Raw genomic sequence first — 56,228 nt, 5'->3', positions numbered from 1 at the left:
CCGATTCGAACAGCGCCAGCGGCTGCCCGTCCGGGCCGTCCGGATCGAGGATGGCGGGAATCTTGTTGTTCGGGTTCAGTGACAGGAAGGCTGGCGAATTCTGCTCGTCCTTCGCGAAGTCGACCCGGTGCGCCTCGTACGGCAGGCCGATTTCTTCCAGCATGATCGGGATCTTGACGCCGTTCGGGGTGGGCATCGAGTACAGCTGCAACCGGTCGGGATGGGCGGCCGGCCATTTTTGAGTAATGGGAAAGTCGGAGAGCTGGGTCATGTCGTTGGCGCCTCTTCAGGAACCGCCGCGGCGGCAGAGTCCAACGATACCAAAGATTCAAACTGCCCGCTGCGCGAGTGGCACAGCGGGCAGGTCCGCAGCGATCAGCCGAACAGCTTGTTGGCGGTCTTGGCGATGAGTTCGCCCTGGTGGCGGGCGCCGCCCAGGTCCTTCTCGCTCGGCTGGCGCTGGCCCTGGCCGCCGGCGATGGTGGTGGCGCCGTAAGGGCTGCCGCCGACGATCTCGTCCAGCGTCATCTGTTCCTGGTAGCTGTACGGCAGACCGACGATGGTCATGCCGAAGTGGAGCAGATTGGTGATGATCGAGAACAGCGTGGCTTCCTGGCCGCCGTGCTGGGTCGCGGTGGAGGTAAACGCACCGCCCACCTTGCCGTTGAGCGCGCCGCGCGCCCACAAGCTGCCGGTCTGGTCGAGGAAGGCCGCCATCTGGCCGGGCATGCGGCCGTAGCGGGTCGGTGCGCCGACGATGATGGCGTCGTAGTGTTCCAGCTCGGCCACCGTGGCGATCGGCGCGGCCTGGTCGAGCTTGAAGTGGGCGCCCTTGGCGACGTCTTCCGGGACGGTCTCGGGAACCCGCTTGACGTCAACCGTCGCGCCCGCGCTGCGCGCGCCTTCGGCGACCGCGTTCGCCATCGTCTCGATGTGGCCATACGACGAGTAATACAGTACCAGTACTTTTGCCATCGACTTCCTCCATGTGTGGGATTCGGAACAGCCATTGTAGCGACAATGGCCGAATGCCGTTCCTCCAGACTTGTGCAACGCTGGTCGAAATTGCCTAAACCTGCTCGCTGCTGGATTCCTGCTTCACCGGGGCCGGTTTCACGCCGTGCCCGCGCACGGCGCCAGCGCCTGCCCCTCCACAGGCTGTCGCGGTAGAACTCACCGCCATTGTTTCAAGGTTAACGGCCGCATTGACATCGCGGTCGTGGACCGTCCCGCAGCCCGGGCAGGTCCACTGCCTCGTGCCCAGGTCGAGCTTCTCCAGCATGTGGCCGCAGATCGAGCACGTCTTGCTGCTCGGGTACCAGCGGCCGGCCACCACCACCCGGCCACCGCGCCACGCCGCCTTGTACTCCAGCTGGCGGCGCAGTTCATGGAAACCCATGTCGGCGATCGCGCGCGCCAGGCGCCGGTTGCCCAGCATGCCCTTGACGTTCAGGTCCTCGATGCCGATGGTGTGGAAGCGCCGCGCGATGCTGCTGGTGAGCTGGTGCAAGGCGTTGCTGCGCAGGTGGCCGATCTTCGCGTGCAGCCGGCTCAGCTTCAGTTTCGCCTTGGCCCGGTTGCGCGAGCCCTTGACCTTGCGCGAGAGGGAGCGCGACAGCCGGCGCAGCCACCCGAGCAGAGATCGGAGGGCCTTCGGCCCGGTCCACACTTCGCCGTTCGACAGGGTCGCCAGCGCCGCCACCCCGAGGTCGACCCCGACCGCGCCTTGGTTGTCGGCGGGCAGCAGGTGAGTTTCCTCTGCGGTATCGACCGTGATGCTGGCGTACCAGTGCCCGGCAGAGCGCGAGACGGTGGCCGAGACGATGCGGCCGGCAAAGCGCAGGCTTTCGCGCATGCGAACAGGGCCCAGCTTCGGGATCTGGATGCGTTTGCCGTCGATGCGGAACTGGTCGTTGGTCAAGGTAAAACGGTCGTGCCGTCCCTTCTTGCGGAACTTCGGGTAGCGCGCGCGGCGCGCGAAGAAATTCTTGAAGGCCTCGCCGAGCTGGATGATCGCCATCTGCGGCGCATTCTTGGTCACCTCGAGCATCCAGGGGAACTGCTCGCGCTTGATGGCGTTGAGCTGGCGCCGCAGCGCCAGCTGCGACGGCGCTGGCAGGGCGGGGTTGGCCTTGCACGCCTCGTATTGTCTCTGCCACTCGGCCAGGGCCCAGTTGTAGGCGAAGCGGGCGACGCCGGCCGCGCGCGCCAGGTACGTGGCCTGGGCGTTGTTGGGGTCGAGCCGAATGCGGTGTGCGATCAGCACTGCGCCTCCTGAACGGCGCGGCGCACCCCGTCGATCAGCTTCTTGTTCCGGTGGCTTCGGCTGCCGTACAGCCGTGCAGAAAAGACGGTGATGATCTCCAGCACGTCGCTGGCCAGGTCTTCCTCAAAGCTGCTGTCCTCGCCCCGGTTGATGATGACGACCTCGACCTGTTTTGCCTCGCAGACGGCGAATACCAACTCGGCGCCGAAGCGCAGGAGGCAATCCTTGTGGGTCAGCACCAGGCGTCCGGCCGTGCCTGCCAGGATCGCCTCGAGTAGCCGGGCCAGGCCTTTCTTGTGGTAGTTCATGCCCGAGCCAAGGTCGGCGATCGTTTCGAAGGACCAGCCCTGGCTTGCGCAGTACAGTTCGAGCACCCGCTTTTGCCGTTCCAGGTCGGCGCGCTGGTCGTGACTGGAGACGCGCGCATAGGCGATCGTCTGGCGCGGCGCCGGCGCGCCATGGGCGAACCGGGGGCATAGGGCCGCCAGGTCGTAGCGGCGCTGGCCGCCCTCGGTGCGCACTGGCACGAGGCGTCCACTCGTTTCCCAGCGCCGCAGCGTGCTGGCCGAGACACCAAGCGCCTTGGCGGCGACTCTGATCGAAACAAGCTTGCTCATATTGCATAAGACCGCGCAACAATGAGCAAGTTCGGGCTGACTGTAAAAAGCCCGTTTTCGCAAACACATGGAGCGGTCAGGCGCCCCGCCTGCGCGCCCTACTGCCTCAGGCGGATCAGATCCAGTAGATGAAGGCGGCCAGCGCGACGACCAGCGCCACGCGGGTGATGTTGTAGGCGGTCTTGTTCCAGGCCTTGAAGCGGCGGCGGTATTGGCCGGCATAGAAGGAGATGCGGAACAGCTTGCTCACCAGGCCAACCTGGTCGCCGGTTTCGTTCGGCGAGGCGGCGGCGGTCATCACGGTGCGGCCGAACCAGCGGTTGAAGGCCTGCATCCAGCGGTAGCGCATCGGGCGCTCGACGTCGCAGAACAGGATCACGCGGTCGCTCTCGCTGCCGTTGATCGCCCAGTGGATATAGGTCTCGTCGAACACCACGCCCTGGCCGTCGCGCCAGCTGTGGCGCTCGCCGTCGACGTCGATGAAGCAGCGGTCGTCGTTCGGCGTGGCCAGGCCCAGGTGGTAGCGCATCGAGCCGGCGAACGGGTCGCGGTGCGGATTGAGCTTGCCGCCCGGCGGCAGCTCGGCGAACATCGCCGCCTTGACCGAAGGAATCGATTGCAGCAGCGCGTAGGTTTGCGGGCACAGGCGCTCGGCCGACGGGTGGCTGGCGTCATACCACTTGAGGTAGAAGCGCTTCCAGCCGTTCTTGAAGAAGGAATTGAAGCCGGCATCGTCGTTCTGCTCGGCCGCCTTGATCTTCTTGAGCGCGAGCAGGTTCTCGGCTTCGGCGCGGATGATCGGCCAGTTCTCTTGCAGGCGCGCCAGTTCCGGGAACTCGCTGACCGGGATGAAGGGCGTGTTCGGGACCTTCGAGAACTTGTGCATGAAGAGATTGATCGGCGCCATGAACGACGAGTGGTCGAAGATCTGGCGACGCAGCGGCAGGCGCACGCGCCCGCGGAAATGGATGTGCAGGATAGACAGAACATAGAAACCCACCACGACCCACTTCATCACATCCTCCATCGCAGCCATGCAAGCGGCTGACCTACTTGATCAAGGACGCAGGATACCACATCGGCTGTTGGGCCGTGGCGGCCCCGCCGACGCGCTGGGGAGCGGGAATGGCGCCGGCAGACGGGCCGGACGGCCCGTCTGCCGGCGCGGGCGGTGGCAAGACCGCCAGGAAAATGTCAGTGCAGTACCGACGTCATCGCATACCCTTTTTCGGCGATCTGGCCGTTGAGGTTATCGATGTCGAAATCCTCGATCTGGTCGGCGTCGTCATCGACCTCGAAGGCGCGGGCTTCGATCTCCCAATCGGTATTGGTGGCTTCTTCGGGAATGTTCTTCGCTTCGGGCACGGCCAGGTACGAGAACTTGCCGTCGTGCTCGGCTCTGCGGTAAATATCCAGGCGCATAGTCATTTTCCTCTATTCAATGCACGCTTTCCGGATGAAAGCGCGCAGCTCCACAGTAGAAGATCAAGTGGCCCTAGTCTGTTATCTGCCGAACACTTAAACAGGCTCGTCAGCGCGCGGGATGGTGTCCAAGCACGCGCGCGGGCAGCATGACGATCGCGCGCAGCAGGCTGAACACGGCATCGACGCCGATGCCCAGCAGGCGAAACGGCAGCAACAGCAGCCACACCACAGGATACAGCACGAGGGCAATCAGCGCGATTGGCCAGCAAAGGAACAGCAGCACCAGCCAGGCCAGGAAACTCAGCATCGTCTTTCTCCATGAAGAAGCATCATGAGGAATATATGCCGAACGAGGTCGTGGGGCCAGCGGCGTGCGATGAATGGGGGAAATGGCGGCCCGAACGGTCGCCGGAAAGGATGAGCGGACCGCCCGGTCCGCCCATGGTTGCCACATCAGGCGAAGCTGGCTGCTTCCTCGACCGCCGGCGCCTGCGCCGCGGTTTGCGCTTCCTCGGCCACAACCTCGACCTGGATCGACGCCTGCAGCGATGGGATCGAGCCGCCGGCGCGGTAGGCGAGCGAGATGCGCAGCAGGTCGCCAGCCTCGACCTCGAGCGGACGGTGCAGCGGCAGGGTCATGTAGTGGTTGAGCCAGTCGATCGTGGCCGCCTGCTCCTGCACGATGGCCAGCACGTTCTTGGTCACGAAACGCATCGCGTTCAGGGTGCCGCCCTGCTCCACCACGAGCGCGCCTTCCCAGGCGATCAGGCTGTCGACCGGCTGGCTGAAATCGAGGATGCTGTACACGGCGGGCTGGGCCAGCTCGACCGTGCCTGGCTGGACCACGCCGGTTTCCTGGAACTGGACGATCGGGGCGTAGAAGCCGTCGAAGTCATACGCCTGCTGGATCGGCTGGGCCGCCATGATCACGGCTTCCGGCATGAACAGCGGCAGCGGGCCGCCGAATTTGGCCAGGTAGCGGCGCTTGAACGATTCGATCACCTCGACCTGCTTTTCGCGCAGCATGCCGACGTGGATCATCTCGCAGATCACGACATCGACCGGTTCCGGCGGCAGGTAGTCGAAGGCGTCGGCATGGATCACCTCGACCTTGTCGCCGTTCGGATTCATCGCCAGGAAGCGGCGCGCCTCCTGCACCATGTCCGGGTTGAACTCGACGCAGTACACCTTCGAGGCACTCTGGGCAGCGAAGAAGGACAGCACGCCGGTGCCGCCGCCCAGCTCCAGCACTTTCGCGCCGGGGAACACGGAATAATGGATGGCGTTCTTGAAGTTGTGCATCCGGTTCTGGTCCATCAGCATATTGTGATGGTAGTGGACTGGAATGAACTGCCCCAGGTAGCAGCTTTCGATTTCGCGTTCGTTGAGCATGGGTATCCTTGTTGGTCGGTGGTCGTTTAACCGTGGAACCATTATGAACACCATTGCCCTCACGCAATTGGTCGAGCTAACTACGTTTTACCGCCCAATTCACGATTGAATTGTCATTCAGGCAGGATCAGCGGGCAGCGCCGGTCAGTGCCCTGGCCAGCTCGTCGCGCCCCGCCTGCGCGGCGATCCCGGCCGCGGTATGCCCTTCCGTGTTCTTCAGCGCGGTGTCGGCGCCGCGCGCGACCAGGAGCCGCGCGGTCTTGTCATTCCCTTCGCGCGCCGCCAGCATCAGCGGCGTGAAGGCGCCGCTGGCGCGCGGCGACACGGCGTCGAGCGTGGCGCCGCGCTCGATCAGCAATTGCACGATCCTGTCGTCGCCGCTGGCGGCGGCGTAGTGCAGCGCGGTCCAGCCCGGCTGATTGACCCTGGCGCCCTTGTCCAGCAGCGCGCGGACGACCTCTTCGTTGCGCTTGAAGGCGGCCATCATCAGCGCCGTATTGCCATTGATCGCCTTGCGCTCGAGATCGGTGCCCGGATGGCGCAGCAGTTCACCGATCACCTCGCGCGCACCTTCGCGGATCGCCAGCACCAGGGCCGGCTCGCCGCCCAGGGGATTGAGTTCGTTGGCATTGACGACCGCGCCGACCATCTTGCGCACCGTACTGGCGTCATCCATCTGCACCGCGCGGAAGAACGAGCTCACCTGCTGCGGCGTGGGCGGCTCCACGGCGTGGGCGCCGGCGACTGCGGCAAACAGCAAACTGGCGGCAAGCAGGCGGCGGATCGGCATGGGTCAGCTCCTGGCGGTCGTGAACAACTTGAAGAAATTCTCGCTGGTGCGCTCGGCCACCTCGCGCAGCGAGACGCCCTTGAGCGTGGCGATGTACTCGGCCACGTGGGCCACATAGCCCGGCTCGTTCATCCGGCCGCGGAACGGCACCGGCGCGAGATACGGCGAATCGGTCTCGATCAGCATGCGCTCGAGCGGCACGGCCTGCGCCACCGCTTGAAGCTCCTTGGCGCTCTTGAAGGTGACGATGCCCGAGAACGAGATATAAAAGCCCTGGGCCATGGCGGCCTCGGCCACGGCCAGCGATTCGGTGAAGCAATGCATGACGCCGGCCACGCCGCCCGCGTCCGTGCCGGCGCCCTCTTCCTTCATCAGGCGGATCGTGTCCTCGCTGGCGGCGCGGGTGTGGATGATCAAGGGCTTGCGGGTCTCGCGCGAAGCGCGGATGTGCACGCGGAAGCGCTCGCGCTGCCATTCCAGATCGCCTTCGAGGCGGTAGTAATCCAGGCCGGTCTCGCCGATGGCGACGATCTTCGGATGGTCCGCCAGCTCGACGAGTTGCGCCACGGTCGGTTCCGGCGTGTCTGCGTAGTCGGGATGGACCCCGACCGAGGCGAAGATATGCGGATACTGCTCGGCCAGCGCGAGCACCTGCGGAAAGTCAGGCAGGTCCACCGACACGCACAGCGCGTGCGTCACCTTGTTCTCGGCCATCTTGGCCAGGACTTCGGGCATGCGCGCTGCCAGTTCCGGGAAATTGATATGGCAATGGGAATCGATATACATCCCGCCATTGTAAAGCCAGCTGACGGGGAGCGCCATGCGGGCCGCTCCCCCAACAATTACTTGATCGAAAAACGAACGCTCACCGCCTTCTTGTCCGCAAAGGTGATGGCCGCGACCGCCTTGCTGCCAGGGGCGAGCCTGGCGTCGCCCTTCGCGACCAGCGTGTTGTTCGCGCCTGCCACGAGCGGCAGTTGGGACTTTTGCGCGCCGTTCAACACGGTCAGGGTGCCGGTGGCGCCCGCGGTCGGCAAGTCCTTGCCGTGGTCGTCGACGTGAATGGTGGCGCCGCCGTCTTTGGTAACGAGTTCGAACGACAGGTCGCCCGCGCTTTGCACGATGCCGCCATGCTTGGGCTTGGCCTCGTGCGCGAGGACGTTGCCCGACAGGACGATGCTGGCCGCCAGGGCCGCTACTGCAAGGATGTTTTTCATTTGATGCTCCAGAAAACCGTGGCGGCTGACAATGGGCGCCGCCACTTGGCCCATGTAAATCAATAGCTGTCGCCGCCTTTTTCCGCCAGCAGGCGCTCGAGCGGGCGGCGTCCCACCTTCCAGAAGATCAGTGGCGTCAACAGCGAATCGAGCAAGGTGGAACTGATCAGCCCACCGAAGATCACGACCGCGACCGGATGCAGGATTTCCTTGCCCGGAGCATCCGCGGCCAACAGCAGGGGCGTCAGTGCGAAGGCCGCGACGAGCGCCGTCATCAGGACCGGCGTCAGGCGTTCGATCGAGCCGCGCACGATCATGGGCCAGCCGAACGTCTCGCCCTCGAACTTGCAGAGGTTGATGTAATGGCTCACCTTGAGGATGCCGTTGCGTGTCGCGATGCCGGCCAGCGTGATGAAGCCGACCATCGAGGCGACCGACAAGGACACGCCCGCGATCCACATCGCGACGACGCTGCCGACCAGGGCGAACGGAATATTTCCCATGATGACGAGCGCAAGCGTCGACGAGCGGTAGCGCGAATAGAGCACAAGGAAGATCAGTACGAGCGATCCCAGCGACAGGCCCACGATCAGTTGCTGCGCCTGTTCCTGTGCCTGGAACTGCCCTTCGACACTGACGAAGTAGCCGCCCGGGAGCTGGCTGGCGGCAACCGTCTTGCGCACGTCGTCGATAATGCGCGACATGTTGGAACCGTCGGTATTTGCGTAGACGACAATCCGGCGGCGCCCGTTCTCGCGGCCAATCTGGTTGGGACCGTCGCCTTCTTCGACAGTGGCCACGCTCGAGAGCGGAATCTGCCCCGCGGGCGTGGTGAGCATCACGCGTGCCAAGTCCTGCGGCGTGCGGTCGACGTCGGCCAGACGCACGACCAGATCGAAGCGCCGTGCGCCGTCAATGACCTGGGTGACGCGCGTGCCCTCAGCCAAGGCCTGTAGCGCCTGCAGCACATCGCCCGCCGCGAGGCCGTATTGCGCCGCCTTGCGGTAATCGATCCGCACCTTGATCTGCGGGATCAGGACCTGCCGCTCCACCGACAGGTCGACCAGGCCCGGCACCGCGCGCAGGCGGCCCTGCAGGCCGTCGGCCAGGCCGCGCAGCGTATCGATGTCGTCGCCGTAGATCTTCAGGGCGACCTGGGCGCGCACGCCGGAGAGCAGATGGTCGAGGCGGTGCGAGATCGGCTGGCCGATCGCGACCGAGGCGGGAATCACCGACAGCTGGTTGCGGATGCTCGCCATGATTTCTTCCCGCGAGCGCTCGGACGATTTCAGATCGACATCGATCTCTGCCGAGTGCACGCCCTCGGCGTGCTCATCCAGTTCGGCACGGCCCGTGCGGCGCCCGACCTTCGTTACTTCCGGCACTTGGGCGATCAGGGTCTCGGCAAGGGAGCCCATGCGGTTCGCCTCCGCCAATGAGGTACCCGGCGTGAAGGTCATGCCCATGACCAGCGAGCCTTCGTTAAACGACGGCAGGAAGGCGCGCGGGAAGAACGGCACGGACGCCGCGGCCGCCAGCACCGCGATCAGGGCCACGGCCAGCAGCATGCGGATGCGCGGCAATGACCAGTGCAGGGCGGCCGTGTCCCAGGCCTTGATGCGGCGCACGATCGGGCTGTCGCCGCGGTGCAGGCGCTTCATCTTCGGCAGCAGGTAGTAGGCCAGTGCCGGGGTCACGGTCATGGACACCAGCATCGAGGCCAGGATCGAGGTGATGTAGGCAATGCCCAACGGTGCAAACAGCCGGCCCTCGATGCCGGGCAAGGCGAACAGCGGCACGAACACAAGCACGACGATCACCGTCGCGTAGACGATGCCCGAGCGCACCTCGACCGAGGCATGCCAGATGGTTTCCAGCACCGAGTGGCCGCTTTCCTGGCGCTGCTTGAGGCGGCGCACGATGTTCTCCACGTCCACCACGGCATCATCGACCAGTTCGCCGATCGCGATGGCCAGCCCGCCCAGCGTCATCACGTTGATCGACTGGCCGAGCAGGTGGAAGGCCAGCGCCGTCATGGCCAGCGACAGCGGAATGGCGACCAGCGAGATCAGGGTCGTGCGCGCGCTGAGCAGGAAGGCGAACAGGATGATCGCGACCAGGATCGCGCCGTCGCGCAGGGCCTCGACCACGTTGCCGATGGAAGCGTCGATGAAATTCGCCTGGCGGAACAGGACCACCGGCTTCGAGATGCCGGCCGGAAGACCTTGTTTCAGCTCCGCCAGCGCGGTCTCGATGTCGCGCGTCAGGCGCACGGTGTCGGCGGCGGGTTGCTTCTGCACGCTGACGATCACGGCCGGCTTGCCGTTCAGGCCGGCGTCGCCGCGCTTGAAGGCGGGCGCGTAGCGCACGCCGGCCACCTGTTCGAGCAGCACCGGCGCGCCATCGCGATAGGCGACCGCCAGGCCCTTGACGTCGTCCAGGCGGTTGGTCCGGCCCAGGTTGCGGATCAGGTATTCGCGGTTGTTCAGGTCGACGAAGCCGCCACTGGTGTTGGAGGCAAAGCCGCGCAGCGCCGTCGTCACCTGCTCCAGCGATACATTGAATTGCGCCATGCGCGCCGTATCCGGCTCGACGCGCAGCTGGCGCACGTCGCCGCCGATCGGGATGACCTGCGACACGCCCGGAATCGAGAGCAGGCGCGGCCGCAAGACGAAATCGGCATACTCGCGCGCCTTCATCGGATCGGTCCTGGCGACATCGATCGGCAAGGCGATCAGCATGATCTCGCCCATGATCGACGACACCGGCCCCATGACCGGCGAAATATTCCCGGGCAGCTGCTCCTTGACCAGCGTGATCCGCTCGGATACCAGCTGCCGGTTGCGGTAGATATCGGTTCCCCAGTCGAACTCGGCGTACACGATGGACAGGCCGACACCCGACACCGAACGGACGCGCGTGACGCCGGGCATGCCGTTGAGCGACGTCTCGATCGGGAAGGACACCAGCTGCTCGACCTCTTCCGGGGCCATGCCGCCGGCTTCGGTCAGCACGGTGACGACCGGCTTGTTCAGATCGGGGAACACATCCACCGGGGTACGCCATGCGGTCATGGCGCCGTAAACCATCAGCATCGCCGCCGCCGCCAGGACGAACAGGCGGTTGCGCAGGCTGAAGCGAACGATTGAATCAAACATGGATGGTCACCTAATCTGGTTGATCAGGGAGGTCCCCGTGACCACCACCCGGTTATCGGGGCTGAGCCCCTTGGTGACGACGACAGTGCGCGCGTCGAGCGCGGTCGCCTCCACCGGCAGGGCGATGAAACGCTGTGCGCCGGACTTGATCCAGACCACCGTCTCATTGGCCGGGTTGCGCGCCAGCGCCGCGGCCGGCAAGGCAATGCCCTTGACCGTCGTATCGAGCCTGGCCAGCACCGTCACCGGCTGGCCCACGGCCAGGTCGAGCGCCGTGCCGCGCGCACGGAAATTGATCGGCACTGCGCCGGCACGCAGCGCGCGCGCGCCGCCCAGCAGGGTCAGCTCGACATCCGGCATGCCGGCGAGCGTGGCGGCGCGGATCTTGCGCGCGATCGCCACATCGGGCGACATGGCCTCGATCACCATGCGCTGCGGATCGACGATCTCAAACAGCACGTCGCGCGATTCGACGATCTGGCCGTTCAGCACCGCTGCGCTGGCGATCACGCCACCCGCAGGGGCCACGATCGCCTCGGCGCCGCCGATCGAACGGGCCACCGCGCGTTCCTGGCCGACGGTCGCGGCCAGTTCGGCCCGGGCGGCTTCGATTTCCCTGGCCGGCACCACGCCTTCGAGCGATGTCAGGCGCTCCACGCGCTTTTCCAGCAGGGCGCGGTTGGCGCGCAGCGCGGCCAGTTGCGCGGCCTGGTTGCCCCGCTCGATCGCGCCGCCCACCGGCTGCAGGCGCGCCAGCATCTGGCCCTTGACGACGCGCTGTCCGGCAACCGGCAAGCCATTCGGACCCGGCGCGATCTGGCCCGCGAACGGCGCCTGCACCCGTCCGCCCGCATTCGGGTCGATGCCTGCGCGCCCGTTCAATTGCACGGTGCGCGCATATTCCCCCTCCTTGACCATCAGGGTGCGCACGCCCATGCGGCGCTGCGCCAGCTTGGGAACGTTGACGCTGCCATCGGGCAGTCGCGCCAGTCCACCGGCGCTGGCCGTGGACTGGCCGTCCAAATGCTCGCCGTTCGGGCCATGCGCGCCGGGCGCGGCCAGCACGAACGTTGCGAACAGGCCGGCGCTCAGGCCGGCGATCATGCGTTGTGTGATGGTCATGTCAGATTTCCTTCGCGTGGCGGCGGCGTCGTACAACGACCATTGCGGCAGCAGCCAGGACAAGCGCTACAGTCCCGGCCAGCAGCCAGCGGCGCTCGAACCCGTGCCCGTGTCCGTGGTCATCAAGCGCTTCGGTGACCGTGAGCGTGCCCTCGAGCAGATCGCTTTCCTCACCTGCGACCAGGGTGAACAGCAGCGCATGGGCGCCCGGCGCGGAGATGGCGGCCACCAGCTTCGGGTCGTCGATCGCGTAGTCGCCCAGGTCGGGGTGGAACGTGGCCTGCGCCGTCAAGTCCCGGTACTGGACCTCGAGGACGGCGCCCAGCACCGGCTCGTTCGTTTCATAGCGGTCGATCATGATCGACAGTTCGCCGCCGGATAGATGGCCGACCAGTTCGAACGCTTCCGTGAAGGTTTCGACGCTGGGGGCGGACGATGCGGCGCCGCCGGCGCTCGCCGGGCCGTCGAGGTGTTCGCCGTCGGGTCCGTGGGCTCCGGGGCCGGCGAACGCCGACGACATGAGCAGCATGGCGGTCAATAACAGGTGCAGATATTTCATGGAAGGATTCCCAAGGCTTGATTGAGTTGGGCATGCGCGAACCCGAGCGCGACTTGTTGCCGTGCGACGGCGACCTCGGCCTCGTGGCCGAGTGCGCGTGAACGGAGCAGCTCGGCAAGGCCTTTTTCACCATGGCGGAAGGCTTTGTCGAACAGCGCGGTGTGCTCGCGCAGCGCGCTGGCGCGCGCCGTGGCGTTTTCCAGCGCGGCGCGCGCATGCGCCAGCCGTTCCCTGGCGACCTCGACGTCGGCCTCGGCATTGGCCTGGGCCTCGGCCGCCTCGGCGGCGGCGGTCGCGATCACGGTGTGGGCCTGGGCTTCGGCCGGCCGGTTGCGTGCGGCGCTGCCGAGCGGGATCTGCAGGGCGACGCCGATGCTGTCGGCGGGCCGTCGCAGCAGCCTTTCTTCCTCCCGGCGAACCGCCACGGCAATGGTCGGCGGCGCCGAGCGCGATGCCGCGGCAAGGCGCAGCGCCGCCTGCGCGCGCAACTCGGAAGCCTGCGCCGCCGCCAGGCGCGGATTGGCCGCGACCGCGCGTTCGGCGAGCGGCTCGGGGTCGAGCGGGGGCAGGTCGGACAGGCCGGTCAGGACGCGATAGCGCGCCAGCGCCTCGCTCGCCGCGGTGCGGGCCGCGCCGACGTCGATCCGGGCCGCGAGGACTTCCTGCTGGGCGAGCAGCCCGTCGCTGCGCGCCAGGTCGCCGGCCGCGACCCGTTGCTGCACCTCGTCAAGGAGTTCTTCGAGATGCACCAGGTGATCCTGCTTCTCCTCCAGGGCGACCCGGGCGGCGGCCGCTTCCCACATGCGCGCGCGTACCAGGCCGGCAACCACAAGGCGCGTGGCGCCGAGATGGGCCGCGACTTCTTCCAGGCTGCGCGCGGCCAGCGCTTCGCGGGCGCTCTTCTGGCCCGGCAGGTAGAACGATGACGACACCGAGATCTCGGATTCGCGCTGGTCGCGGTCAAGCGACCCCTGGTCCGCACGCCGCGACAGGCCGAGCGTCGGGCTGGCGGCAAGCCACGAAGCGGCGATGTCGCGCGCCGCGGCGGCTTCGGCCTGGCGGGCGTCCAGCGTGCGGGCGGCGGGCGCGCGCTGCCACGCGCGCTCGACGGCGAGTTGTAAGGTGGCGCCGGGTGCGGCCGGCGCCGCGGGCGCGGCGATGACCTGGCATGACAGGCCGAGGGCGGCGCCGACAAGGTAAAGGGACAGGCGGCAGGTGCGCATGTGTGCTCCATCGGATGACGTTCAAGATCACCGAGGGCGAGCACGTCGGCGCAAGTTGCGTTGCGCCTCGATCTGTCGATTATGCGTGCAGCGATCCCCCGGCAGCGTGGCCGAGGGAGACAGCGGGAGGCCGGTGTGGCCCGTCGAGGAACGGTTCGGGGACCGCGTGGGCGATATAGGGCCCCGGCTCGGAGACGGGCGGTTCCACCGGGAGCACCAGGCGCGGGAAACCGACGCCTACCGGTTGTAACGGCGAGGAATGTTCGTGCGCGTGGTCGAGGGTTGCATCCGGCGCGTCGTAGTGAACGCTGCCGTCGTCCTCGTGATGGTGATGGGGTATGCCCTGGTCGTGCTCCAGCGCGTGCGCGAGCGAGACCGCGCCTGCAACGGGCGGCAAGCCGCCCTGCATGGCGAAACCATACAGGGGCAGGCAAAGCAGCAGGAGGATGTGGACGATCCGGCGCACGGGAATCACTCGGCAAATGTTAAAAAATTATAACAGCTGCCTCAGCCTCCGTCAGTCTGCGACGCGCTTGCCGAGAATGACCAGGTCGCGCTCGATCCCGTCGAGATTGGCCACGCGCGGAAAATTGGCCCAGGTCTCGAAGCCGTACTTGCGGAACAGCGCCAGGCTCGGCTGGTTGTGGCCGAAAATGAAACCCAGCAGGGTATGCACGTTGACCTGGGGCGCGAAGGCGATCGCCAGCTCCAGGCAATAGCGGCCCAATCCCTTGCCGCGCGCGCTTTCTGCGATGTAGATCGACACTTCGGCCGTGCCCGAATACGCCGGACGGCCGTAGAAGTTCGAATACGACAGCCAGCCCAGTACCTCGGGATGCGCGCTCTGGTCGTCGGCATCGTGGATCACCCACAGCGGGCGCCGATCCGGCGTGTGGTCGTCGAACCAGGCTTCGCGCGAGGCGACGGAGACCGGTTCGGTGTCGGCGGTGACTTCGCGCGAGGCGACGGTGGAGTTGTAGATGTCGACGATGACCGGCAGGTCGTCGCGTCGGGCCAGGCGATGGACGTAGGATGGCATGAAACGATAGTGAAGTTACAGGGTATGGGTTGCGCGCGAAGACCGCAACGCCGCGCCGAGGATTTCCTCGATGCGGGCCTTGGCGCGCTGCCCGGCCTCGTCGGCCGGGAAATGCACGCCGATGCCTTGCGCCTTGTTGTTATTGGCGCCGCTCGGGGTGATCCAGGCCACGGTGCCGGCGATCGGGTATTTGTTCGGGTCGTCCATCAGCGCCAGGATCAGGTAGATCTCGTCGCCGATCTTGTAAGGTTTGTTGGTCGGCACGAACATGCCGCCGTTTTTCAGAAACGGCATGTAGGCCGCGTACAGCGCCGCCTTTTCCTTGATCGCCAGCGACAGCACCGACGGCCGCGGGGCCTGGGCTGGGTTCGTCTCTGGCTGGGTGACGCTCATCGTGGTCCTTTCATGTGCAGCAAGCAGTGTACTCAAGCAGCATATCTTCGACAAACAATTTTGCCGACAAAGGATGATCCGCCACAGCCCGCCGCTCGTTCACGGCCTTGACGACGCGCAGCAGCCCCTGCGTCTGGACGCGGCCGGCCAGCGCCGCCACCTCCTTCTGGTAGCGCGGATAGTAGCGGAGTTTGCCCGACAATTTGTACGAAAACACATCGTACAGCCAGCGCTGGGTCCAGGCCACCAGGGCCGGCAGTTCCGCCTTGGCCAGCTTCTCGGCGGCGCGCAGCGCCGCATCCGGCGCCGGCCGCGCCAGGAATTGCAGCAGCGCCTCCATGTCGTCGCGGCTGCCGCTGTTCGATTCGGCCAGGGCCGCCAGCGGCGCGCCGCCCTGCTCGCGCAGCCAGCTCTCGGCGTCCGGCACACCCTGCTCGTTGAGCCAGCCCAGGGCGTCGTCGTGCGACGGCATCGGCAGCGCGAACTTGCGGCAGCGCGACAGGATCGTCGGCAGCAGGCGATCCAGGCTGTTGGACGAGAGCAGGAACACGGTGCCGGGCGGCGGTTCTTCGAGCGTCTTGAGCAGCGCGTTCGACGCCGGCATGTTCAGCGCCTCGGCCGGATACAGCACCACCACCCGCAAGCCCTGGCGGTGGGTCGAGATGTTCATGAAATCCGCCAGATTGCGGATCTGCTCGATCTTGATCTCTTTCGACGGCGCCCTGGTCGATTTCGACTTGGCGCCCGTTTCGCCGTCCTCGCCGCCCTCCGGCAAGTCGTCTTCGAACGCCTCGGGCCGCACGCGGCGGTAATCCGGGTGATTGTGCTGGACGAACCAGCCGCACGACGCGCAAGCGTCGCAGGCATGGCCGTCGGGCCGCGGGTTCTCGCACAGCAGCGCCTGGGCAAAGGCTTCGATGAAGTCGGCCTTGCCGGTGCCGGCCGGGCCATGGAACAGGATCGCGTGCGGCATGCGCGCGCGCATCTGCTGCAGCTGGGACCAGGCGGCCCCGTGCCACGGGTACATCGTCACAGCAATTTCTCCAGAACGTGGGCCAGGCTGGCCTGGATATCGGCAATGCTGCGGGTCGAATCGACCACCACGAAACGCGCGGGGAACTGCGCCGCGCGGCGCAGGTATTCGGCGCGGCACTTGGCGAAGAAGTCGGCCTCTTCGCGTTCGAACTTGTCCAGCGTGCGGGTCGCGTCCAGGCGCTGGCGCGCCACCTCGAGCGGCACGTCGAACAGCAAGGTCAGGTCGGGCTGGAGCTCGGGATGCACCCAGGCTTCCAGCGCTTCCATCTTGGCGCGCGGCAGGCCGCGGCCGCCGCTCTGGTAGGCGAAGCTGGCGTCGGTGAAGCGGTCCGACAGCACCCATTTGCCCGCGGCCAGGCTGGGGGCGATGACTTGCGCGATGTGTTCGCGCCGGCTGGCGAACATCAGCAGCGCCTCGGTTTCCAGGTGCATTTTTTCATGCAACAGCAAGTCGCGCAGCTTTTCGCCCAGCGGCGTGCCGCCCGGTTCGCGCGACGAGACGATCTGCTTGCCGCGCGATGCCAGGTAATCGGTGACGAAGCCGATGTGGGTCGATTTCCCGGCCCCATCGATGCCTTCGAAGGTAATGAACTTGCCCTGCATGCGCTGCCTTGATTCTATTAGTGGGACTCGGTGAGTGGCCCGTTGGTGATGCCGCGCTGGAAACGGTTGACCGCCCGGTTATGATCCAGCAAATTGTTCGAGAAGTGGCTGGTGCCGTCGCCGCGCGCCACGAAATACAGCGCCGGGGTCTCGGCCGGCGCGAGCGCCGCGTGCAGAGACTGCAAACCAGGCAACGCGATCGGCGTCGGCGGCAGCCCGCCGCGCGTATAGGTATTGTAAGGGGTATCGGTCAGCAGGTCTTTTTTACGGATCTGGCCCGCATAGGCCTGGCCCATCCCGTAGATCACGGTCGGATCGGTCTGCAGCAGCATGCCGGTGCGCAGGCGGTTGACGAACACGCCGGCGATCATGTTCCGTTCGCTCTTCTGGCCCGTCTCCTTCTCGACGATCGAGGCCATGATCAGGGCTTCGTACGGCGTCTTGTACGGCAGGTCCTTGTTGCGCTTTTCCCAGGCCGCGTTCAGGTGGTCGAGCATGGCCTGGTGCGCGCGGCGGTAGATCTCGATTTCCGACGAGCCCTTGGCGAACAAATAAGTGTCTGGGAAGAACAGGCCTTCCGGATCCTTGAACTCGGTCGAGATCTTGCTCATCAATGCCTGGTCGGAGAGCTTGACCGTGTCGTGCCTGAGGCGGTTGTGCGAACCGATCGCCTCGCGCATCTGGCGGAAGGTCCAGCCTTCGATGATGGTGATCGCTTCTTGCGCGAACTCGCCGCGCACCAACTGGGTCAGCAGGCGGCGCGGGCTGGTATCGGGCTTGAGTTCATAGCTGCCGGCCTTGATGCGGGCGGCGTCGCCCGTCAGGCGTGCCAGCAGCACGAACAGGGTGGGATTGATCGGCACGCCGGCCGCCACCATCTGCTGCGCGCTCGCTGCGACGCCGCTGCCGGCATCGATCGTGAATTCGATCGGCTCGCCGCCCGTGGTGAGCGCGTGCTTGGTCCACCAGGAGAATCCGCCTGCGGCTGCCAGCGTCACCACGACGCCGGTTACGAGTAATTTTTTTATGAATGCCATGTGGTGTGTGCGGATTCAGCGCGGCGGCAGGTGCAGTTTGCGGCGCTCCCGGCGCGATTTCCCCGACAACTCTATAATGAGGCCGTAATGATAAAGCCTAATTGCCAAAATATTTCGGATTTTCATGAGTAACTGGACTGATCACCTCGCCACATACGGCGCACGCTTCCATCCCGACGGAGCCACCCAGGTCGAGGACTTCGGCGCGCCCCTCGATATTGACACGCTCGCGGCGGGTTTTGTCGCCGCCGTCAGCGACCAGGGCCTGATCGCCGTCGCCGGTGAAGAAGCCGCGAAATTCCTGCATGCGCAACTCACTAACGACGTCGAGCACCTGCAGCAAACCGAAGCCCGTTTCGCCGGATTCTGCACGCCGAAAGGCCGCCTGCAGGCCAGCCTGCTGATGTGGCGCGACCCTGACGCCGGCCTTGATACCATCTATTTGCAGCTGCCGCGCGCGATCCAGGCGCCGCTGCAAAAACGCCTGTCGATGTTTGTGCTGCGCAGCAAAGCCAAGCTGGTCGATGCCACCGACGCAGCGCCGTTCGCGGCCGTGCTCGGCCTTGGCGGCGCCAGGGCGCAGGCGGCACTCGGCCGCTTCGTAAATGCGCTACCCGGCGCGCCGATGGGCAAGACCAGCGGCGCGTTCGGCACCGTGCTGCGCCTGCACGACGCCTTCGGCGCGCCGCGCTACCTGTGGCTCGCGTCAAACGAGGCGGCGAGCGCCGCCCTGCCGATACTGAAACAGGAGCTCGCCCTGGGCGGCAACCAGGCCTGGCGCCTGGCCGCCATCCACGCCGGCGAGCCGCAGGTGGACGCCGCGACGCAGGAACAGTTCGTGCCCCAGATGATCAACCTCGAACTGCTGGGCGGCGTCAATTTCAAGAAAGGCTGCTATCCGGGCCAGGAAATCGTCGCGCGCACCAAATACCTGGGCAAGATCAAGCGCCGCACCACGCTGGCCGGCATCGACGATGCCACGGCGCGTGCCGGCGACGAGGTCTTCTCCACCGCGGACCCGGACCAACCCTGCGGCATGGTGGTCAACGCCGCGCCAAACGGCCGTGGCGGCGCCGATGCGCTGGTCGAGATCAAGCTGGCGGCGCTGGGAGAAGAGGTGCGCCTGGGTTCGGCCGCCGGCGCGCCGCTGCGTTTCCTGCCCATGCCCTACAGCCTCGACGCGATCGACGACTAGCGATGGTCGACTTCTACGTCTACTACAAGGTGCGCAGCGTCGATGCCTCCCGGCTGGCGCCGCTGGTGCACGCCATGGCCCGCCGCCTGGAGCTGGACGCCGGCGTGCGGGTCGCGCTCAAGCGCCGCCCCGAAGACAAGGACGGCCTGCAGACCTGGATGGAAATCTATCCGGGCGTGACGGAGGACTTCGACGAGGTGCTGGCGCGGGCGGTCGGCGAGGCCGGCATCGACGCCCTGCTCGCCGGGCCGCGCCGCCTTGAAATTTTCACGGACCTGCCGCCATGTGCCTGATCGTCTTCGCCTGGCACGTCGTTCCCGGCGTGCCCGTCATCGCTGCGGCCAACCGCGACGAATTCTATGACCGCCCCGCCACGCCGGCCGGTCCCTGGCCGCATGCGCCGCACGTGATCGCGGGGCGCGACCTGCAGGGCGGCGGCAGCTGGATGGGCGTGTCGCTCACCGGCCCCAACGGCCCGCGCTTCGCGGCGCTGACCAATATCCGGGGCCCCGAAGAACGCCGCACCGACGCCCCGTCGCGCGGCGCGCTGGTGGCCGACTACCTGCGCGGCGAGCTCGATGCGGCGGCCTACGTGGCCGAACTGGCGGCGCGCCCCGACCTGTACAACGGCTACAACCTGGTGCTGGGCGACCGCGAGTCGCTGTACTGGTACTCGAACCGCGGCAAGACCGACCCGCACAACGGCCAGCCATTGCCACGGGGCCGCATCTACGGCATCTCGAACGGCCTGCTGGACACGCCCTGGCCCAAGGTGCTGCGCACCAAGGCGCAGTTCGCGAGCCTCTTGTGCCAGGGCGCGCCCGAGGATGCCTACTTCGAGATGCTGGCCGACACCACGCCCGCGCCGGACGTGCGGCTGCCCGAGACCGGCGTGCCGATCGAGATGGAGCGCATGCTGTCGCCGGTATGCATCGAGTCGCCCGAATACGGCACGCGCACCTCGACCGTGGTCAAGCTGTATCACGATGCGGCGCCGGAGCTGCATGAGCGGGTGGTGCAGCCGGGGGTCGTGGCTGCGGCGTGATTCGTCGTCGCGATGACGCGAACGAACCTGGGTTCCCGCCTGCGCGGGAACGACGTTTCGGGGCACGTGGCTACGTTGAACAGGATCGTCAGCGCCAGCACGTCGTTCCCGCGCAGGCGGGAACCCAAGCCAGCCTGCGCATCGGCGCATATCATCCCCGTGAACGTCAGCGTCGCCCTTTCATCCCGCCTTCAAAATTTGGCGTCGCGATGACGCGAACGAACTTGGGTTCCCGCCTTCGCGGGAACGACGTTTCGGGGCACGTGGCAACGTTGAGCAGGATCGTTAGCGCCAGCACGTCGTTCCCGCGAAGGCGGGAACCCAAGCCAGCCGGCGCATCGGCACAGAATCGTCCCCGTGAACGTCAGCGTCGCCCTTTCATCCCCGCCTTCAAAATTTCCTTCAGATGCGGCGTCGCCGCATACGGATCCGCCGGCTGGCGCGCATGCACCAAAGCGTCCATGCGCTCGGCCACCGCGCCCAGCGCCTGCGGGTGCGAGAACACGTAGAACCGCCCCTCGCGGATCGCCTCGAACGTCAGCCGCGCCACGTCCGCCGCCGACACCTTGCCGGAACCTACCGCCTTTTCGGTGAGCGCCTGCGCCGCCATCTGGCTCGCGGTCATGATTTCGTCGGTGCGCAATTCGTCCGGCCGGTGGCGGTGCGATTGCGCGATCGCGGTCGGGATGAAATACGGGCACAGCACCGAGGCGCCGATCGGCGCATCGACCAGCTTGAGGTCGTGGTACAGAGTCTCGGTGAGCGACACCACCGCATGCTTGGATACGTTGTAGACGCCCAGCGCCGGCGAATTGAGTAGACCCGCCATCGAGGCGGTGTTGACGATCCAGCCGCGGTAACCCGGATCCTGCGCTGCGCACTCGAGCATCGTGCGGGTGAACACGCGCACGCCGTGGATCACGCCCCACAGGTTCACGCCCAGTACCCATTCCCAGTCTTCCTCGGAATTTTCCCACACCAGGCCGCCCGCGCCGACGCCGGCGTTGTTGAACACCAGGTGCACCGCACCGAACCGCGCCATCGCCGAATCGGCCAGTTCCTGCACGTGCTGGCCTTTGCGCACGTCGCACACCATGGCCAGCACCTCGGTGCGCTTCGCCAGTTCATCGGCCGCCTTTTCGAGGGCCTTGGGCTGGACGTCGGCCAGCACCAGCTTCATGCCAAGGCCAGCGGCCAGGTTCGCGAACTCGCGCCCCAGGCCGCTGGCGGCGCCGGTAATGGCCGCAACCTTTCCGTGAAACTCGTCCATCTCCACCCCTCCCTCTCGTCAAACCAGACCGCGGTCACACCGCCGTCACCCCGCCATCCACCGCCAGCACCTGGCCGGTGATGTGCTTGCCGGCATCCGAGGCGAACAGCACCACGGCGCCCTTCAGGTCTTCGTCGTCGCCCAGGCGCTTGAGCGGCGCCGCGGCCGCCAAGCCGTCGGCGCCGTAGGCAGCAAGCACGCCCTTCGTCATTTTCGATGGAAAGAAGCCCGGCGCGATCGAATTGACCGTGATGCCGTAGCGCCCCCACTCGCCAGCAAGCGTCCGGGTGAAATTTACCACCGCGCCCTTGGACGTGTTGTACGCCAGCGTCTGCATCGCATCGGGCGGGTTGCCGGCCAGGCCGGCAATCGACGAGATATTGACGATGCGGCCGTAACGGCGCGGAATCATCGACAGCTTGCCGACCGCCTGCGACACCAGGAAGATCGCGCGCACGTTCAGGTTCATCACCTTGTCCCAGGCCTCGAGCGGAAAGTCCTCGGCCGGCGCGCCCCAGGTGGCGCCCGCGTTGTTGACCAGGATGTCGACCTGCCCGAGGCGCGCGATCGCGGCCTCGACCAGCGCCTGCGCCTGGCCCGGGTCGGACAGGTCCCCCGCGAAGCTGCTGGCCTCGATGCCGAGCGCCTGCAGTTGGGCAACGGCTGCATCGAGCTCTTCCTGCTTGCGCGACGCGATCACCAGGCGCGCGCCCTGCTCGCCGAGCGCCTGCGCCATCTGCAGGCCGAGCCCGCGCGAGCCGCCGGTCACGATGGCGGTCTTGCCCTTCAGTGAAAACAGTTCCTGGGTGGTGCGCATGGGGTCTCCCGGTGGTCGTTAGCGGAAAGCGGCGTTGCTCAGACCTCGTAGTCCATGCACTGGCGCGCTTCACGGATGGCGCCGATGAAGGGCACGACGGCCTGGTGGGTCGGATGCTTGGCGTAAGCCTCGAGCGCGGCGCGGTCGGCGAATTCCGAATACAGCACCACGTCATAGGTCGCCTCGAGGCCGGGCTGGGCCAGGGTCACCTCGAAGGCCAGGATGCCCGGCACGACCGCCGCGCACGCGTCCAGCCGGCGCTTCATCTCGCGCGCATTGGTCGCGCGGTCCGCGCCTTCCGCCTGCTCTTTCAACTTCCACATCACGATGTGCTTGATCATTCCTGTTCCTGTCTATGCATGGTGGGTGAATGCCCTCCCGGCACTTGCCGTGCCGGAAAGCCGGTCGAGGATAGCATAGCGACAGCGTGGCCGTTCGGGACGAAATATCAAATCCATATGCAACGGGATAGGACGATTCTTTCCCCCACGGGATGTAGTCCGACACAAAAAAGCGGGATACCCCAGGCGATCCGTAAGCTGTGCGTAAGGTGGATGCAAGATTCGCGTAAGGTTTCGGGCGCACAGTCATGTCAGCTGACCAACAATCAGCATTTCCGGTTACAAAAAATTAATGACGGAGACATCTATGGCTATCACACCCGGCAATACTGTCGGAGGACAAGCTGCACCGACCTCCACCGGACTCACCAAGGAAGAACGCAAGGTCATCGCCGCCTCTTCCCTGGGCACCGTGTTCGAATGGTATGACTTCTATCTGTACGGCTCGCTCGCTACCATCATCGCCAAGCAGTTCTTCATCGGCGACCCCAACACCACCTTCATCTTCGCGTTATTGGCCTTTGCCGCCGGCTTCATCGTGCGCCCGTTCGGCGCGCTGGTGTTTGGCCGCCTGGGCGACATGATCGGGCGTAAGTACACGTTCCTGGTGACCATCCTGCTGATGGGCGCCTCGACCTTCCTGGTCGGCATCCTGCCGAGCTACGCCCAGATCGGCATCGCGGCGCCGATCATCCTGGTCACGCTGCGTATCCTGCAGGGCCTGGCGCTGGGCGGCGAATACGGCGGCGCCGCCACCTACGTGGCCGAGCACGCGCCGCACGGCAAGCGCGGCCTGTTCACATCCTTCATCCAGACCACGGCCACGATCGGCCTGTTCCTGTCGATCCTGGTCATCCTGGGCACCCGCACCCTGACCGGCGAAGAGGAATTCCAGGCCTGGGGCTGGCGCATTCCCTTCCTGATCTCGGTGATCCTGCTCGGCATCTCGGTCTGGATCCGCCTGTCGATGAACGAGTCGCCGGCCTTCGCCAAGATGAAAGCCGAGGGCAAGACCTCGAAGGCGCCATTGTCCGAAGCCTTCCTCAAGCCCAAGAACGCCAAGGTCGCCCTGCTGGCCCTGCTCGGCCTGACCATGGGCCAGGCCGTGGTGTGGTACACCGGCCAGTTCTACGCCCTGTTCTTCCTGACCAAGACGCTCAAGATCGCCGAGCCCACCGCGAACATCCTGATCGCGATCGCCCTGCTGCTGGCGACCCCGTTCTTCATCGTGTTCGGCGCGCTGTCGGACAAGATCGGGCGCAAGTGGATCATCCTGGGCGGCTGCGTGATCGCCGCCGCCACCTATTTTCCGATCTTCAAGGCCATCACCCACTACGGCAATCCAGCGCTCGAAGCTGCGATCCAGACCTCGCCAGTGGTGGTGGTCGCCGACCCGAACACGTGCAGCTTCCAGATCGACGCCACCGGCACCAAGAAATTCCCGTCCTCGTGCGACATCGCCACGCGCATGCTGACCGCGGCGTCGGTGAGTTACAACCGCGTCGATGCGCCAGCCGGCACGGTCGCCACGATCAGGATCGGCGAGACCGAGTTCCGTTCGTTCAACGCCGTCATGACGCCGGATAACCTGAACTTCGACAAGGCGTCGCTGGCCAGTGAGACGGCGCTCAAGAGCGAAGTGAACGGCGCGCTGAAGGCCGCCGGTTATCCTGAAAAAGCCGATCCGACGCAGATCAACAAGCCGATGCTGGTGCTGTTCCTGTTCATCCTGGTGCTGTACGTGACCATGGTGTACGGCCCGATCGCGGCGATGCTGGTGGAGATGTTCCCGACCCGGATCCGCTATACCTCGATGTCGCTGCCGTATCATATCGGCAACGGCTGGTTCGGCGGCCTGCTGCCGACGACGGCCTTCGCGCTGGTGGCGTTCAAGGGCAATATCTATTACGGACTGTGGTATCCGATCATCATCGCGCTCGTCACCTTCGTCATCGGGGCGCTGTTCGTGCGGGAAACCAAGGACAACAATATCTACGCCAACGACTGAACCCGATGGCGTAGAACGAACAATGCCGCTGGCTCCCCAGCGGCATTTTTTTGAACCGGCCGCATCCCGAACGTTGTTTACCCGTTAAAACCCCGTCCCAGCGCCGCCAGGCGTACCAGCAGCGGCGCCGGCTGCCACGCCTCGCCCTGGCGCGCGCGGGCAAACCCTTCGACCGCCTCCAGCACCTTGGGCAAACCCACGCTGTCCGCGTAATGCATCGGCCCGCCCCGGTGCAACGGGAAACCGTACCCGCTCAGGTACACCATGTCGACGTCGGATGCGCGCAGCGCAATGCCCTCCTCCACGATCTTCGCGCCTTCGTTCACCAGCGCATACACCAGGCGCTCGACGATCTCCTCGTCCGCGACCTCGCGCCGCGCCACGCCGATGTCGGCCGCATGGCGCACGACCATGTCGTTGACCGTCTGCGACGGCAGCGCCGTGCGCTCGCCCGCGCGATAGTCGTACCAGCCGGCCCCGGTCTTCTGCCCGAACCGTCCCTGTTCGCACAGCAGGTCGGGCAGCTTCGACCAGGAAAAGCCCGGCGACTCCAGCGCGCGCCGCTTGCGGATCTGCCAGCCGATGTCGTTGCCCGCCAGGTCGCTCATGCGGAACGGGCCCATGGCGAAGCCGAACGCCTCGATCGCGCGGTCGACCTGTTCCGGCAGCGCGCCTTCTTCCAGCAGGAACATGGCCTGGCGCAGGTACTGCTCCAGCATGCGGTTGCCGATGAAGCCATCGCACACGCCCGACACCACGCCGGTCTTTTTCAGCTTTTTCGACAGCGCCAGCGCGGTGGCCAGCACGTCCATGCCGGTGTGCGCGCCGGGCACGATCTCGAGCAGCTTCATCACGTGGGCCGGGCTGAAGAAATGCAGGCCGATCACGTCCTGCGCTCGCCCGGTGAATGCGGCGATCCGGTCGACGTCGAGCGTCGAGGTATTGGTGGCCAGGATCGCGCCAGGCTTCATCGTCTCGTCCAGCGCGCGGAACACGCGCTCCTTGACTTCCATGTCTTCGAACACCGCCTCGACCACGATGTCGGCCTGGGCGATGGCGTCATAGGACAGCGCGCCCTGGATCAGGGCCATGCGCTGGCCGACCTGTCCGGCTTCCAGCTTGCCCTTGCGCACGCCGCTCTCGTACACCGTGCGGATCGCGGCCAGCCCATGGTCGAGGGCGTCCTGCCGCGTCTCGAGCAGCGTCACCGGAATGCCGGCGTTGGCGAAGCTCATGGCGATCCCGCGCCCCATGGTGCCGGCGCCGACGACCGCCGCCGCCGCGATGCGGCGTAGCGGCGTGTCGGCGGCCAGGTCGGGCACCTTGGCGGCCGAACGTTCGGCGAAGAAGGCATGGCGCAGCGCCTTCGATTCGCTCGTCGTGGTCAGATGAATGAAGCATTCGCGCTCGAAGCGCAGGCCATCCTCGAACGAGGCGGCCGCCACCGAGGCCGCCACCGCTTCGACGCAGGCGCGCGGCGCCGGGAACGGCCCGGCGCTGCCATCGACCTGCGCCCGCGCGCTGGCCAGGAAGCCGGCCGCGTCGGGATGCGTCACCTGGCGATCGCGCACCTTCGGCAGCGGGCGCACAGCGGCGACCTTCTCGGCAAAGGCAATGGCGGCCGGCAGCAGCTCGGCGCCGGCGGGGAAGACTTCGTCGAACAGCGGCGAACCGGCGAGCTTCTCGGACGGGATCGCTCTGCCGCCGACGATCATGTCCAGCGCCTGTTCCAGGCCAAGCAGGCGCGGCAGGCGCTGGGTGCCGCCGGCGCCCGGGAGCAGGCCCAGCTTGACTTCGGGCAGCGCGATCTGGGCGCCCGGCAGCGCCACGCGGTAGTGGCAACCCAGCGCCAGCTCCAGCCCGCCGCCCATGGCCACCCCGTGGATCGCCGCCACCACGGGCTTGGCGGCGCCCTCGACCGCCCGGATCAGCGAATGCAGGGTCGGCTCGGTGAGCGCTTTCGGAGAATTGAACTCGCGGATGTCGGCGCCGCCCGAAAAGGCCTTGCCGGCGCCCGTGAGCACGATCGCCTTCACCGCCGGATCGCTCTCGGCCGCCTGCACGCCCTGCACGGCGGCGCTGCGCGTGGCGAGCCCCAGGCCGTTGACCGGCGGATTGTTCAGGGTGATGACGGCAACGCTGCCGTGGACCTGGTAGTCGGCGCTCATGTCTGTCGTGCTCCTTGGAGGTGGTGCTGGCTGAGCCGTCCACTATACCGCAGAAAATGCACGAACGTACTATTTAGGGCGCCGCCCCGGTCACACGTCGCGCTGGTGGCGCGCGCGCTCGATCTTCTGGTCGGTCTTGTACTGGCTGAGGGCGTAGACAGCCCAGATCGCCGCAGGCAGCCAGCCGATCAGCGTGATTTGCAGGAGCAGGCAGATGATGCCGGCGACTGGGCGCCCGATGGTGAAGAAGGTCAGCCAGGGAAGAATGAGGGCGATGAGGAGGCGCATGGAAAATCCTGTGGTCGAAAGTTGTCAAAAGTGATAACAGTCTACCTGCCCCCGCTCGCGCGCCGCGCGCTGTTGACGCCGCCGCACCCCATGCCGCCCCGATCTGCCGGCATCAAGCCGCCGGCAGCCGGTGCCCCGCATACGCCTCGCGCAGCTTGTTCTTCTGGATCTTGCCGGTGCCACCCACCGGCAGGCTGTCGGCGAACACCACGTCGTCCGGCGTCCACCACCTGGCGACCTTGCCGTCGAACCAGGCCAGCAGCGCTTCGCGCGTGACCGTCATGCCCGGCCGGCGCACCACCACCATCAACGGCCGTTCGGCCCACTTCGCATGCTGCACGCCGATGCAGGCCGCCTGCAGCACCGCCGGGTGCGACATCGCCACGTTCTCGAGCTCGATCGTCCCGATCCACTCGCCGCCCGACTTGATCACGTCCTTGCTGCGGTCGGTGATCTCCAGGTAGCCGTCGGCGTCGATGGTGGCCACGTCGCCGGTCGGGAACCAGCCGTCTTGCAGCACGTCGCCGCCCTCGCCGCGGAAATAGCCGGACACCACCCACGGTCCCTTGACCAGCAGGTGGCCAGGGGTCGCGCCATCCCAGGGTAGTTCGGCGCCGTCGTCGTCGACGATCTTCATGTCGACGCCGCAGATCGCATGGCCCTGCTTTCTCAGCACGGCGCGCTGGGCGCCCTGCGGCATGGCCGCGTGCTTCGACTGCAGCGAGCAGGCGGTGCCGAGCGGCGACATCTCGGTCATGCCCCAGGCGTGCACGACCTGGACGCCGAGGCGATCGATCAGGGCGTCCATCATCGCCGGCGGACAGGCCGAGCCGCCGATCACGGTGCGACGGAAGGTGGAGAAGCGCAAGCCGCCCTCCAGCACGTGGTTGATCAAGCCCAGCCAGACCGTGGGCACGCCGGCCGAGAAGGTCACGCCCTCGGCCTCGAACAAGTCGTACAGCGACTTGCCGTCCAGCGCCGGCCCCGGAAACACCAGCTTCGCGCCCACCAGCGGCGCCGAGTACGGCAAGCCCCAGGCGTTGACGTGGAACATCGGCACCACCGGCAGCACCACGTCGGCGCTCCCGATGGCGAGCGCGTTCGGCAGCGCCGACGCATAGGCGTGCAGCACGGTCGAGCGGTGCGAATACAACGCGCCTTTGGGGTTGCCGGTCGTGCCCGAGGTGTAGCACAGCGTCGCCGCCGAACGCTCGTCGAACTGCGGCCAGTCGTAGTCGCCAGAGGCGGCCTCGATCAGCTCTTCATAGCACAGCAGGCCGGGAATCGCGGTGGCGGGCGGCATGTGCTCGCGGCCGCACAGGGCGACGTACGCCTTGACGGTCTTGCATTCGCGCGCCATCGCCTCGACCGCCGGCAAGAAGGTGAGGTCGAAGAACAGGACCCGGTCGTCGGCATGGTTGACGATGTAGGCGATCTGTTCGGGATGCAGGCGCGGATTGATCGTGTGCAGCACCGCGCCCGAGCCGGACACGCCATAGTACAGTTCCAGGTGGCGATAGCCATTCCAGGCCAGGGTCGCGACGCGCTCGCCCATGCCCACTCCCAATGTCGCGAGGGCATTGGCCAGCTGGCGCGCGCGGCGAGCGCACTCGCGGTAGGTGGTCCGGTGCAGGTCGCCCTCGACGCGGCGCGAGACGATCTCGGTGGCGCCGTAATGGCGTGCCGCGAACTCGAGGATGCCCGAGATCAGCAGCGGCTGATCCATCATCTGGCCTGGCAAAGGCGTCATTGCATGTTCGTGCATCGCGTTTCCATGGTAAGGATGACAAGGTAGTGTCGCGCTCGTATCGGGCGCGCGTCAACCGGATTCGATGATGCACCGCATCAACGCCTTGACCCCGATCGACAATGGGCGGTTACCGGATGTAACGCCGGCCCACATCGCACCGGTGCGCGAATAGAATCGGTCGGGTGCGGTAAAATCGCGCCAACTTTGTTTACTTTTCAACGGACACTGCCATCATTGCCGACGAACTTCCACTGAACAATTCGTTCGCCGAATTGCCGCCGGCGTTTTACACGCGCCTCATGCCGACGCCGCTGCCTTCGCCCCATTTCATCGCGGCGAGCGGCCCCGCCGCCGCCCTGATCGGGCTCGATGCGGCCGATCTCGCGCGTCCCGATTTCGTTGAGGTGTTTACCGGCAACAAGGTCGCGGCGCGTTCGCAACCTCTGTCCGCCGTGTATTCCGGCCACCAGTTCGGCGTCTGGGCCGGGCAGCTGGGCGACGGCCGTGCGATCACGCTCGGCGAGGTCGGCACGCCGGACGGCCCGATGGAACTCCAGCTCAAGGGCGCCGGCCGCACGCCGTATTCGCGCATGGGCGACGGCCGCGCCGTGCTGCGCTCGTCGATCCGCGAATTCCTGTGTTCCGAAGCCATGGCCGCGCTCGGCATCCCGACCACGCGGGCGCTGGTGGTGACCGGCTCGCCCCAGCAGGTGGCGCGCGAGACCATGGAAAGCACTGCCGTGGTGACGCGCATGGCGCCCACCTTCGTGCGCTTCGGTTCCTTCGAGCACTGGGCTTCGCGCGGGGCAGAGGCCCAGCTGAAAACCCTGGCCGACTACGTCATCCGCCAGTTCTATCCGCAGTTCCAGGGCGCCGCCAACCCATACAAGGAATTGCTGGCCGAAGTCACCCGCCGCACCGCGCGCATGATCGCGCACTGGCAGGCGGTCGGCTTCATGCATGGCGTGATGAACACCGACAATATGTCGATCCTGGGCCTGACCCTCGACTACGGCCCGTTCGGCTTCATGGAGGCGTTTGACGCCAAGCACATCTGCAACCACACCGACCAGGGCGGCCGCTACTCGTATGCCAACCAGGTGCCGGTCGGCCACTGGAACTGTTATGCGCTGGGCAACGCCCTGCTGCCGCTGATCGGCGAGCCGGAAGTGGCCGAACAAGCGCTCGCCGTCTACCGTCCCGAATTCGGCCGCCAGCTCGACACCCTGCTGCATGCCAAGCTCGGCCTGAAGGAAACCCGGGACGGCGACGCGGCGCTGTTCGACAATACGTTCACGCTGCTGCAGGACAACCACGCCGATTTCACGCTGTTCTTCCGCCGCCTGGGCGAGCTGCGGGTCGACGAGCCGGCCCTGGACGAACCTTTACGCGACCTGTTCATCGACCGCGCGGCCTTCGACGCCTGGGCGCTCGACTACCGCGCCCGCCTGCGCCAGGAAGGCGGCGCCGACGCGGCCAGGCGCGACGCCATGCACAAGGTCAATCCAAAATACATCCTGCGCAACTACCTGGCGCAAATCGCCATCGAACAGGCCCAGAACGGCGATTTTGGTGGCGTGCACAAGTTGCTGGCCGTGCTGGAACGTCCGTTCGACGAGCAGCCCGGCAACGAATCCTATGCGGCCCTGCCGCCGGACTGGGCGACTCACCTCGAGGTGAGCTGCTCGTCCTGAGCCCGCCCGGGCCATATTTGGGCCTGGCCTCTCAAACCACGAAAGAGAATCATGACCGACAAAGTGACCAAGACCGACGCCGAGTGGCGCGACCAGCTCGATCCGACGGAATACCAGGTGACCCGCCACGCCGCCACCGAGCGCGCCTTCACCGGCAAGTACTGGGACCACCACGAACACGGCATCTACCACTGCGTGTGCTGCGACACCCCGCTGTTCGAATCGGACACCAAGTTCGACTCGGGCTGCGGCTGGCCCAGCTACTTCCAGGCGCTCGACCCGGCGAACGTGATCGAGAAGGTCGACCGCAGCCACGGCATGGTGCGCACCGAAGTCATCTGCGGCGTGTGCGACGCCCACCTGGGCCACGTGTTCCCCGACGGCCCGCCGCCGACCGGGCTGCGCTATTGCATCAACTCGGCCGCTATGCGGTTCGAACCGATCTGAAGGTGGCGCGTTGAAGAAATTTCTGTTCGACCTATTCCCGGTCATTCTGTTCTTTGGCGTCTACAAGTACGGCGACAGCAACCAGGACTGGGCGCATCGCATGGCCATCGAGTACCTGGGCGCGCTGGTCGCAGGCGGCGCGGTGCCGCCTGCGCAGTCGGCGATCCTGCTGGCCACCGCGGTGGCGATCGTCGCCACCGCGGTGCAGGTCGGTTACCTGCTGGTGCGCGGTCACAAGGTCGACAATATGCTGTGGATCTCGATGGCCGTGATCCTGGTTGCCGGCGGCGCCACGATTTATTTCCATGACGACCTGTTTATCAAATGGAAGCCGACCATCCTGTACTGGGCCTTCGCCGTTGGCCTGCTGGTGGCGCAGGTGTTCTACAAGAAGAACCTGATCCGTTCCGTGATGGAGGCCAATGTCAAGCTGCCGGACATGGTATGGAACCGGCTTGGCTACAGCTGGGTCCTGTTCTTCGCCAGCATGGGCGTGTTGAACTTGTTGATGGCGTTCGTGGTCTTCCGTAACGACACCAGCGCGTGGGTCAGCTTCAAGCTGTTCGGCTTTACCGGCATCATGTTCGGATTCATCGTGATCCAGATGATGATGCTTTCGAAATACATCAAGGAGGAAGAAGCATGACCACTATCGACCGCGAAGCACGCCTGCGCGCCATCCTCGAGGCCGAGCTGGCCCCGGCGTCCCTCGAGATCATCGACGACTCGCACCTGCACGCCGGCCACGCCGGCGCGGCCTCCGGCGGCAGCCATTTCACGGTCAAAATCGTGTCGCCCTGCTTCGAAGGCCTCAAGCTGGTCATGCGCCATCGTCTTGTGTATGATGCCGTTCACGATATGATCAACAAGGCGGAAATCCACGCGCTCGCCATCAACGCGACCGCGCCTTCCGAGCTGTCCTGAGTGTCGGCTTCAGGCAGTTTTAAGTAATGTGCCCGACAATTGTCACTGCTAGTCACAAGAAAACTTCTAATTTCGTCCAGCAACTATCCCCGCTACAGGAACACACATGACCTTTAAGCCAGCTCGCCTGCTGTTAGCCCTTGTCGCCGTCGCATCGGCTCCCGCTTTCGCCCAGAACCTCGCGGTGGTGAACGGCAAGGCGATCCCTTCGGCGCGCGCCGATGCCGTCGTCAAGCAGGTCGTGGCCCAGGGCCAGGGCCAGGATTCGCCGCAGCTGCGCGAAGCCGTCAAGAACGACCTGATCGCCCGCGAAGTGCTGATGCAGGAAGCCGTCAAGCAGGGCTACGACAAGAAGCCCGAAGTGCGCGAAGCGCTGGACAATGCCCGCCAGTCGATCGTCGTCAACGCCCTGGCCCGCGAATACATCACCAAGAACCCGGTGAGCGACGCCCAGATCAAGGCCGAGTACGACAAGTTCAAGGCGCAGACCGGCGACAAGGAATACCACGTGCGTCACATCCTGTTCACGACCGAAGCCGAAGCCAAGGCGGCCATCGGCAAGCTGAAAGGCGGCGCCAAGTTCGAAGACCTGGCCAAGACCTCGAAGGACACCGGCACCGCCAACAATGGCGGCGACCTGGACTGGGTCACCCCGAACGCGCTGCCGCCGGAATTCTCGGCCGGCTTCACCAAGCTGCAGAAAGGCGCGATCACCGACGTGCCGGTCAAGACCAACGCCGGTTTCCACGTGATCAAGCTGGACGATACCCGTCCGGTCAAGCTGCCGTCGCTGGAAGAAGTCAAGCCGCAGATCGCCGATTCCCTGGCGCAGGAGAAGCTGCGTGACTACCAGGAGCAAATGGTCAAGAAGGCAAAGGTGCAGTAAGATGTGCTGTCGTCGGCGCTGATCTTGCGCCGGCTTTCGTCGCCTGCGGCGATACTTTTCGTGTTTATATAGGATCTCAACAATGATTTTGAAGCCAGCCCGCCTGTTGTTAGCCATGACCGCACTGGTTGCCCTGCCTGCACTCGCGCAAAACGCTGCAACCGTCAATGGCAAGGCGATCCCGCAAGCGAGGGTCGACCAGCTGGTCAAGCAAGTCGTCGCCCAGGGCCGCGCCACCGATTCGCCTGATCTGCGCGAAGCGATCAAGAAAGACCTGATCAGCCGCGAAGTATTGATCCAGGAAGCCGACAAGCAGAACATCGGCAACCGCGCCGACGTCAAGTCCGCCATCGACAATGCCCGCCAGAGCATCATCATCAATGCGATGCTGGCCGACTACGTCAAGAAGAACCCGGTCAAGGATGCCGAGATCAAGGCCGAGTACGACAAGCAGAAAGCCATGATCGGCGACAAGGAATACCACGCCCGCCACATCCTGGTCGATTCCGAAGCCACCGCCAAGGACATCATCGCCAAGCTGAAAGGCGGCGCCAAGTTCGAAGAGCTGGCCAAGCAGTCGAAAGACGGCAGCGCCCAGAACGGCGGCGACCTGGGCTGGGCAAGCCCAGCGACCTACGTGCCTGAGTTCTCGAAAGCCATGACCGCCCTGCAAAAAGGCGCCATCACCGAGACCCCGGTCAAATCGCAGTTCGGCTTCCACGTCATCAAGCTGGAAGACGTGCGCGCGACCAAGGTCCCGCCGCTGGAAGAAGTCAAGCAGCAAGTCGCGGAAGGCCTGCAGCAGCGTCAGCTGGCGGCGTATCGCGAAAGCCTGGTCAAGAAGGCCAAGGTGCAGTAATCGCTGTTCAGCCGTTTCGAAGAGCGCTCCCGCGGGGGCGCTTTTTTCTTTTGTGGGAGTCCACATGAGCGCATCTGTTCCCGTCTTCCGCCGTGCGACCGTCGCCGATATCCCGCACATGTCCCGCGTCCGTTTATCGGTGCTTGAGAACCGGCTGCGCGACCCGGCGCGGGTCACGCCACGGATGTATGAAGACTTCCTGGAAAAGGATGGCCGCGGCTGGGTGGCGCAGGTCGATGGCGTCACCGTCGCGTTCAGCTACGCCAACAAGCTCGACGGCTCGATCTGGGCGCTGTTCGTCGATCCGGATCATGAAGGCCAGGGGCTCGCCAGACGACTGCTGCAGCTCGCGGTCGCCTGGCTGTTCGAGGTCGGGTATGCGCAGGTCACGCTGTCGACCGGAGCCGGCACGCGGGCCGAGGGGTTCTACGCCCGCCAGGGCTGGACGCGGCATGCCGACTCGGGCGACGAGATCACCTATACGCTGAACCTGGCGAGCGTCACAAGCTAACGAGGATCGCAACTTGCGAGCAGGCGGGCTGGAGATCGCTCCGCTGCCCCTCGATCGCTCGATCACGCGCCAACAAAAAACGCCTCCGAAGAGGCGTTTTTCAAACGACGTCAGCCGATCAGCCAACCCACTTGCGCGCATTGCGGAACATGCGCATCCACGGCGACTCATCACCCCACGATTCCGGCGCCCACGAATGCGTGGCGGCGCGGAACACGCGCTCGGCGTGCGGCATCAGTACGCTGAAGCGGCCGTCAGTGGTCGTGACCGAAGTCAGCCCGCCCGGCGAGCCGTTCGGGTTGAACGGATAGACTTCGGTGGCCTGGCCGCGGTTGTCGACGAAGCGCATCGCCTGGTTGACGGCGGAGAGGTCGCCGGTCAGCGAGAAGTCGGCAAAGCCTTCGCCGTGGGCGATGGCGATCGGCGCCTGGGTGCCGGCCATGCCCGCGAAGAAGATCGACGGCGAATCCAGCACTTCGACCATGCCGAAGCGCGCCTCGAACTGTTCCGACTTGTTGCGGGTGAACTTCGGCCATGCCAGCGCGCCCGGGATGATCGACTTCAGGTTGCTCATCATCTGGCAGCCGTTGCAGACACCCAGGCCGAAGGTGTCCTGGCGCTGGAAGAAGCGTGCGAACTGTTCGGAGAGTTGCGGGTTGAACAGGATCGTCTTGGCCCAGCCTTCGCCCGCGCCCAGCACGTCGCCGTACGAGAAGCCGCCGACGGCGATGATGCCGTGGAAGTCGTCCAGTTTCGCGCGGCCGGCGATCAGGTCGCTCATGTGGACGTCGATCGCGGCAAAACCGGCCTGGTGCATCACCCACGCGGTCTCGATGTGCGAGTTGACGCCCTGCTCGCGCAGGATCGCCACGCGCGGACGCACGCCGGTCGCGATGAACGGCGCGGCGACGTTGTCGAGCAGGTCGAAGCTGATCTTCGGCTGCATGCCCGGGTCGCTCTCATCGAGCAGGCGGTCGTATTCCGCATCGGCGCAGGCCGGGTTGTCGCGCAGGCGCGCGATGCGCCAGCTGGTCTCGCTCCACAGGCGGTGCAGGCTGCTGCGCGATTCGTTGTAGATCACTTTCGCATCGCGGGTGAACTCGACCGCGCCGCGGTCGTTGAGCTTACCGATGATGTGGCTGCAGGCGCCCAGGCCCTGGTCGCGCAGCACGTTCATCACCGCGCTCTTGTCCTCGACGCGCACCTGGATCACGGCGCCCAGCTCTTCACTGAACAGCGCGCGCAGCGTCATCTCGTTGCGGCGCTCGGCCACCTGGCCGGTCCAGTTCTTGGCGTCGCCCCAGTCCGATGCGTGCTCGCCTTCCATGGTCAGGATGTCGAGGTTGACCGACACGCCGGTGCGGCCGGCGAAGGCCATCTCGGCGAGCGTGGCGAACAGGCCGCCGTCCGAGCGGTCGTGATAGGCCAGCAGCTTGCCGTCCTTGTTCAGCTGCTGGATCGCGACGAAGAAGGCTTTCAGGTCTTGCGGCGAATCGACGTCCGGCACCGAGTCGCCCAGCTGCTGCGTCACTTGCGCCAGGATCGAGGCGCCCAGGCGGTTCTTGCCGCGGCCCAGGTCGACCAGGATCAGGGCGGTCTCGCCACTGTCCGTCCGCAGTTGCGGGGTCAGCGAACGGCGCACGTCGGCGACCGGCGCGAACGAGGACACGATCAGCGACACCGGCGAGACCACGGCCTTGTTCTGGCCGTCGTCGTTCCAGGTGGTGCGCATCGACAGCGAATCCTTGCCCACCGGGATCGACACGCCCAGCGCCGGGCACAGTTCCATGCCGACCGCCTTGACGGTGTCGAACAGCGCGGCGTCCTGGCCCGGCTGGCCGCAGGCCGCCATCCAGTTGGCCGACAGCTTGATGTCCGAGATGTCGTCGATCGCGGCGGCGGCGATGTTGGTGATCGCCTCGCCCACGGCCATGCGGCCCGAGGCGGCGGCGTCGATCACGGCCAGCGGGGTGCGCTCGCCCATCGCCATCGCCTCGCCCACGAAGCCTTCGAAGGCCATCGCGGTCACGGCGCAGTCGGCGACCGGTACCTGCCACGGGCCAACCATCTGGTCGCGCACGCTGGTCGCGCCCACGCTGCGGTCGCCGATCGTGATCAGGAACGATTTGTCGGCCACGGCCGGGTTGAGCAGCACGCGGCGCGCCGCCTCCGGCAGTTCGATGCCGGTCAGGTCCACCGGCGGGAAGGCGTGCTTGACGTGGGCGACGTCGCGCAGCATCTTCGGCGGTTTGCCGAGCAGCACGTCCATCGGCATGTCGACCGGCGCGTTGCATTCCTGCGGGTCGATCAGTTTCAACTGGCGCTCTTCGGTCGCGGTGCCGACCACGGCGAACGGGCAACGCTCGCGCTCGCACAGCGATGCAAATTTTATAATGTTTTCTGGCGAAATTGCCAACACATATCGCTCTTGCGACTCGTTTGACCAAATTTCCTTCGGCGCCAGCCCACTCTCTTCCAGCGGCACCTTGCGCAGGTCAAAGATCGCGCCGCGCTTGGCGTCGTTGACGATTTCCGGGAAGGCGTTCGACAGGCCGCCGGCGCCGACGTCGTGGATCGAGATGATCGGGTTGTCCTCGCCCAGCTGCCAGCAGCCGTTGATGACTTCCTGGGCGCGGCGTTCCATTTCCGGGTTGCCGCGCTGGACCGAATCGAAGTCCAGGTCGGCGGTGTTGGTGCCGGTCGCCATCGACGAGGCGGCGCTGCCGCCCATGCCGATGCGCATGCCCGGGCCGCCCAGCTGGATCAGGAGGCTGCCGACCGGGATCTCGTCCTTGTGGGTGTGGCGGGCCGAGATGCTGCCGATGCCGCCGGCGATCATGATCGGCTTGTGGTAGCCGTAGACCGCGTTCGCGGCGCCGACGTTCTGCTCATAGGCGCGGAAGTAGCCGCCCAGCACCGGCCGGCCGAATTCGTTGCTGAAGGCGGCGCCGCCGATCGGTCCTTCGATCATGATCTGCAGCGGCGAAGCGATGCGTTCGGGCTTGCCGTACACGGCTTCCGAACGCTCGCCGCCGGTGACGTCGGAGGCGTTTTCCCACGGACGGCGGGCGCCAGGGATCAGCAGGTTCGACACCGTGAAGCCGGTCAGGCCGGCCTTTGGCTTGGCGCCGCGGCCGGTCGCGCCCTCGTCGCGGATCTCGCCGCCGGCGCCGGTCGAGGCGCCCGGGAACGGCGAAATCGCGGTCGGGTGGTTGTGGGTCTCGACCTTCATCAGGGTGTGCACCAGCTCGGTCGACGCGCCGTATTCCTGGCCGTCGCGCGGGAAGAAGCGGGTGACGGTGGCGCCTTCGATGATCGACGAGTTGTCGCTATAGGCCACCACGGTGCCGCGCGGGTTCAGTTCGTGCGTGTTCTTGATCATGCCGAACAGCGATTTATCCTGCTTCACGCCGTCGATGATCCAGTCGGCGTTGAAGATCTTGTGGCGGCAGTGCTCGCTGTTCGCCTGGGCGAACATCATGAGCTCGACGTCAGTCGGGTTGCGCTGGGCGCGGGTAAACGCCTCGTGCAGGTAGTCGACTTCGTCTTCCGACATCGCCAGGCCCAGTTCCGTGTTGGCGCGTACCAGCGCCTCGCGCCCCAGTCCCAGCACGTCGATGCTTTCCAGCGGCTTGCCTTCGAGTTCGTTGAACAGGTGCTGGGCGTCGTCGGCGCTGCGCAGCACCGATTCGGTCATGCGGTCGTGCAGCAGCGCGCTGACGGCTTCCAGTTCTTCGCCGCTCAGCTTCTTGGCGGCGCCGATGCTGCTGCCCAGGATGCCGCTCTTGAGGACCACCGTGTAGCCGACGCCGCGTTCGATGCGGTGCACGTGGGCCATGCCGCAGTTGTGGGCGATGTCGGTCGCCTTCGAGGCCCAGGGCGAAATCGTGCCCAGGCGCGGAATGACGAAGAACTCCTCGGTCACGCCCTCGTACAGCGTTTCGGCAGCCGGCTCGCCATAGGTGAGCATGGCCGACAGGCGTTGCGTGTCGTCAGTGGACAGCGGTGCGCTGGTGTCGATGAAGTGGTAGAAGCGTCCCTGGACGGCGGCGATCGACGGGGCGACGGCTTGCAGTTGGCTCAGGAGGCGTTGGCTACGGAAGGCGGACAGGGCATTGGAACCCGGCAGAATCAACATGGCTTGGACAGTCGTTGATGCAGCGTGGCTGCTAGGGTGGAAGATAGCCCGCTATTATACAGCCTTGCTCTATGCTCAGGGCAGCGACCGGCTGACAACGCGGCGCTGCAGATTCCTTGATCGGATTGAAAGTTGCCGGTATCTTTACGGTAGACAATATTCCAATGTGCCCCCCACCCGGTGGCGCACCGAGCGGCACAGACGAGAGCGACGATGCAAGAAAACGGAAACCTGGCGGTACTGGTGGTCGACCCCAACCCCGGCATGCGCACCAGCCTGCAGAACATGCTGAATCTGACGGGGATCAACAAGGTCGAGTACGCGATCAACGCCAACACGGCCATCCGCCAGCTGCAGCGGCGCCCCTACGACGTCATCCTGTGCGAATACGACCTGGCCGGCGGCAGCGGCGAAGGCCAGGACGGCCAGCAACTGCTGGAAGACCTGCGTCACCACCGCCTGATCTCGGCCTCGACGATCTTCATCATGCTCACCTCCGAGGGCATCCACGACAAGGTGGTGAGCGCGGCCGAGCTGACGCCGACCGACTACGTCCTCAAGCCTTTCACCGTGGACATGCTCAGCGGACGCATCCAGCGCGCGCTGGACCGGCGCGCCGCCCTGCTCCCGGCCTGGCAGTTGGCGGCCCAGGGCAAGCTGAGCGAGGCGATCGCCGCCTGCCGCGACGGCGCTGGCGCCCAACCGCGCTACGCCGCCGACTTCGCGCGCATCCGCGCCGAACTGCACACGAGCCTGAACGAACACCACGAGGCCGCCGGAGTCTACCGCGAGATGCTGGCCGAGCGCCCCGTCGGCTGGGCTGCGCTGGGTATGGCGCGCGCCCTGTTCGCGCTCGACCAGGTCGACGACGCCCGCACCGTCCTCGAAGAACTGCTGGTCGCCCATCCGCGCCTGATGGCCGGCTACGACTTGCTGGCGCGCTGCCTGGAGGCGAGCAACGAGCCTGAGCTGGCCAAGAAGGTGCTCGAAGACGCGGTGGCGATTTCGCCGCACGTGGTGCGGCGCCTGCGCAAGCTCGGCGAAGTGGCGCTCGCGGCGGGCGACGTCGACGGCGCCGAAAAATCGTTCCGCCAGGTGGTGGCCAAGGCCCGCTACTCCGAGTTTCGCAATCCCGAAGACCACGTCAACCTGGTCAAGGCGCTGGTGACGCGCGACGACCTGTCCGGCGCCACCGGCGTGCTGCGCGACCTGGAGCGCTCGATGCGCGGCAATCCGGCGGCGGACGCCTGCCGCGCCTACGCCAACTCGCTCGTGCTCGACAAGAGCGGCAACGCCGGCGCCGCAGTGGCCGAGCTGCAGGCGGCGGTGACGGCGCTGCGCGCCGGTGGCGCGACCTCCCCTGGCCTGCGGATGGACCTGGCCAAGGCTTGCCTGGATCACCAGCTGGACGAACAGGCCTCAAACGTCATGCTCACGGTGATGAACGACACCGGCAGCGGCGTCTCGGTCGACCAGGCGATGCACGTGTTCGTCAATGCCGGCCGCACCGACATGGTCGAGGGGATGGGCCAGCAACTGCGGGCGCAGGCGCAGATCCTGCTGGGCGTGGCCGACGAGAAGCGCAATATGGGCGACGTGCGCGGCGCGGTGCAGACCCTGCTCGAGGCGCTGCACATCGCGCCGCACAATCTGCAGGTGATGGTGGCCACCGCCGGCGGCATCCTGCGCCAGGTGAACGAGCTGGGGTGGGACCACCCGCTGGGCCACACCGCGGCGAACCTGCTCGAGGCGATACAAGCGCAGGATGCGCAGCATCCGCGGCTGGCGGCGCTGGCGGATGAATACCAGGCGGCGCGCCGCAAGTACGGTATCGCGACGGCGTAGCGTAGCAATTCCTTACAAATCCCGCGTCGTGCACTTTTGGCGCAGGGCTAGAATGGATCATCGTTCCCGATGAGGGTCTGCCATGAACCTGCAGATCAAAGGCGCGGCGAAACGCCTGACTTTTTCGCTATTACTCGCATGCGGCCTGGGCGGCTGCGTGTATGCGCCGCCCTACGCCGGCTATGACACCGCTTACGCTCCCGCTGCCGGCTATTCCAGCTATCCGGCCTATCCGTCCAGCTCATACTACGGCGCGTATCCCTACGGCAGGCCTGCCTACGTCTATCCGCCGGTAACACTCGGCCTGGGATTCTCGTACTACGACCGCGGCCCGCGCCACCATGGGCACGGTCGCCACCACGGCTGGGGCCGCGGTCACGGCGGGCACCAGTGGCGCGGCCACCATGGCGGACATGGCGGGCGCCATCACGGTGGGCCCGGACGCGGACGCGGTCACCCGCACCGCTGAGCGGATCGGGCAAACCGGTTCAGGCAGGCTCCCCGTATCCGCCCCCGCCCGGGGTCTCGATCACGAACACGTCGCCCGGCGCCATGTCGGTCTTGCCGATATGCCCCAGCTGTTCGACCCGCCCATCGGCGCGCTCGACGCGGTTGCGGCCGCGCTCTGCCGGCGCCCCGCCGGCCATCCCGAACGGCGCGTGGATGCGGTTGTTCGACAGGATCGCCGCCGTCATCGGCTCCAGGAAGCGCACCTTGCGCACGCCGCCATTGCCGCCATGCCAGCGCCCGGCGCCGCCCGATCCGTGCCGGATCTCGTAGCTCTCCAGCCGCACCGGGAAGCGAAATTCCAGGATCTCGGGATCGGTCAGGCGCGAGTTGGTCATATTCGTCTGCACGACGTCGGTGCCGTTAAAACCTTCGCCCGCGCCCGAGCCGCCCGAGATGGTCTCGTAGTACTGGTAGCGCGCATTGCCGAAGGTGAAGTTGTTCATCGTGCCCTGCGCCGCCGCCATCACGCCCAGCGCGCCATACAACGCGTTGGTGATGCAGGTCGAGGTCTCGACGTTGCCCGACACCACCGAGGCCGGATAATGCGGGTTGAGCATCGAGCCGGGCGGGATGATCACCTGCAAGGGCTTCAGGCAACCGGCGTTCAGCGGAATCTCGTCGTCCACCAGCGTGCGGAACACGTACAGCACCGCGGCCATGCACACCGCGGACGGCGCATTGAAGTTGTTCGGCAGCTGGCCCGACGTGCCCGTGAAATCGATCTGCGCGCTGCGCGTGGCCCGGTCGACCCGGATCGCGACGTCGATGTGGGCGCCGTTATCGAGTTCGTAATGGAAGCTTCCGTCCTTGAGCGCGGAGATCACGCGCCGCACGGCTTCCTCGGCGTTGTCCTGCACGTGGCCCATGTAGGCGCGCACGACGTCCAGGCCGAAGTGCGCCACCATCTTGCGCAGTTCCTCGACGCCCTTCTGGTTGGCGGCCACCTGGGCGCGCAGGTCGGCCATGTTCTGGTCCGGGTTGCGCGCCGGGTAGCGCGCGCCCTGCAGCATGGCGCGCGCTTCTGCTTCGCGCAGGACGCCATCGAGGCCGTCGACCAGCTTGAAGTTGTTGATCAACACGCCCTCTTGCTCGATGTGATCCGAGTCGGGCGGCATCGAGCCCGGCGTGGTGCCGCCGATGTCGGCGTGGTGGCCGCGCGAGCCGACGTAGAACAGGATATCCTTGCCGCCCTCGTCGAACACCGGCGAGATCACGGTCACGTCGGGCAAGTGGGTGCCGCCGTTGTAGGGATCGTTGAGCACGTAGACGTCGCCCGAGCGCATGCGGCCCGTGTTTTCGCGCATCACGGTCTTGATGCTCTCGCCCATCGAGCCCAGGTGCACCGGCATGTGCGGCGCGTTCGCGACCAGGTTGCCGTCGTGGTCGAAGATCGCGCAGCTGAAGTCCAGGCGCTCCTTGATGTTGACCGAATACGCCGTGTTCTGCAGCCGCAGCCCCATCTGCTCGGCGATCGACATGAACAGGTTGTTGAAGATCTCGAGCATCACCGGATCGGCCGTGGTGCCGATCGCGCGCCGTTCCGGCAGCGCTTGCACGCGCTGCAGTACCAGGTGGTTGTAGCTGGTGACCCGCGCCTGCCAGCCCGGCTCCACGATCGTGGTCGCGTTGTCTTCGGCGATGATCGCCGGGCCGCGCACCACGTGCCCCGGCTGCAGCGTGCGGCGCGCGTAGATGCCGGTGTCATGCCACTCGGCGCCGCTGTACATGGGAACGGTTTCCTGTGGCGCCGGCGCGCCCTCGTTCTCTTTCGCCATCGCGCTCGCCGGCTGCTCCGGCGGCGCGTCGGACTGGCCGATCGCTTCCACCGACACCGCTTCGACGATCAATGCGCGCGACGGCATCAGGAACGAGTATTGGCGCTTGTAGGCCTGCTCGAACTGCGCCTGCATCGACGCTACGTCGTCGAACTGCACGAGCAGCGCCGAATCGGTGCCCTCGTAGCGCAGGTGCACGCGCTCGACCAGGGCGATGCGCCCAGGTTCCACGCCCTGGCGCAGCAACTGGCCGCGCGCCGCCTCGCCAAGCGCCGCCAGGCGCGTGTCCAGCGCGTCCAGCGCCGCGTCCGACAGCTTCTCTTCCACCGCCTGCTCGCGCATCGCGCTCTGGTCGGCCAGGCCCATGCCGTAGGCCGACAGCACACCGGCCAGCGAATGGATGAACACGGTCTTCATTCCCAGCGCGTCGGCCACCAGGCAGGCATGCTGGCCGCCGGCCCCGCCGAAGCTGGTGAGCGCGTAGTCGGTCACGTCGTGGCCGCGCTGCACCGAGATCTGCTTGATCGCATTGGCCATATTGCCCACCGCGATCTGGATGAAGCCTTCGGCCACCGCTTCCGGCGTCGGACGCTCTCCCAGCGCGGCGCCGATCCGGTCGGCCATCTCGTCAAAGCGCGCGCGCACCGCAGCGGCATCGAGGGCTTCGTCGCCGCCCGGCCCGAACAGGCGCGGGAAGTAATTCGGCTGCACCTTGCCGAGCATGACGTTGCAGTCGGTGACCGCGAGCGGCCCGCCTCGGCGGTAGCTGGCCGGGCCCGGATTGGCGCCGGCGCTGTCCGGCCCCACGCGGTAGCGGCTGCCGTCGAAGTGCAGGATCGAGCCGCCGCCGGCGGCCACGGTATGAATGCTCATCATCGGCGCGCGCATCCGCACGCCCGCCACCTGGGTCTCGAACACGCGCTCATAATCGGATGAATGCGCCCCCGCGAAGTGCGACACGTCGGTGGAAGTGCCGCCCATGTCGAAGCCGATCACGCGCTCGAAGCCGGCCAGCCGGCTGGCGCGCACCATGCCGACGATGCCGCCGGCCGGACCGGACAGGATGCTGTCCTTGCCCTGGAAGGCGCGCGCATCGGTGAGGCCGCCGCTCGACTGCATGAACTGCAGGTTCACGCCCGGCAGCTCGCCCGCCACCTGGTCGACGTAGCGGCGCAGGATCGGCGACAGGTAGGCGTCGACCACGGTGGTGTCGCCGCGCGCGACCAGCTTCATCAATGGGCTCACCTCGTGCGAGACCGACACTTGCGTGAAGCCGATCGCGCGCGCGATGCGCGCCACTTGCGCCTCGTGCGCGGTGTGGCGGTAGCCGTGCATGAACACGATCGCCAGCGAGCGCAGGCCGGCGTCGAACGCCGCCTGCAGGCCGGCGCGCGCGGCCGCTTCGTCCAGCGCCAGCACGACGTCGCCGTGGGCGCCGATCCGCTCGTCGATCTCGATCACCTGCGCATACAGCAGCTCGGGCAGCACGATGTGGCGATCGAACAGGCGCGGCCGGTTCTGGTAGGCGATGCGCAGCGCGTCGCGAAAGCCGCGCGTGATGGCGAGCGCCGTCGGCTCGCCCTTGCGCTCGAGCAGCGCGTTGGTGGCCACCGTGGTGCCCATCTTGACCGCCTCGACGCTCGCCGCCGGCAGCATCTCGCCCGCGGCCACGCCGAGCAGGTGGCGGATGCCGGCCACGGCGGCGTCGCGGTACTGCTCGGGATTCTCCGACAGCAGCTTGTGCGTGACGAGTTGCCCATCCGGGCGCCGCGCCACGATGTCGGTGAAGGTGCCGCCTCGGTCGATCCAGAACTGCCAGTCCATGCCTTGCTCCTGCGCTAACGGGTGAAGCGCCCATTGTAGAACGGACGGCGCGCCGGCGTTGGCGCAAATGCATGACAATCACCCCTGCCCTTCACGACGAGACACCAGCATGGAACGATATCTTTACACGATCGCGCAATTGCGCGCCATCGAACAGGCGGCCTATGCCGGCCTGGCGCCGGGCACACTGATGCAGCGCGCCGGCAAGGCCGCCGCCGACTTCGCCCTCGAGCTGCTGGGAGGCCGGCGCGACCGGCCGGTGCTGGTGCTGGCCGGTCCCGGCAACAATGGCGGCGATGCGCTCGAAGCCGCCGCCAACCTGGCCGAGGCCGGCGTCGGCGCCACCGTGCTGCACCTGCCGAGCCGGCGCGAGGCGTCGAGCGAAACCGCGGCCGCCTATGACCGCGCCCGCGCCGGCTCGGTCGGCTGGATCGACGTGCTGCCGCCCGGCGCCGAATGGGGCCTGGTGATCGACGGCCTGTTCGGCATTGGCCTGGAGCGCCCGGTCGACGGCGACTACCGTGAGCTGGTGGTCGGCCTCGAGACGATCCGCTGCCCGATCCTGGCGCTCGACGTGCCGAGCGGCCTGGACGCCGACACCGGCGCCGTGATCGGTCCGGACGGCGTCGCGGTGCGCGCCACGCACACGATCACTTTTCTTGGCGACAAACCCGGCCTGCACACCGCCGATGGTCGCGACCATGCCGGCGAGGTCCGGGTCGCGCCGCTCGGCGTCGACCCCGATGCGCTGCCGCGCGCGAGCGCGCGCCTGAACGGCCTGCCGCTATTCGCCGGCCGTCTGACGGCGCGCCGCCACAACACCCATAAAGGCAGCTTCGGCGACGTTGCCGTCGTCGGCGGCGCGCACGGCATGGCCGGGGCGCCTGTACTGTCCGCGCGCGGCGCGCTGTACGCCGGCGCCGGCCGGGTATTCGTCGCCGCGCTGCACACGCCGCCCGGCTACGACAGCTGCCAGCCCGAGATCATGTTCCGCCCCGCCGACGACGTCGATTTCGTCGGCCGCACCGTGGTGATCGGGCCCGGCATGGGCGGCTCGGCCAATGCGATCCGCCTGCTGGCCAGGGCGCTCGACAGCGACAGCCCGTTGGTGGTCGACGCCGATGCATTGAACCTGATCGGCGCCAGCCCCGACCTGCAATCGCGCCTGGCGCAGCGCGCGGCGCCGGCGGTATTGACGCCGCATCCGCTTGAAGCCGCGCGCCTGCTCGGAATGACGGCGGCGGTCGTGCAATCGGACCGCCTGGCAGCGGCGCGCGAGATGGCGCTGCGCTCGGATGCGACGGTGATCCTGAAAGGGTCGGGCACCGTGATCGCGCGGCCCGACGGCGAGGTGCTGGTCAACCCCACGGGCAACGCGGGCCTGGCCACGGCGGGCAGCGGCGACGTGCTGGCGGGGATCTGCGGCGCCCTGCTGGCGCAGGGCTGGCCGGGCTGGGAAGCGGCGGCGGCGGCGACCTGGGTGCACGGGGCGGCCGCCGATGCGCTGGCTGACGAAGGCGTCGGCCCGATCGGCCTGACCGCCGGCGAGTTGCCGGCAGCCGTGCGCAAGGTATTGAACCGGCTGGTGAAGGACGCCGCCGGCAGTTGACGTATTTATTCGACCAGGCGGCCGGCAGCGATGGTGAGCGTGCGGCCGCAACGCGCCGCTATGCCCGGATCGTGGGTCACCAGCACCAGGGTCGAGCCGCGTTCGCGATTGAGCTCGAACATCAGCTGGATGACGGATTCGCCGGTGGCGGCATCCAGGCTCCCGGTCGGTTCGTCGGCGAACAGCAGCGGCGGCTCGGTGACGAAGGCGCGCGCCAGCGCGACGCGCTGCTGCTCGCCGCCGGACAGGAATTTGGGATAATGCTTGAGGCGACTCGACAGGCCGACCCGGCCCAGCATCTCGGCCGCCTTGTCGCGTGCCCCGGCGTCGCCGCGCAATTCGAGCGGCAGCATCACGTTCTCGAGCGCGGTCAGGTGGGCCAGCAGCTGGAACGACTGGAACACGAAGCCCAGCTTGGCCTTGCGAAACGCCGCTCGGCCGTCTTCGTCGAGGGCGAAGATGTCGGTGCCGTCGAGCCGCACGGTGCCGGACGATGGCGTGTCGAGGCCGGCGAGGAGGCCCAGCAGCGTCGACTTGCCGGAGCCCGAAGCGCCGACGAGCGCGAGCGTCTCGGCCGGTTGCACGGTAAAATCGACGTTTTGCAGGATGGTGAGCTCGCCGCTGGCGTCGGCCACCTTCTTCGACAAGCCGCTTACCTGGATCGCGGGCGGACGGCCTGCATGAACGCCGGCGTCGCTGACGCCGTTTTTGAATGCCTCGGGATGATCACGCATGCTTGCTTTTCTTAAAAATTTGACTGTCGTCGCTTTCCTGACCCTGATGGCGACGGCGAGCGCCTATTCTGCACCAAAAACGGTGCTCGTGGTGGGCGACAGCCTGTCGGCCGAATACGGCATCGCACGCGGCGCGGGCTGGGTGGCCCTGCTGGAACGCAAACTGCAGCGCGAGAACATCGCCGCCAGGGTGGTCAACGCCAGCATCAGCGGCGAAACCACCAGCGGCGGCCGCGCGCGCCTGCCGGCCCTGATCAAGCAGCACCGTCCCGACATCGTCGTGATCGAACTGGGGGCCAACGATGGCCTGCGCGGCCTGCCCGTGCCGTCCGCCGAAGCGAACCTGCGCGCCATGATCGCGATGGCGCAAGAGACGAAGGCGCGGGTGCTGCTGGTCGGCATGCGCATGCCGCCGAACTATGGGCGTGCATACACCGAGCGCTTCTTCAACATGTTCGAGACCGTCGCCAAGTCCACCAGGTCGGCCCTGGTGCCGTTCATGCTCGAAGGCGTGGCCGACAAGCCGGCCCTGTTCCAGCAGGACCGCCTGCATCCGACGGCACAGGCGCATCCGATCATCCTCGACAACATCTGGCCGCAGTTCGCGGCGCTGATCAAGAAATAAGCTTTCAATGAGCATGAAGTATCCGGAAGTCCTGGAGTTCGACGCCCTGCTGCCGCAACTCGACGCCTTCGATGCAATCATCGACGTGCGCAGCGAGGCCGAGTACGCCCTCGACCACATTCCAGGCGCGATCAATTGCCCCGTCCTCAACGACGAGGAGCGCATCAGGGTCGGCACGCTGTACAAGCAGGTCGGCGCGTTCGACGCCAAGAAGGTCGGCGCGCCGATCGTCGCCCGTAACATCGCGCGCCACATCGAAACGCTGTTCGCCGACAAGCCGCGCGACTGGCGTGCGCTGGTGTACTGCTGGCGCGGCGGCAACCGCAGCGGCGCCATGGTGCATGTCCTGGCGCGCGTCGGCTGGCCTGTGGCGCAGCTCGACGGCGGCTACAAGGCCTATCGCGCCCACGTGAGCGCCGCGCTGGCGGATCCGCCCGCACTCGACTTGCGCGTCGTCTGCGGCACCACCGGCAGTGGCAAGAGCCGCTTGCTGGAAACGCTCGACGGCATTGGCGCCCAGGTGCTCGACCTCGAGAAGCTGGCCGCCCACCGCGGCTCGGTGCTGGGCCACCTGCCGAACGAGCTGCAGCCGAGCCAGAAGATGTTCGAAAGCCTGGTGTGGGACAAGCTGCGCCGCTTCGACCCGGCCAAACCGGTGTTCGTCGAATCCGAAAGCAAGAAGGTCGGCAACCTGCGCGTGCCTGATGCCGTCATGGCGCGCATGCGCGCCTCGCCCTGCATTGCCGTCAAGCTGTCGCGCCCGAACCGCGTGCGCCTGCTGATGGAAGATTACGAGCACTTCTGCGCCGATCCGTCGACGCTCAACGCGCAGCTCGATCGCCTGGTGCAGTTGCATGGCCGCGCGCAGATCGATGCCTGGCACGCGCTGGCCAACGACGGCGCGATGGCGGAGCTGGTCGACCAGCTGCTGGTGCAGCACTACGATCCGGCCTACCTGCGCTCGATCGACCGCAACTTCGTGCGCTATGCGCAGGCCGAGGCGCTCGAACTGGACGACATCGCGCCGGAAGATTTTCTCCAGGCCGCGCGCCACCTGCATCGGTAGGATTGGCGGCTGTGCCGCCGACGCGTTCGACGGCGCCTGCATGCCACACGGCCGTTCACATGTCGGTTGAACGCGTTGGCGGGAAACCCGCCAACCCTACGTATGCCGCACTGCATCGGTAGGGTTGGCGGCTGTGCCGCCGACGCGTTCAACGGTACTTGCACGCCACACGGCCGTTCACATGTCGGTTGAACGCGTTGGCGGGGGCCCCGCCAGCGCACCGCATGACGCACCGTATCGGTAGGGTTGGCGGCTCTGCCGCCGACGCGTTCCACGGCGCCTGCATGCCACACGGCCGTTCACATGTCGGCTGAACCCGCCAACGCTCCGTACGACGCACCAGCGCAAGGTGGCGTCGCCTTCCCCGCCCGGCGATCCACAGAAAACAAAAAGCCCGGCTGCTCACGCAGCCGGGCTTTTTATCAATCAACGATCGGCTTACTGAGCGTCGGTGTTCACGCCGAGTTCATTCGGCTTGACGTTGATCTCCACCTTGGCCTTGGCCTTGAGCGCTTCGACGTAGTCATACATCTGCTGCTGGCCCACCAGGTTGGCGATCTGGTCGGATTCCTGCTTGCGGCGCGCCGTATCGGGCTGGGCCGGTTGCGACACCTTGCCGATGCGGTAGACGCCGTAGCCCTGGCCCGGCACCTCGACGCCGACATAGGCTGGCAGCTTGGTCACGTCGGCCTTCAGCACGGCGATCGCGGCGGTCGGGTTGATGGCCGGCTCCCTGGTGCGCGACACGCTCACGGGCGCGCCGAAACCGGTGGCGTCGCCGGACGCCCTGGCGGCGTTCAGCTTCGCCTCGCCGGCGGCGCGCGCCAGGCGGGCCGCTTCTTCCAGCGTCACGCGCTGGCGGATCTGCGCTTCCACCTCGGCCAGCGGACGCTTGGCGGCGGGGCGGAACTCGACCACGCGGCCCGACACCAGCACGCTCGGCGCCACCTCGACCGCTTCGGTATTGCGCTTGTTCTTGATCGCGTCGGTGCTGAACAGGGCGGCCAGGAACTTCGGGTTGTTGACCGGCGAGTCGCCCAGCGCCGGGTTCGGCGTGCGGGTCAGGTTGTCGACGGTCTGGATCTGCAGCTTGAGCTTGTCGGCGACCGGCTTCAGGCTTTCGGACTGGTCATACGCGGTCTCGCTGAACACGCCGGCCAGCTCGGTGTACTTGGCCGCCATCTTCTGCTTCTTCAGGTCCGCGGCGATGTCGCCCTTCGCATCGTCCAGCGAACGCTGCGACGACGGCTTGACGCCGGTGACCTTGATGATGTGCCAGCCGAATTCCGACTGCACCAGGCCGCTCGTCTCGCCCTCTTTCAGCGCATAGATCGAATCCTCGACCGACTTCACGAACAGGCCCTTTTCGACCACGCCCAGGTCGCCGCCCGACTGGGCCGAGCCCGGGTCTTGCGAGTTGGCCCTGGCGATCGCCGCGAAGTTGTCCGGATTGGCGCGCACCTCGGCCAGGACGGCCTCGGCCTTCTTCTTGGCTGCCGCCTGGTCCGCGGCGCTGGCGTCGCGCGACACGGTGATCAGGATGTGGCTCGCGCTGCGCTGCTCGGGCGTGGTGTAGTTCTTGAGGTTCTTGTTGTAATAGTCGGTGACTTCGGCGTCGGTGACCTGCACCTGGCTCTCGACGGTCGACGCATCGAACACGACGTACTCGGCCTTCACCTGCTCCGGGATCTGGAACAGTTGCCCGTTCTTGTCGTAATAGGCCTTGACCATCTCGTCGGTGACTTTCACCTGCGGCAGATAGGTCGACAGCGGGAACACGACTTCCTGCACTTCGCGTTCCTGGTCGTTGATGTCCGACAGGCGGCTGGCCACGGTGCGCGGCGCGAACGCGGTCGCCTGGATCGAACCCGACAGCTGCTGCACGGCCAGGTCGCGGCGCAGGCGCTGGTCGAACATTTCGGGCGTCATGCCCTGCGCCGCCAGCGCGGCCTTGTAGCCTTCCATGTCGAAGCCGCCGTCCGGCAGGCGGAACTGCTGGATGTCCATGATCGTCTTCTGCAGGGTCGCATCGCTCACGCTCAGGTGCGCCCGGTCGATCTCGGCATTGATGGCGCGCTCGGCCACCAGGTTGTTCAGGATCGCCTGCTTCGCTTCCGCGGTCTCGAACAGCTTCTGGTCGAACTGCTCGCCCATCATCTGGCGCGCCTGGTCGATCTGGCGGCGCTGCGCGTCTTCCCATTCCTGCTGGGTGATCTTCTGGCCATCGACGGTGGCCACACCGGCGCCGCCGTCATTGCTCTGGTAACTTTCCATCCCCACGAACACGAACGAAGGAATGATCAAGAGCAGCAGGATCCCGTACATCCAGCGCTTGTGGGTCCGAATTAATTCAAACATGGTCAGCCATTCAAGGTTGAGAATGCATTATGAGCCTATCCCAGTAGGTGGGAGTCGCTCCTACCGGCACCGGCCCAGGCACAAGTTAAAAAAAAAGGCGAACTCGCGTTCGCCTCTTCTCGTTTCGAGGCGGCTCCGGGAGCTGCCCCTATCTTACTCAATTCTGGCGGAGCGGACGGGGCTCGAACCCGCGACCCCCGGCGTGACAGGCCGGTATTCTAACCAACTGAACTACCGCTCCAGACTTGTGTTTCATGTTTTTCGTTGGCGGAGCGGACGGGGCTCGCCGACGTTCCGCCGGCCGCGGATTCCCTTGCAAGGGAATCCCTTCTCACCCAATCCGTTTTCCCCGCAGGGGGAAAACTCCTACAACAATATTCTGGCGGAGCGGACGGGGCTCGAACCCGCGACCCCCGGCGTGACAGGCCGGTATTCTAACCAACTGAACTACCGCTCCAGCAAAAAACAATCAACTCGACATCAGGACGGATACGACATCATCCTGCTGCTTTCAACGCTTGTCATCGCGAAGAAGGCATTAGTTTACAGCATCTTTCAGCGCTTTACCAGCCTTAAATTTCGGAACCCTCGCAGCCTTGATCTTGATGGGCTCCTTGGTGCGTGGATCGCGGCCGGTACGCGCTGCGCGCTCGCCGACGGTGAAGGTGCCGAAGCCAACCAGGGTGACGCTGTCGTTCTTCTTCAGGCTTTCGGTGACGGCTTCGATCATGGCGTCGAGTGCACGCGTCGCCGAGGCCTTCGTAATGTCCGCGGACTTCGCGATTTCTTCGATCAGTTCTGTCTTGTTCACTCGTTTCCTCGTTTTCCGTTCGTGGCGCACACCGCGCCACTGCTGCAAAAGTGCAAGCGCATATTAAACTAGGGCAACATAGGGATGTCAAGCCAGGCTGGTCGAGGGTCTCTTCGGTTGGTCAGCGACGACGCCCGGCCACACGGGCGATGCAGACAAAAAAACAGGCGCCGCAAGGGCGCCTGTCGTATGCACTACGTGGCCTGTTTAGTGCTTGACCACGTCGCTCTGCCCCTCGGCCGGGGCCGGCGCCACGGCGACTGCCGGGACGTCGGTCAGCGCTTCCGGCTGGCGCTCCAGCGCCACTTCGAGGACCTTCTCGATCCAGCGGACCGGCACGATCTCGAGCTTGTTCTTGACGTTGTCCGGGATCTCGGCCAGGTCCTTCACGTTCTGCTCGGGGATCAGGACCGTCTTGATGCCGCCGCGGTGCGCCGCCAGCAACTTCTCCTTCAGGCCACCGATCGGCAGCACTTCGCCGCGCAGCGTGATCTCGCCCGTCATCGCGACGTCGGCGCGCACCGGGATGCCGGTGAAGGCCGAGACCAGCGCGGTCGTCATGCCGATGCCGGCGGACGGACCGTCCTTCGGCGTCGCGCCTTCCGGCACGTGGATGTGGATGTCGGTCTTCTCGAACACTTCGCTCCTGATGCCGAAGCGCTGCGCGCGACTGCGCACCACGGTGCGGGCGGCCTCGATCGATTCCTTCATCACGTCGCCCAGCGTGCCGGTGCGGATGATGCCGCCCTTGCCCGGCACGTTGACCGCTTCGATGGTCAGGAGGTCGCCGCCGACCTCGGTCCAGGCCAGGCCGACCACCTGGCCGATCTGGTTGTCCTTCTCGGCCACGCCGAAGTCGTAGCGGCGCACGCCCAGGAATTTATCCAGGTTCTTGGCATTCACGATCACGCGCTTCTCGGCCGCGGTCGACCCCTTCTTCAGCAGCAGCATCTTGACCACCTTGCGGCAGATCTTCGACACTTCGCGCTCGAGCGAACGCACGCCGGCTTCACGGGTGTAGTAACGGATGATGTCGCGGATGGCGCCCTCCTCGACCTTGATCTCGTCTTCCCTCAGGCCGTTGTTCTTCAACTGCTTCGGCAGCAGGTAGCGCTGCGCGATGCTGGTCTTCTCGTCCTCGGTATAACCCGACAGGCGGATGACTTCCATCCGGTCCAGCAGCGCCGGCGGAATGTTGAACGAGTTCGAGGTCGCCACGAACATCACGTCCGACAGGTCGAAGTCGACCTCCAGGTAGTGATCCGAGAAGGTGTGGTTCTGCTCGGGATCGAGCACCTCGAGCAGGGCCGACGACGGGTCGCCACGGAAGTCCGCGCCCATCTTGTCGATCTCGTCGAGCAGGAACAGCGGGTTGCGCACGCCGACCTTGGCCAGCGACTGCAGCACCTTGCCCGGCATCGAGCCGATATAGGTGCGGCGGTGGCCGCGGATCTCGGCTTCGTCGCGCACGCCACCGAGCGCCATGCGCACGAACTTGCGGTTCGTGGCGCGGGCGATCGACTGGCCCAGCGAGGTCTTGCCGACGCCCGGAGGACCGACGAAGCACAGGATCGGGGCCTTGAGCTTGTCGACGCGCTGCTGCACCGCGAGGTATTCCAGGATGCGTTCCTTGATCTTGTCGAGGCCATAGTGATCCTGCTCGAGCACGTTCTGGGCGTTCTCGAGATCGGCGGTGACCTTCGACTTCTTCTTCCACGGCAGCGACACCAGGGTGTCGATATAGTTGCGCACCACGGTGGCTTCGGCCGACATCGGCGACATCAGCTTGAGCTTGCGAATCTCGGCCTGGGCTTTTTCCATGGCTTCCTTCGGCATCTTGGCTGCGATAACCTTCTTCTCGAGCTCTTCGATGTCGGCGCCCTCCTCGCCTTCGCCCAGTTCCTTCTGGATCGCCTTGACCTGTTCGTTCAGGTAGTACTCGCGCTGCGATTTTTCCATCTGGCGCTTGACGCGGCCACGGATGCGCTTCTCGACCTGCAGGATGTCCAGCTCGCCTTCCAGTTGGCCCAGCAGATGCTCCAGGCGCTTGGCGACGTTGAAGATCTCGAGGATCACTTGCTTCTGCTCGAGCTTGAGCGGCAGGTGGGCGGCGACGGTATCGGCCAGGCGGCCGGCGTCGTCGATGCCGGCCAGCGACGCCAGGATCTCGGGTGGAATCTTTTTATTGAGTTTGACGTACTGGTCGAACTGCTGGACGATCGCACGTCGCATCGCTTCGACTTCGGAGTCGTCGCCGATTTCCGAATTGACCGGCGTCAGGTCGGCCACGAAATGGGTAGCGCCATCGGTAATCTTATCGATGCGCGCACGCTGGGAACCTTCCACCAGCACCTTCACGGTGCCGTCCGGGAGTTTCAGCATTTGCAGAATATTGGCCACGCAGCCGATCTCATAGATGTCTGCGGCTGAGGGTTCGTCCTTGGCGGCGGCCTTTTGGGCGGCCAGCATGATGCTCTTGCCCTGCTCCATTGCGGCTTCAAGCGCCTTGATGGATTTTGGACGGCCGACGAACAGAGGTATCACCATATGCGGGAACACAACCACATCGCGCAACGGCAGAAGTGGCAGCGTCGTTTGCTCGGTTAATTTCGAAGTTGTCATGGCATACCTTATAGAAAGCGTGTAGCTGAACTTGGGCGCTGGGCAGCGAAAACACAAGGCCACCCAGAGAAAATATTTTCTACAAGTAAAAAAGTTTCAACTTGCCGAAGAATATAGCCGTTCCAATAAAAAACTGCTTTCAAATAGAAAAAGCCACCGCGCGGCACGCCGCGAGTGGCTTTTCGATTGAAGCCCGAAGTCTTTTATTGAGATTGATTGTACCTAGTTGAGTCCGTACGGCAAGCCTTTTTGTGGCGTGCGCATGGGCTTTTTTCAGTTCTCTCCAGACGCCTTGGCGGTTTCGCTATAAATCAGCAAAGGTTTCGCGCCATTCGTGATCGTATTTTCATCGATGACGACTTTCACGACGTTTTGCTGGCTCGGCAATTCATACATGACGTCCAGCAGCGCGTGCTCGAGAATCGAACGCAGGCCGCGGGCGCCGGTCTTGCGCGCCAGCGCCTTCCTGGCGATCGCGTGCAACGCGGCGGGACGGATTTCCAGCTCGGCGCCTTCCATCTCGAGCAGCTTCGAGTACTGCTTGATCAGGGCGTTCTTCGGCTCGACCAGGATCTGGATCAGCGCTTCTTCGGTCAGCTCGGAGAGCGCGGCCACCACCGGCAGGCGGCCGACCAGTTCGGGAATCAGGCCGAACTTGATCAAGTCTTCCGGCTCGGCTTCGAGCAGGATCTCGGCGTTATAGCCGTCCTCCAGGCTCTTGACCGTGGCGCCGAAGCCGATGCCGCTCTTGACCGAACGATTCTGGATCACCTTGGCCAGGCCGTCGAAGGCGCCGCCGCAGATGAACATGATGTTGGTCGTGTCGATCTGCACGAAGTCCTGGTTCGGATGCTTGCGGCCACCCTGCGGCGGCACCGACGCCATCGTGCCTTCGATCAGCTTGAGCAGCGCCTGCTGCACGCCTTCGCCCGAGACGTCGCGGGTGATCGACGGGTTGTCGGACTTGCGCGAAATCTTGTCGATCTCATCGATGTAGACGATGCCGCGCTGCGCCTTTTCCACCTCATAGTTGCAGCTTTGCAGCAGCTTCTGGATGATGTTCTCGACGTCTTCGCCGACATAGCCCGCTTCGGTCAGCGTGGTCGCGTCGGCGATCACGAACGGAACGTTGAGCATGCGCGCCAGGGTCTGGGCCAGCAGGGTTTTGCCGGAGCCGGTCGGACCCACGAGCAGAATATTGCTCTTGGCCAGTTCGACTTCGTCTTTCTTGCCCAGGTGCTTGAGGCGCTTGTAATGGTTGTACACGGCCACCGACAGGATACGCTTGGCCGTTTGCTGGCCGATGACGTACTGGTCGAGCAGCTCGGTGATTTCGTGTGGCGTCGGCAGGTCGGACTTGGCGCCCGCCACCGTTTCGACGTTCGACGTTTCATCGCGGATGATGTCGTTGCACAGGTCGATGCATTCATCGCAGATGAACACCGACGGTCCCGCGATCAGCTTCTTGACTTCGTGCTGGCTCTTTCCGCAGAACGAGCAGTACAGAAGTTTTTCGCCGCTGGAGGATTTTTTGTCTGACATGGGGGCAGGACTCTATTGAATTGCTGTGAATATAACGCTTATACCAGTACGCAACAAGTGCGAATGTGACATGCCGCTAAAGCAGCGCAACTTGTGCACGTACGAACATGCTACCCGAAATAAAAAACAAACGCCCGAACGTGATCGCGTCCGGGCGTTTTTTTCCAACACCGTCCAAACGGTCAGGCTTGGCCGCGACTGGTCAGGACCTTGTCGATCATGCCATAGTCGACGGATTCTTCCGCCGACATGAAGCGGTCGCGGTCGGTATCCTTGTGGATCTGCTCGATGCTCTGGCCGGTATTCTCGGCCATGATGCGCGCCAGGCGCTCGCGCAGGTACAGGATTTCCTTGGCCTGGATTTCGATATCCGATGCCATGCCCTGCGATCCGCCCGATGGCTGGTGGATCATGACGCGCGAGTTCGGCAGCGAGAAACGCTTGCCCTTGGCGCCGGCGGCCAGCAGGAAGGCGCCCATCGACGCGGCCAGGCCCGTGCACAGGGTCGAGACGTCCGGCTTGATGAAGTTCATCGTGTCGAAGATCGCCAGGCCCGCCGAGACGGAGCCGCCCGGGGAATTAATGTAGAGCGAAATATCCTTGTCAGGATTTTCACTTTCCAGGAACAGCATCTGGGCGACGATCAGGTTCGCCATCTGGTCGTTGACAGGGCCGACCAGGAAGATCACG

Annotated in this window: 51 protein-coding genes and 2 tRNA genes (2 of these 53 running past the window's edge); 16 read left to right on the top strand and 37 right to left on the bottom strand. The window is 65.8% G+C overall.

The genetic code is table 11. The annotated features are described in order from the left end of the window. The 21 genes from ACZ9AQ_RS11790 to mltG form a co-directional block, all read right to left on the bottom strand. Positions 1–271: the start of a glutathione binding-like protein gene (locus tag ACZ9AQ_RS11790; RefSeq protein ID WP_429205326.1), read on the bottom strand. The gene continues 428 nt to the left of window position 1, outside the view; the window shows 271 of its 699 coding nt (coding positions 1–271); the start codon lies at positions 269–271; the stop codon falls past the left edge of the window. A gap of 104 nt (positions 272–375) precedes the next feature. Next, the gene (wrbA, locus tag ACZ9AQ_RS11785) at positions 376–975 is read right to left on the bottom strand and encodes an NAD(P)H:quinone oxidoreductase (protein WP_429205328.1); all 600 of its coding nucleotides are present in this window, start codon (positions 973–975) and stop codon (positions 376–378) included. Positions 976–1,069: 94 nt separating this feature from the next. Beyond that, complete coding sequence (locus ACZ9AQ_RS11780; protein WP_476108124.1) at positions 1,070–2,266, bottom strand: RNA-guided endonuclease InsQ/TnpB family protein; 1,197 nt, start codon at positions 2,264–2,266, stop codon at positions 1,070–1,072. Further along, positions 2,260–2,883, bottom strand: a complete 624-nt coding sequence (locus tag ACZ9AQ_RS11775; RefSeq protein ID WP_429205331.1) for an IS607 family transposase — start codon at positions 2,881–2,883, stop codon at positions 2,260–2,262. Before ACZ9AQ_RS11775 ends, ACZ9AQ_RS11780 begins: the two co-directional genes overlap by 7 nt. 115 nt (positions 2,884–2,998) lie before the next feature. Next, positions 2,999–3,898, bottom strand: a complete 900-nt coding sequence (gene lpxO, locus ACZ9AQ_RS11770; protein ID WP_429205332.1) for a lipid A hydroxylase LpxO — start codon at positions 3,896–3,898, stop codon at positions 2,999–3,001. A 179-nt stretch (positions 3,899–4,077) separates the two neighbouring features. Continuing rightward, positions 4,078–4,305: a DUF6139 family protein gene (locus ACZ9AQ_RS11765; RefSeq protein ID WP_429205333.1), complete on the bottom strand. Its 228-nt coding sequence runs from the start codon at positions 4,303–4,305 to the stop codon at positions 4,078–4,080. Positions 4,306–4,414: 109 nt separating this feature from the next. Next, complete coding sequence (locus tag ACZ9AQ_RS11760; protein ID WP_429205335.1) at positions 4,415–4,615, bottom strand: hypothetical protein; 201 nt, start codon at positions 4,613–4,615, stop codon at positions 4,415–4,417. A 146-nt stretch (positions 4,616–4,761) separates the two neighbouring features. Further along, positions 4,762–5,700 carry a class I SAM-dependent methyltransferase gene (locus tag ACZ9AQ_RS11755; protein WP_429205337.1) on the bottom strand — a complete coding sequence of 313 codons (939 nt, stop codon included), beginning with the start codon at positions 5,698–5,700 and terminating at the stop codon, positions 4,762–4,764. A gap of 127 nt (positions 5,701–5,827) precedes the next feature. Next, positions 5,828–6,490 carry an ankyrin repeat domain-containing protein gene (locus ACZ9AQ_RS11750; RefSeq protein WP_429205338.1) on the bottom strand — a complete coding sequence of 221 codons (663 nt, stop codon included), beginning with the start codon at positions 6,488–6,490 and terminating at the stop codon, positions 5,828–5,830. Positions 6,491–6,493: 3 nt separating this feature from the next. After that, positions 6,494–7,276 (bottom strand): TatD family hydrolase, encoded by a 783-nt coding sequence (locus tag ACZ9AQ_RS11745; RefSeq protein ID WP_429205495.1) that lies wholly within the window; start codon positions 7,274–7,276, stop codon positions 6,494–6,496. A 56-nt stretch (positions 7,277–7,332) separates the two neighbouring features. Further along, complete coding sequence (locus ACZ9AQ_RS11740) at positions 7,333–7,707, bottom strand: hypothetical protein (protein ID WP_429205340.1); 375 nt, start codon at positions 7,705–7,707, stop codon at positions 7,333–7,335. Positions 7,708–7,766: 59 nt separating this feature from the next. Further along, complete coding sequence (locus tag ACZ9AQ_RS11735; RefSeq protein WP_429205342.1) at positions 7,767–10,865, bottom strand: efflux RND transporter permease subunit; 3,099 nt, start codon at positions 10,863–10,865, stop codon at positions 7,767–7,769. 6 nt (positions 10,866–10,871) lie between these two features. After that, positions 10,872–11,987 carry an efflux RND transporter periplasmic adaptor subunit gene (locus ACZ9AQ_RS11730; RefSeq protein WP_429205343.1) on the bottom strand — a complete coding sequence of 372 codons (1,116 nt, stop codon included), beginning with the start codon at positions 11,985–11,987 and terminating at the stop codon, positions 10,872–10,874. A 1-nt stretch (position 11,988) separates the two neighbouring features. After that, positions 11,989–12,546, bottom strand: a complete 558-nt coding sequence (locus ACZ9AQ_RS11725) for a hypothetical protein (RefSeq protein ID WP_429205345.1) — start codon at positions 12,544–12,546, stop codon at positions 11,989–11,991. After that, the gene (locus tag ACZ9AQ_RS11720; RefSeq protein ID WP_429205347.1) at positions 12,543–13,769 is read right to left on the bottom strand and encodes a TolC family protein; all 1,227 of its coding nucleotides are present in this window, start codon (positions 13,767–13,769) and stop codon (positions 12,543–12,545) included. The genes ACZ9AQ_RS11725 and ACZ9AQ_RS11720 overlap by 4 nt, the downstream gene beginning before the upstream one ends. A gap of 79 nt (positions 13,770–13,848) precedes the next feature. After that, a complete protein-coding gene (locus ACZ9AQ_RS11715; protein ID WP_429205349.1) occupies positions 13,849–14,235 on the bottom strand; it encodes a hypothetical protein in 387 nt (128 codons plus the stop codon). Between the two features lie 51 nt (positions 14,236–14,286). Further along, positions 14,287–14,808 (bottom strand): GNAT family N-acetyltransferase, encoded by a 522-nt coding sequence (locus ACZ9AQ_RS11710; RefSeq protein WP_429205351.1) that lies wholly within the window; start codon positions 14,806–14,808, stop codon positions 14,287–14,289. A 15-nt stretch (positions 14,809–14,823) separates the two neighbouring features. Further along, positions 14,824–15,201, bottom strand: coding sequence for a PilZ domain-containing protein (locus ACZ9AQ_RS11705; protein WP_429205353.1), 378 nt, complete (start codon positions 15,199–15,201; stop codon positions 14,824–14,826). A 10-nt stretch (positions 15,202–15,211) separates the two neighbouring features. Next, complete coding sequence (locus ACZ9AQ_RS11700) at positions 15,212–16,228, bottom strand: DNA polymerase III subunit delta' (protein ID WP_429205497.1); 1,017 nt, start codon at positions 16,226–16,228, stop codon at positions 15,212–15,214. A gap of 2 nt (positions 16,229–16,230) precedes the next feature. After that, complete coding sequence (tmk, locus tag ACZ9AQ_RS11695; protein ID WP_429205355.1) at positions 16,231–16,839, bottom strand: dTMP kinase; 609 nt, start codon at positions 16,837–16,839, stop codon at positions 16,231–16,233. Positions 16,840–16,856: 17 nt separating this feature from the next. Then, positions 16,857–17,876: an endolytic transglycosylase MltG gene (gene mltG, locus ACZ9AQ_RS11690; protein ID WP_429205357.1), complete on the bottom strand. Its 1,020-nt coding sequence runs from the start codon at positions 17,874–17,876 to the stop codon at positions 16,857–16,859. 124 nt (positions 17,877–18,000) lie between these two features. Between mltG and ygfZ the strand changes: the two genes are divergently transcribed. The 3 genes from ygfZ to ACZ9AQ_RS11675 are packed head-to-tail and all read left to right on the top strand — an operon-like array spanning position 18,001 to position 20,116. Then, positions 18,001–19,071 (top strand): CAF17-like 4Fe-4S cluster assembly/insertion protein YgfZ, encoded by a 1,071-nt coding sequence (gene ygfZ / locus ACZ9AQ_RS11685; RefSeq protein WP_429205359.1) that lies wholly within the window; start codon positions 18,001–18,003, stop codon positions 19,069–19,071. A gap of 2 nt (positions 19,072–19,073) precedes the next feature. Then, complete coding sequence (locus tag ACZ9AQ_RS11680; RefSeq protein WP_429205360.1) at positions 19,074–19,364, top strand: DUF4936 family protein; 291 nt, start codon at positions 19,074–19,076, stop codon at positions 19,362–19,364. After that, positions 19,355–20,116: an NRDE family protein gene (locus ACZ9AQ_RS11675; protein WP_429205361.1), complete on the top strand. Its 762-nt coding sequence runs from the start codon at positions 19,355–19,357 to the stop codon at positions 20,114–20,116. Before ACZ9AQ_RS11680 ends, ACZ9AQ_RS11675 begins: the two co-directional genes overlap by 10 nt. A gap of 364 nt (positions 20,117–20,480) precedes the next feature. Here the strand turns inward: ACZ9AQ_RS11675 and ACZ9AQ_RS11670 are convergent, their stop codons facing one another. From ACZ9AQ_RS11670 to ACZ9AQ_RS11660, 3 genes are read right to left on the bottom strand one after another with little or no spacing between them, the layout of a single operon-like run. Then, positions 20,481–21,386 (bottom strand): SDR family oxidoreductase, encoded by a 906-nt coding sequence (locus ACZ9AQ_RS11670; protein ID WP_429205362.1) that lies wholly within the window; start codon positions 21,384–21,386, stop codon positions 20,481–20,483. Positions 21,387–21,420: 34 nt separating this feature from the next. After that, positions 21,421–22,203 (bottom strand): SDR family oxidoreductase, encoded by a 783-nt coding sequence (locus tag ACZ9AQ_RS11665; RefSeq protein WP_429205363.1) that lies wholly within the window; start codon positions 22,201–22,203, stop codon positions 21,421–21,423. 38 nt (positions 22,204–22,241) lie between these two features. Then, a complete protein-coding gene (locus ACZ9AQ_RS11660; protein ID WP_429205365.1) occupies positions 22,242–22,544 on the bottom strand; it encodes a Dabb family protein in 303 nt (100 codons plus the stop codon). A gap of 292 nt (positions 22,545–22,836) precedes the next feature. Between ACZ9AQ_RS11660 and ACZ9AQ_RS11655 the strand changes: the two genes are divergently transcribed. After that, positions 22,837–24,552 (top strand): MFS transporter, encoded by a 1,716-nt coding sequence (locus tag ACZ9AQ_RS11655; protein WP_429205366.1) that lies wholly within the window; start codon positions 22,837–22,839, stop codon positions 24,550–24,552. A gap of 77 nt (positions 24,553–24,629) precedes the next feature. Here ACZ9AQ_RS11655 and ACZ9AQ_RS11650 read toward each other — a convergent pair whose 3' ends face one another. The 3 genes from ACZ9AQ_RS11650 to ACZ9AQ_RS11640 form a co-directional block, all read right to left on the bottom strand. Continuing rightward, complete coding sequence (locus ACZ9AQ_RS11650; protein ID WP_429205367.1) at positions 24,630–26,720, bottom strand: 3-hydroxyacyl-CoA dehydrogenase NAD-binding domain-containing protein; 2,091 nt, start codon at positions 26,718–26,720, stop codon at positions 24,630–24,632. A 90-nt stretch (positions 26,721–26,810) separates the two neighbouring features. Next, positions 26,811–27,008, bottom strand: coding sequence for a YqaE/Pmp3 family membrane protein (locus ACZ9AQ_RS11645; RefSeq protein WP_429205369.1), 198 nt, complete (start codon positions 27,006–27,008; stop codon positions 26,811–26,813). 112 nt (positions 27,009–27,120) lie between these two features. Further along, positions 27,121–28,773, bottom strand: coding sequence for a 3-(methylthio)propionyl-CoA ligase (locus ACZ9AQ_RS11640; RefSeq protein ID WP_429205371.1), 1,653 nt, complete (start codon positions 28,771–28,773; stop codon positions 27,121–27,123). A gap of 215 nt (positions 28,774–28,988) precedes the next feature. On the opposite strand from ACZ9AQ_RS11640, the gene ACZ9AQ_RS11635 reads away from it, so the two are divergent. The 7 genes from ACZ9AQ_RS11635 to ACZ9AQ_RS11605 all read left to right on the top strand — a co-directional run bounded on the left by ACZ9AQ_RS11635 (position 28,989) and on the right by ACZ9AQ_RS11605 (position 34,079). After that, the gene (locus ACZ9AQ_RS11635) at positions 28,989–30,452 is read left to right on the top strand and encodes a protein adenylyltransferase SelO (protein ID WP_429205499.1); all 1,464 of its coding nucleotides are present in this window, start codon (positions 28,989–28,991) and stop codon (positions 30,450–30,452) included. 51 nt (positions 30,453–30,503) lie between these two features. Continuing rightward, a complete protein-coding gene (gene msrB, locus ACZ9AQ_RS11630; protein ID WP_429205372.1) occupies positions 30,504–30,899 on the top strand; it encodes a peptide-methionine (R)-S-oxide reductase MsrB in 396 nt (131 codons plus the stop codon). A 10-nt stretch (positions 30,900–30,909) separates the two neighbouring features. Further along, positions 30,910–31,545 (top strand): septation protein A, encoded by a 636-nt coding sequence (locus ACZ9AQ_RS11625; RefSeq protein ID WP_429205374.1) that lies wholly within the window; start codon positions 30,910–30,912, stop codon positions 31,543–31,545. After that, positions 31,542–31,823: a BolA family protein gene (locus ACZ9AQ_RS11620; RefSeq protein WP_429205376.1), complete on the top strand. Its 282-nt coding sequence runs from the start codon at positions 31,542–31,544 to the stop codon at positions 31,821–31,823. The genes ACZ9AQ_RS11625 and ACZ9AQ_RS11620 overlap by 4 nt, the downstream gene beginning before the upstream one ends. 106 nt (positions 31,824–31,929) lie before the next feature. Further along, complete coding sequence (locus ACZ9AQ_RS11615) at positions 31,930–32,709, top strand: peptidylprolyl isomerase (RefSeq protein ID WP_429205377.1); 780 nt, start codon at positions 31,930–31,932, stop codon at positions 32,707–32,709. 82 nt (positions 32,710–32,791) lie between these two features. Next, positions 32,792–33,568: a peptidylprolyl isomerase gene (locus tag ACZ9AQ_RS11610; protein WP_429205378.1), complete on the top strand. Its 777-nt coding sequence runs from the start codon at positions 32,792–32,794 to the stop codon at positions 33,566–33,568. A gap of 64 nt (positions 33,569–33,632) precedes the next feature. Beyond that, entirely contained in the window at positions 33,633–34,079 is a 447-nt protein-coding gene (locus ACZ9AQ_RS11605; RefSeq protein WP_429205379.1) for a GNAT family N-acetyltransferase, read from the top strand. Between the two features lie 118 nt (positions 34,080–34,197). On the opposite strand, the gene purL is transcribed toward ACZ9AQ_RS11605, so the two are convergent. Next, entirely contained in the window at positions 34,198–38,217 is a 4,020-nt protein-coding gene (gene purL / locus ACZ9AQ_RS11600) for a phosphoribosylformylglycinamidine synthase (RefSeq protein ID WP_429205381.1), read from the bottom strand. Positions 38,218–38,430: 213 nt separating this feature from the next. Between purL and ACZ9AQ_RS11595 the strand changes: the two genes are divergently transcribed. Together ACZ9AQ_RS11595 and ACZ9AQ_RS11590 are read left to right on the top strand one after the other, a co-directional pair. Continuing rightward, positions 38,431–40,062 (top strand): response regulator, encoded by a 1,632-nt coding sequence (locus ACZ9AQ_RS11595; RefSeq protein WP_429205382.1) that lies wholly within the window; start codon positions 38,431–38,433, stop codon positions 40,060–40,062. Positions 40,063–40,144: 82 nt separating this feature from the next. Next, complete coding sequence (locus ACZ9AQ_RS11590; RefSeq protein ID WP_429205384.1) at positions 40,145–40,531, top strand: hypothetical protein; 387 nt, start codon at positions 40,145–40,147, stop codon at positions 40,529–40,531. A gap of 19 nt (positions 40,532–40,550) precedes the next feature. Here ACZ9AQ_RS11590 and ACZ9AQ_RS11585 read toward each other — a convergent pair whose 3' ends face one another. Next, entirely contained in the window at positions 40,551–44,171 is a 3,621-nt protein-coding gene (locus ACZ9AQ_RS11585) for a hydantoinase B/oxoprolinase family protein (protein WP_429205386.1), read from the bottom strand. Positions 44,172–44,280: 109 nt separating this feature from the next. On the opposite strand from ACZ9AQ_RS11585, the gene ACZ9AQ_RS11580 reads away from it, so the two are divergent. After that, positions 44,281–45,780, top strand: coding sequence for an NAD(P)H-hydrate dehydratase (locus tag ACZ9AQ_RS11580; RefSeq protein ID WP_429205388.1), 1,500 nt, complete (start codon positions 44,281–44,283; stop codon positions 45,778–45,780). A 5-nt stretch (positions 45,781–45,785) separates the two neighbouring features. On the opposite strand, the gene ACZ9AQ_RS11575 is transcribed toward ACZ9AQ_RS11580, so the two are convergent. After that, the gene (locus ACZ9AQ_RS11575; protein ID WP_429205390.1) at positions 45,786–46,514 is read right to left on the bottom strand and encodes an ABC transporter ATP-binding protein; all 729 of its coding nucleotides are present in this window, start codon (positions 46,512–46,514) and stop codon (positions 45,786–45,788) included. Here ACZ9AQ_RS11575 and ACZ9AQ_RS11570 point away from each other — a divergent pair. Together ACZ9AQ_RS11570 and mnmH are read left to right on the top strand one after the other, a co-directional pair. Then, positions 46,513–47,139, top strand: a complete 627-nt coding sequence (locus ACZ9AQ_RS11570; RefSeq protein ID WP_429205391.1) for an arylesterase — start codon at positions 46,513–46,515, stop codon at positions 47,137–47,139. The genes ACZ9AQ_RS11575 and ACZ9AQ_RS11570 overlap by 2 nt on opposite strands. Before the next feature lie 13 nt (positions 47,140–47,152). Continuing rightward, positions 47,153–48,205 carry a tRNA 2-selenouridine(34) synthase MnmH gene (gene mnmH / locus ACZ9AQ_RS11565; protein ID WP_429205500.1) on the top strand — a complete coding sequence of 351 codons (1,053 nt, stop codon included), beginning with the start codon at positions 47,153–47,155 and terminating at the stop codon, positions 48,203–48,205. A 438-nt stretch (positions 48,206–48,643) separates the two neighbouring features. Here the strand turns inward: mnmH and ACZ9AQ_RS11560 are convergent, their stop codons facing one another. The 7 genes from ACZ9AQ_RS11560 to clpP all read right to left on the bottom strand — a co-directional run. Continuing rightward, positions 48,644–50,563, bottom strand: coding sequence for a SurA N-terminal domain-containing protein (locus ACZ9AQ_RS11560; RefSeq protein WP_429205393.1), 1,920 nt, complete (start codon positions 50,561–50,563; stop codon positions 48,644–48,646). Between the two features lie 164 nt (positions 50,564–50,727). Continuing rightward, positions 50,728–50,804 (bottom strand) — tRNA-Asp (locus ACZ9AQ_RS11555). A 139-nt stretch (positions 50,805–50,943) separates the two neighbouring features. Beyond that, positions 50,944–51,020, bottom strand: a tRNA-Asp gene (locus tag ACZ9AQ_RS11550). A gap of 81 nt (positions 51,021–51,101) precedes the next feature. Further along, complete coding sequence (locus ACZ9AQ_RS11545; protein WP_429205394.1) at positions 51,102–51,374, bottom strand: HU family DNA-binding protein; 273 nt, start codon at positions 51,372–51,374, stop codon at positions 51,102–51,104. Between the two features lie 207 nt (positions 51,375–51,581). Then, entirely contained in the window at positions 51,582–53,996 is a 2,415-nt protein-coding gene (gene lon, locus ACZ9AQ_RS11540; protein ID WP_429205396.1) for an endopeptidase La, read from the bottom strand. 273 nt (positions 53,997–54,269) lie between these two features. Further along, positions 54,270–55,538, bottom strand: a complete 1,269-nt coding sequence (gene clpX / locus ACZ9AQ_RS11535; protein WP_429205397.1) for an ATP-dependent Clp protease ATP-binding subunit ClpX — start codon at positions 55,536–55,538, stop codon at positions 54,270–54,272. A 182-nt stretch (positions 55,539–55,720) separates the two neighbouring features. Further along, a protein-coding gene (gene clpP / locus ACZ9AQ_RS11530; RefSeq protein ID WP_429205398.1) for an ATP-dependent Clp endopeptidase proteolytic subunit ClpP crosses the window boundary here: on the bottom strand, positions 55,721–56,228 show its 3' portion. The gene runs 116 nt beyond the window's last position; 508 of the gene's 624 nt are visible here — the last part of the coding sequence; its start codon lies off the right edge, out of view — the gene reads right to left on this strand; its stop codon occupies positions 55,721–55,723.

The sequence above is a fragment of the Massilia sp. UYP34 genome, from assembly GCF_056279385.1.
The sequence above is the reverse complement of the archived record's forward strand: the minus strand, read 5'-3'. Positions and strand labels throughout refer to the sequence as shown.

What these genes read in the sequence shown, in the direction of transcription:
- wrbA (WP_429205328.1), bottom strand. Translation starts at nt 975, where the DNA reads ATGGCAAAAGTACTGGTACTGTATTACTCGTCGTATGGCCACATCGAG.
- ACZ9AQ_RS11775 (WP_429205331.1), bottom strand. Translation starts at nt 2,883, where the DNA reads ATGAGCAAGCTTGTTTCGATCAGAGTCGCCGCCAAGGCGCTTGGTGTC.
- lpxO (WP_429205332.1), bottom strand. Translation starts at nt 3,898, where the DNA reads ATGAAGTGGGTCGTGGTGGGTTTCTATGTTCTGTCTATCCTGCACATC.
- ACZ9AQ_RS11765 (WP_429205333.1), bottom strand. Translation starts at nt 4,305, where the DNA reads ATGCGCCTGGATATTTACCGCAGAGCCGAGCACGACGGCAAGTTCTCG.
- ACZ9AQ_RS11760 (WP_429205335.1), bottom strand. Translation starts at nt 4,615, where the DNA reads ATGCTGAGTTTCCTGGCCTGGCTGGTGCTGCTGTTCCTTTGCTGGCCA.
- ACZ9AQ_RS11755 (WP_429205337.1), bottom strand. Translation starts at nt 5,700, where the DNA reads ATGCTCAACGAACGCGAAATCGAAAGCTGCTACCTGGGGCAGTTCATT.
- ACZ9AQ_RS11750 (WP_429205338.1), bottom strand. Translation starts at nt 6,490, where the DNA reads ATGCCGATCCGCCGCCTGCTTGCCGCCAGTTTGCTGTTTGCCGCAGTC.
- ACZ9AQ_RS11745 (WP_429205495.1), bottom strand. Translation starts at nt 7,276, where the DNA reads ATGTATATCGATTCCCATTGCCATATCAATTTCCCGGAACTGGCAGCG.
- ACZ9AQ_RS11740 (WP_429205340.1), bottom strand. Translation starts at nt 7,707, where the DNA reads ATGAAAAACATCCTTGCAGTAGCGGCCCTGGCGGCCAGCATCGTCCTG.
- ACZ9AQ_RS11735 (WP_429205342.1), bottom strand. Translation starts at nt 10,865, where the DNA reads ATGTTTGATTCAATCGTTCGCTTCAGCCTGCGCAACCGCCTGTTCGTC.
- ACZ9AQ_RS11730 (WP_429205343.1), bottom strand. Translation starts at nt 11,987, where the DNA reads ATGACCATCACACAACGCATGATCGCCGGCCTGAGCGCCGGCCTGTTC.
- ACZ9AQ_RS11725 (WP_429205345.1), bottom strand. Translation starts at nt 12,546, where the DNA reads ATGAAATATCTGCACCTGTTATTGACCGCCATGCTGCTCATGTCGTCG.
- ACZ9AQ_RS11720 (WP_429205347.1), bottom strand. Translation starts at nt 13,769, where the DNA reads ATGCGCACCTGCCGCCTGTCCCTTTACCTTGTCGGCGCCGCCCTCGGC.
- ACZ9AQ_RS11710 (WP_429205351.1), bottom strand. Translation starts at nt 14,808, where the DNA reads ATGCCATCCTACGTCCATCGCCTGGCCCGACGCGACGACCTGCCGGTC.
- ACZ9AQ_RS11705 (WP_429205353.1), bottom strand. Translation starts at nt 15,201, where the DNA reads ATGAGCGTCACCCAGCCAGAGACGAACCCAGCCCAGGCCCCGCGGCCG.
- ACZ9AQ_RS11700 (WP_429205497.1), bottom strand. Translation starts at nt 16,228, where the DNA reads ATGTACCCGTGGCACGGGGCCGCCTGGTCCCAGCTGCAGCAGATGCGC.
- tmk (WP_429205355.1), bottom strand. Translation starts at nt 16,839, where the DNA reads ATGCAGGGCAAGTTCATTACCTTCGAAGGCATCGATGGGGCCGGGAAA.
- mltG (WP_429205357.1), bottom strand. Translation starts at nt 17,876, where the DNA reads ATGGCATTCATAAAAAAATTACTCGTAACCGGCGTCGTGGTGACGCTG.
- ygfZ (WP_429205359.1), top strand. Translation starts at nt 18,001, where the DNA reads ATGAGTAACTGGACTGATCACCTCGCCACATACGGCGCACGCTTCCAT.
- ACZ9AQ_RS11680 (WP_429205360.1), top strand. Translation starts at nt 19,074, where the DNA reads ATGGTCGACTTCTACGTCTACTACAAGGTGCGCAGCGTCGATGCCTCC.
- ACZ9AQ_RS11675 (WP_429205361.1), top strand. Translation starts at nt 19,355, where the DNA reads ATGTGCCTGATCGTCTTCGCCTGGCACGTCGTTCCCGGCGTGCCCGTC.
- ACZ9AQ_RS11670 (WP_429205362.1), bottom strand. Translation starts at nt 21,386, where the DNA reads ATGGACGAGTTTCACGGAAAGGTTGCGGCCATTACCGGCGCCGCCAGC.
- ACZ9AQ_RS11665 (WP_429205363.1), bottom strand. Translation starts at nt 22,203, where the DNA reads ATGCGCACCACCCAGGAACTGTTTTCACTGAAGGGCAAGACCGCCATC.
- ACZ9AQ_RS11660 (WP_429205365.1), bottom strand. Translation starts at nt 22,544, where the DNA reads ATGATCAAGCACATCGTGATGTGGAAGTTGAAAGAGCAGGCGGAAGGC.
- ACZ9AQ_RS11655 (WP_429205366.1), top strand. Translation starts at nt 22,837, where the DNA reads ATGACGGAGACATCTATGGCTATCACACCCGGCAATACTGTCGGAGGA.
- ACZ9AQ_RS11650 (WP_429205367.1), bottom strand. Translation starts at nt 26,720, where the DNA reads ATGAGCGCCGACTACCAGGTCCACGGCAGCGTTGCCGTCATCACCCTG.
- ACZ9AQ_RS11645 (WP_429205369.1), bottom strand. Translation starts at nt 27,008, where the DNA reads ATGCGCCTCCTCATCGCCCTCATTCTTCCCTGGCTGACCTTCTTCACC.
- ACZ9AQ_RS11640 (WP_429205371.1), bottom strand. Translation starts at nt 28,773, where the DNA reads ATGCACGAACATGCAATGACGCCTTTGCCAGGCCAGATGATGGATCAG.
- msrB (WP_429205372.1), top strand. Translation starts at nt 30,504, where the DNA reads ATGACCGACAAAGTGACCAAGACCGACGCCGAGTGGCGCGACCAGCTC.
- ACZ9AQ_RS11620 (WP_429205376.1), top strand. Translation starts at nt 31,542, where the DNA reads ATGACCACTATCGACCGCGAAGCACGCCTGCGCGCCATCCTCGAGGCC.
- ACZ9AQ_RS11615 (WP_429205377.1), top strand. Translation starts at nt 31,930, where the DNA reads ATGACCTTTAAGCCAGCTCGCCTGCTGTTAGCCCTTGTCGCCGTCGCA.
- ACZ9AQ_RS11610 (WP_429205378.1), top strand. Translation starts at nt 32,792, where the DNA reads ATGATTTTGAAGCCAGCCCGCCTGTTGTTAGCCATGACCGCACTGGTT.
- ACZ9AQ_RS11605 (WP_429205379.1), top strand. Translation starts at nt 33,633, where the DNA reads ATGAGCGCATCTGTTCCCGTCTTCCGCCGTGCGACCGTCGCCGATATC.
- purL (WP_429205381.1), bottom strand. Translation starts at nt 38,217, where the DNA reads ATGTTGATTCTGCCGGGTTCCAATGCCCTGTCCGCCTTCCGTAGCCAA.
- ACZ9AQ_RS11595 (WP_429205382.1), top strand. Translation starts at nt 38,431, where the DNA reads ATGCAAGAAAACGGAAACCTGGCGGTACTGGTGGTCGACCCCAACCCC.
- ACZ9AQ_RS11590 (WP_429205384.1), top strand. Translation starts at nt 40,145, where the DNA reads ATGAACCTGCAGATCAAAGGCGCGGCGAAACGCCTGACTTTTTCGCTA.
- ACZ9AQ_RS11585 (WP_429205386.1), bottom strand. Translation starts at nt 44,171, where the DNA reads ATGGACTGGCAGTTCTGGATCGACCGAGGCGGCACCTTCACCGACATC.
- ACZ9AQ_RS11580 (WP_429205388.1), top strand. Translation starts at nt 44,281, where the DNA reads ATGGAACGATATCTTTACACGATCGCGCAATTGCGCGCCATCGAACAG.
- ACZ9AQ_RS11570 (WP_429205391.1), top strand. Translation starts at nt 46,513, where the DNA reads ATGCTTGCTTTTCTTAAAAATTTGACTGTCGTCGCTTTCCTGACCCTG.
- ACZ9AQ_RS11575 (WP_429205390.1), bottom strand. Translation starts at nt 46,514, where the DNA reads ATGCGTGATCATCCCGAGGCATTCAAAAACGGCGTCAGCGACGCCGGC.
- mnmH (WP_429205500.1), top strand. Translation starts at nt 47,153, where the DNA reads ATGAAGTATCCGGAAGTCCTGGAGTTCGACGCCCTGCTGCCGCAACTC.
- ACZ9AQ_RS11560 (WP_429205393.1), bottom strand. Translation starts at nt 50,563, where the DNA reads ATGTTTGAATTAATTCGGACCCACAAGCGCTGGATGTACGGGATCCTG.
- lon (WP_429205396.1), bottom strand. Translation starts at nt 53,996, where the DNA reads ATGACAACTTCGAAATTAACCGAGCAAACGACGCTGCCACTTCTGCCG.
- clpX (WP_429205397.1), bottom strand. Translation starts at nt 55,538, where the DNA reads ATGTCAGACAAAAAATCCTCCAGCGGCGAAAAACTTCTGTACTGCTCG.